Origin of the sequence: Neopararhizobium haloflavum, from assembly GCF_002750855.1 — a bacterium.
Classification (GTDB): Bacteria; Pseudomonadota; Alphaproteobacteria; order Rhizobiales; family Rhizobiaceae; genus Georhizobium; species Georhizobium haloflavum.
Window position 1 is genome coordinate 279,441 of record NZ_NWUC01000001.1, and the last position, 57,212, is coordinate 336,652.

General features: G+C 62.5%; 52 protein-coding genes, 1 tRNA gene and 1 pseudogene (2 of these 54 cut by a window edge). 31 read left to right on the forward strand and 23 right to left on the reverse strand.

Annotated elements, in window-relative coordinates; translation table 11 throughout:
* On the forward strand, positions 1–1,206 hold the 3' portion of the coding sequence (locus CN673_RS01470; RefSeq protein ID WP_245409731.1) for a glycosyltransferase family 4 protein. It extends 36 nt beyond the left edge of the window; the window shows 1,206 of its 1,242 coding nt (coding positions 37–1,242); its start codon lies off the left edge, out of view; it ends in the stop codon at positions 1,204–1,206.
* Complete coding sequence (locus tag CN673_RS01475) at positions 1,206–2,213, forward strand: glycosyltransferase family 2 protein (RefSeq protein WP_099864346.1); 1,008 nt, start codon at positions 1,206–1,208, stop codon at positions 2,211–2,213. The genes CN673_RS01470 and CN673_RS01475 overlap by 1 nt, the downstream gene beginning before the upstream one ends.
* Here the strand turns inward: CN673_RS01475 and CN673_RS01480 are convergent.
* A complete protein-coding gene (locus CN673_RS01480; RefSeq protein WP_099864347.1) occupies positions 2,208–3,686 on the reverse strand; it encodes an oligosaccharide flippase family protein in 1,479 nt (492 codons plus the stop codon). The genes CN673_RS01475 and CN673_RS01480 overlap by 6 nt on opposite strands.
* A 212-nt stretch (positions 3,687–3,898) precedes the next feature.
* On the opposite strand from CN673_RS01480, the gene CN673_RS01485 reads away from it, so the two are divergent.
* The 3 genes from CN673_RS01485 to CN673_RS01495 are packed head-to-tail and all read left to right on the forward strand — an operon-like array spanning position 3,899 to position 8,044.
* Positions 3,899–5,329: a DUF4214 domain-containing protein gene (locus CN673_RS01485; RefSeq protein ID WP_099864348.1), complete on the forward strand. Its 1,431-nt coding sequence runs from the start codon at positions 3,899–3,901 to the stop codon at positions 5,327–5,329.
* Entirely contained in the window at positions 5,322–6,728 is a 1,407-nt protein-coding gene (locus tag CN673_RS01490) for a glycoside hydrolase family 140 protein (RefSeq protein WP_245409732.1), read from the forward strand. Before CN673_RS01485 ends, CN673_RS01490 begins: the two co-directional genes overlap by 8 nt.
* Positions 6,725–8,044, forward strand: coding sequence for a polysaccharide pyruvyl transferase family protein (locus CN673_RS01495; protein WP_099864350.1), 1,320 nt, complete (start codon positions 6,725–6,727; stop codon positions 8,042–8,044). The genes CN673_RS01490 and CN673_RS01495 overlap by 4 nt, the downstream gene beginning before the upstream one ends.
* Positions 8,045–8,053: 9 nt before the next feature.
* On the opposite strand, the gene CN673_RS01500 is transcribed toward CN673_RS01495, so the two are convergent.
* The 3 genes from CN673_RS01500 to CN673_RS01510 are packed head-to-tail and all read right to left on the reverse strand — an operon-like array spanning position 8,054 to position 10,817.
* Positions 8,054–8,707 (reverse strand): PIG-L deacetylase family protein, encoded by a 654-nt coding sequence (locus CN673_RS01500; RefSeq protein ID WP_099864351.1) that lies wholly within the window; start codon positions 8,705–8,707, stop codon positions 8,054–8,056.
* The gene (locus CN673_RS01505) at positions 8,704–9,519 is read right to left on the reverse strand and encodes a sugar phosphate nucleotidyltransferase (protein WP_099864353.1); all 816 of its coding nucleotides are present in this window, start codon (positions 9,517–9,519) and stop codon (positions 8,704–8,706) included. The genes CN673_RS01500 and CN673_RS01505 overlap by 4 nt, the downstream gene beginning before the upstream one ends.
* The gene (locus tag CN673_RS01510) at positions 9,516–10,817 is read right to left on the reverse strand and encodes a class I SAM-dependent methyltransferase (protein WP_099864354.1); all 1,302 of its coding nucleotides are present in this window, start codon (positions 10,815–10,817) and stop codon (positions 9,516–9,518) included. The genes CN673_RS01505 and CN673_RS01510 overlap by 4 nt, the downstream gene beginning before the upstream one ends.
* A 241-nt stretch (positions 10,818–11,058) precedes the next feature.
* Between CN673_RS01510 and rfbC the strand changes: the two genes are divergently transcribed.
* Complete coding sequence (gene rfbC / locus CN673_RS01515) at positions 11,059–11,691, forward strand: dTDP-4-dehydrorhamnose 3,5-epimerase (RefSeq protein WP_370852994.1); 633 nt, start codon at positions 11,059–11,061, stop codon at positions 11,689–11,691.
* Here rfbC and CN673_RS01520 read toward each other — a convergent pair.
* The 3 genes from CN673_RS01520 to CN673_RS01530 form a co-directional block, all read right to left on the reverse strand.
* On the reverse strand, positions 11,665–12,999 hold the full coding sequence (locus tag CN673_RS01520; protein WP_099864356.1) for a DUF4910 domain-containing protein: 1,335 nt from the start codon (positions 12,997–12,999) through the stop codon (positions 11,665–11,667). The genes rfbC and CN673_RS01520 overlap by 27 nt on opposite strands.
* Before the next feature lie 10 nt (positions 13,000–13,009).
* Entirely contained in the window at positions 13,010–14,068 is a 1,059-nt protein-coding gene (locus CN673_RS01525; protein WP_099864358.1) for an NAD-dependent epimerase/dehydratase family protein, read from the reverse strand.
* Positions 14,069–14,223: 155 nt separating this feature from the next.
* Positions 14,224–15,579 carry a glutamate-1-semialdehyde 2,1-aminomutase gene (locus tag CN673_RS01530; RefSeq protein WP_099864360.1) on the reverse strand — a complete coding sequence of 452 codons (1,356 nt, stop codon included), beginning with the start codon at positions 15,577–15,579 and terminating at the stop codon, positions 14,224–14,226.
* Positions 15,580–15,828: 249 nt separating this feature from the next.
* On the opposite strand from CN673_RS01530, the gene galE reads away from it, so the two are divergent.
* Positions 15,829–16,830 (forward strand): UDP-glucose 4-epimerase GalE, encoded by a 1,002-nt coding sequence (gene galE / locus CN673_RS01535; protein ID WP_099864983.1) that lies wholly within the window; start codon positions 15,829–15,831, stop codon positions 16,828–16,830.
* 76 nt (positions 16,831–16,906) lie between these two features.
* Here the strand turns inward: galE and CN673_RS01540 are convergent, their stop codons facing one another.
* Positions 16,907–17,698, reverse strand: a complete 792-nt coding sequence (locus CN673_RS01540; RefSeq protein WP_245409733.1) for a response regulator transcription factor — start codon at positions 17,696–17,698, stop codon at positions 16,907–16,909.
* Between the two features lie 599 nt (positions 17,699–18,297).
* Here CN673_RS01540 and lhgD point away from each other — a divergent pair.
* Positions 18,298–19,530: an L-2-hydroxyglutarate dehydrogenase gene (gene lhgD, locus CN673_RS01545; protein ID WP_099864985.1), complete on the forward strand. Its 1,233-nt coding sequence runs from the start codon at positions 18,298–18,300 to the stop codon at positions 19,528–19,530.
* Here the strand turns inward: lhgD and CN673_RS01550 are convergent.
* On the reverse strand, positions 19,514–19,720 hold the full coding sequence (locus CN673_RS01550) for a hypothetical protein (protein ID WP_157928756.1): 207 nt from the start codon (positions 19,718–19,720) through the stop codon (positions 19,514–19,516). The genes lhgD and CN673_RS01550 overlap by 17 nt on opposite strands.
* A 276-nt stretch (positions 19,721–19,996) precedes the next feature.
* Here CN673_RS01550 and CN673_RS01555 point away from each other — a divergent pair, with 276 nt between their 5' ends.
* On the forward strand, positions 19,997–21,442 hold the full coding sequence (locus CN673_RS01555; protein ID WP_099864364.1) for an O-antigen ligase family protein: 1,446 nt from the start codon (positions 19,997–19,999) through the stop codon (positions 21,440–21,442).
* A 48-nt stretch (positions 21,443–21,490) separates the two neighbouring features.
* Here the strand turns inward: CN673_RS01555 and CN673_RS01560 are convergent, their stop codons facing one another.
* The 5 genes from CN673_RS01560 to CN673_RS01580 form a co-directional block, all read right to left on the reverse strand.
* Positions 21,491–21,871, reverse strand: a complete 381-nt coding sequence (locus CN673_RS01560; protein WP_099864366.1) for a PRC-barrel domain-containing protein — start codon at positions 21,869–21,871, stop codon at positions 21,491–21,493.
* A gap of 74 nt (positions 21,872–21,945) precedes the next feature.
* Positions 21,946–23,157: a chromate efflux transporter gene (gene chrA / locus CN673_RS01565; RefSeq protein ID WP_099864986.1), complete on the reverse strand. Its 1,212-nt coding sequence runs from the start codon at positions 23,155–23,157 to the stop codon at positions 21,946–21,948.
* Between the two features lie 118 nt (positions 23,158–23,275).
* Positions 23,276–23,965 carry a sigma-70 family RNA polymerase sigma factor gene (locus CN673_RS01570; protein WP_306456948.1) on the reverse strand — a complete coding sequence of 230 codons (690 nt, stop codon included), beginning with the start codon at positions 23,963–23,965 and terminating at the stop codon, positions 23,276–23,278.
* Positions 23,966–24,060: 95 nt separating this feature from the next.
* On the reverse strand, positions 24,061–24,921 hold the full coding sequence (locus CN673_RS01575; protein ID WP_099864370.1) for an SDR family oxidoreductase: 861 nt from the start codon (positions 24,919–24,921) through the stop codon (positions 24,061–24,063).
* A 10-nt stretch (positions 24,922–24,931) separates the two neighbouring features.
* Positions 24,932–25,552: a flavodoxin family protein gene (locus CN673_RS01580; RefSeq protein ID WP_099864372.1), complete on the reverse strand. Its 621-nt coding sequence runs from the start codon at positions 25,550–25,552 to the stop codon at positions 24,932–24,934.
* A gap of 110 nt (positions 25,553–25,662) precedes the next feature.
* Between CN673_RS01580 and CN673_RS01585 the strand changes: the two genes are divergently transcribed.
* The 10 genes from CN673_RS01585 (at position 25,663) to CN673_RS01635 (ending at position 36,878) form a co-directional block, all read left to right on the forward strand.
* Positions 25,663–25,845, forward strand: coding sequence for a hypothetical protein (locus tag CN673_RS01585; RefSeq protein WP_245409734.1), 183 nt, complete (start codon positions 25,663–25,665; stop codon positions 25,843–25,845).
* Between the two features lie 161 nt (positions 25,846–26,006).
* Positions 26,007–27,752 (forward strand): ABC transporter ATP-binding protein, encoded by a 1,746-nt coding sequence (locus tag CN673_RS01590; RefSeq protein ID WP_099864374.1) that lies wholly within the window; start codon positions 26,007–26,009, stop codon positions 27,750–27,752.
* 362 nt (positions 27,753–28,114) lie between these two features.
* Positions 28,115–28,579: a curli assembly protein CsgF gene (locus tag CN673_RS01595; protein WP_099864377.1), complete on the forward strand. Its 465-nt coding sequence runs from the start codon at positions 28,115–28,117 to the stop codon at positions 28,577–28,579.
* Positions 28,580–28,640: 61 nt separating this feature from the next.
* Positions 28,641–29,810 carry a CsgG/HfaB family protein gene (locus CN673_RS01600; RefSeq protein WP_099864380.1) on the forward strand — a complete coding sequence of 390 codons (1,170 nt, stop codon included), beginning with the start codon at positions 28,641–28,643 and terminating at the stop codon, positions 29,808–29,810.
* Positions 29,811–31,528: 1,718 nt separating this feature from the next.
* Positions 31,529–32,851: a hypothetical protein gene (locus CN673_RS01610; RefSeq protein ID WP_099864383.1), complete on the forward strand. Its 1,323-nt coding sequence runs from the start codon at positions 31,529–31,531 to the stop codon at positions 32,849–32,851.
* 105 nt (positions 32,852–32,956) lie between these two features.
* A complete protein-coding gene (locus tag CN673_RS01615; protein ID WP_198585857.1) occupies positions 32,957–34,378 on the forward strand; it encodes a hypothetical protein in 1,422 nt (473 codons plus the stop codon).
* A 94-nt stretch (positions 34,379–34,472) separates the two neighbouring features.
* Positions 34,473–34,976 carry a hypothetical protein gene (locus CN673_RS01620; RefSeq protein WP_099864390.1) on the forward strand — a complete coding sequence of 168 codons (504 nt, stop codon included), beginning with the start codon at positions 34,473–34,475 and terminating at the stop codon, positions 34,974–34,976.
* A 37-nt stretch (positions 34,977–35,013) separates the two neighbouring features.
* Positions 35,014–35,757: a hypothetical protein gene (locus tag CN673_RS01625; RefSeq protein ID WP_157928757.1), complete on the forward strand. Its 744-nt coding sequence runs from the start codon at positions 35,014–35,016 to the stop codon at positions 35,755–35,757.
* A gap of 1 nt (position 35,758) precedes the next feature.
* Positions 35,759–36,121 (forward strand): curli-like amyloid fiber formation chaperone CsgH, encoded by a 363-nt coding sequence (csgH, locus tag CN673_RS01630; protein WP_099864397.1) that lies wholly within the window; start codon positions 35,759–35,761, stop codon positions 36,119–36,121.
* Between the two features lie 34 nt (positions 36,122–36,155).
* Entirely contained in the window at positions 36,156–36,878 is a 723-nt protein-coding gene (locus tag CN673_RS01635) for an SH3 domain-containing protein (protein WP_198585858.1), read from the forward strand.
* 62 nt (positions 36,879–36,940) lie between these two features.
* On the opposite strand, the gene CN673_RS01640 is transcribed toward CN673_RS01635, so the two are convergent.
* The 4 genes from CN673_RS01640 to CN673_RS01655 form a co-directional block, all read right to left on the reverse strand.
* A complete protein-coding gene (locus CN673_RS01640; protein WP_099864403.1) occupies positions 36,941–37,993 on the reverse strand; it encodes a class I SAM-dependent methyltransferase in 1,053 nt (350 codons plus the stop codon).
* 172 nt (positions 37,994–38,165) lie between these two features.
* The gene (locus CN673_RS01645) at positions 38,166–39,221 is read right to left on the reverse strand and encodes an alpha/beta fold hydrolase (RefSeq protein ID WP_099864405.1); all 1,056 of its coding nucleotides are present in this window, start codon (positions 39,219–39,221) and stop codon (positions 38,166–38,168) included.
* A gap of 121 nt (positions 39,222–39,342) precedes the next feature.
* Positions 39,343–41,154, reverse strand: coding sequence for a DEAD/DEAH box helicase (locus tag CN673_RS01650; protein WP_099864407.1), 1,812 nt, complete (start codon positions 41,152–41,154; stop codon positions 39,343–39,345).
* Positions 41,155–41,345: 191 nt separating this feature from the next.
* Positions 41,346–42,503 (reverse strand): helix-turn-helix transcriptional regulator, encoded by a 1,158-nt coding sequence (locus CN673_RS01655; RefSeq protein WP_099864409.1) that lies wholly within the window; start codon positions 42,501–42,503, stop codon positions 41,346–41,348.
* 295 nt (positions 42,504–42,798) lie between these two features.
* Here CN673_RS01655 and CN673_RS01660 point away from each other — a divergent pair, with 295 nt between their 5' ends.
* Both CN673_RS01660 and CN673_RS01665 read left to right on the forward strand, forming a co-directional pair.
* Positions 42,799–43,089: an SH3 domain-containing protein gene (locus CN673_RS01660; protein ID WP_099864411.1), complete on the forward strand. Its 291-nt coding sequence runs from the start codon at positions 42,799–42,801 to the stop codon at positions 43,087–43,089.
* A 61-nt stretch (positions 43,090–43,150) separates the two neighbouring features.
* A complete protein-coding gene (locus CN673_RS01665; protein ID WP_099864413.1) occupies positions 43,151–43,549 on the forward strand; it encodes a hypothetical protein in 399 nt (132 codons plus the stop codon).
* A gap of 221 nt (positions 43,550–43,770) precedes the next feature.
* On the opposite strand, the gene CN673_RS01670 is transcribed toward CN673_RS01665, so the two are convergent.
* Positions 43,771–43,847 (reverse strand) — tRNA-Met (locus tag CN673_RS01670).
* A 146-nt stretch (positions 43,848–43,993) separates the two neighbouring features.
* On the opposite strand from CN673_RS01670, the gene CN673_RS01675 reads away from it, so the two are divergent.
* Positions 43,994–45,025, forward strand: a complete 1,032-nt coding sequence (locus CN673_RS01675) for a Gfo/Idh/MocA family protein (protein ID WP_099864988.1) — start codon at positions 43,994–43,996, stop codon at positions 45,023–45,025.
* An 11-nt stretch (positions 45,026–45,036) separates the two neighbouring features.
* Here the strand turns inward: CN673_RS01675 and CN673_RS01680 are convergent, their stop codons facing one another.
* Complete coding sequence (locus CN673_RS01680) at positions 45,037–46,299, reverse strand: MFS transporter (RefSeq protein ID WP_245409735.1); 1,263 nt, start codon at positions 46,297–46,299, stop codon at positions 45,037–45,039.
* 631 nt (positions 46,300–46,930) lie between these two features.
* Between CN673_RS01680 and CN673_RS21235 the strand changes: the two are divergent.
* The 3 genes and pseudogenes from CN673_RS21235 to CN673_RS01695 all read left to right on the forward strand — a co-directional run.
* Positions 46,931–47,236 (forward strand): annotated as a pseudogene (locus CN673_RS21235) ((2Fe-2S)-binding protein); the annotation flags it as partial.
* On the forward strand, positions 47,208–47,693 hold the full coding sequence (gene bfr / locus CN673_RS01690; protein ID WP_099864418.1) for a bacterioferritin: 486 nt from the start codon (positions 47,208–47,210) through the stop codon (positions 47,691–47,693). The pseudogene CN673_RS21235 and the gene bfr, both read left to right, overlap by 29 nt.
* 244 nt (positions 47,694–47,937) lie before the next feature.
* A complete protein-coding gene (locus CN673_RS01695; RefSeq protein WP_099864420.1) occupies positions 47,938–48,144 on the forward strand; it encodes a hypothetical protein in 207 nt (68 codons plus the stop codon).
* Positions 48,145–48,343: 199 nt separating this feature from the next.
* Here the strand turns inward: CN673_RS01695 and CN673_RS01700 are convergent, their stop codons facing one another.
* Positions 48,344–50,437, reverse strand: coding sequence for a putative bifunctional diguanylate cyclase/phosphodiesterase (locus CN673_RS01700; protein WP_099864422.1), 2,094 nt, complete (start codon positions 50,435–50,437; stop codon positions 48,344–48,346).
* A gap of 228 nt (positions 50,438–50,665) precedes the next feature.
* Here CN673_RS01700 and CN673_RS01705 point away from each other — a divergent pair, with 228 nt between their 5' ends.
* Complete coding sequence (locus CN673_RS01705) at positions 50,666–52,294, forward strand: alpha-D-glucose phosphate-specific phosphoglucomutase (RefSeq protein WP_099864989.1); 1,629 nt, start codon at positions 50,666–50,668, stop codon at positions 52,292–52,294.
* A 154-nt stretch (positions 52,295–52,448) separates the two neighbouring features.
* Positions 52,449–52,913 carry an iron-responsive transcriptional regulator RirA gene (gene rirA, locus CN673_RS01710; protein WP_099864424.1) on the forward strand — a complete coding sequence of 155 codons (465 nt, stop codon included), beginning with the start codon at positions 52,449–52,451 and terminating at the stop codon, positions 52,911–52,913.
* Positions 52,914–52,923: 10 nt separating this feature from the next.
* On the opposite strand, the gene CN673_RS01715 is transcribed toward rirA, so the two are convergent.
* Positions 52,924–53,322 carry an ArsR/SmtB family transcription factor gene (locus CN673_RS01715; protein WP_099864990.1) on the reverse strand — a complete coding sequence of 133 codons (399 nt, stop codon included), beginning with the start codon at positions 53,320–53,322 and terminating at the stop codon, positions 52,924–52,926.
* A 61-nt stretch (positions 53,323–53,383) separates the two neighbouring features.
* Positions 53,384–54,169, reverse strand: a complete 786-nt coding sequence (locus tag CN673_RS01720) for a HugZ family pyridoxamine 5'-phosphate oxidase (RefSeq protein WP_245409736.1) — start codon at positions 54,167–54,169, stop codon at positions 53,384–53,386.
* A gap of 137 nt (positions 54,170–54,306) precedes the next feature.
* On the opposite strand from CN673_RS01720, the gene CN673_RS01725 reads away from it, so the two are divergent.
* From CN673_RS01725 to putA, 4 genes are all read left to right on the forward strand, one after another.
* Positions 54,307–54,891, forward strand: coding sequence for a thymidine kinase (locus tag CN673_RS01725; protein ID WP_099864427.1), 585 nt, complete (start codon positions 54,307–54,309; stop codon positions 54,889–54,891).
* Positions 54,892–55,026: 135 nt separating this feature from the next.
* Entirely contained in the window at positions 55,027–55,410 is a 384-nt protein-coding gene (locus CN673_RS01730) for a c-type cytochrome (protein WP_099864429.1), read from the forward strand.
* Positions 55,411–55,486: 76 nt separating this feature from the next.
* A complete protein-coding gene (locus CN673_RS01735; protein WP_099864431.1) occupies positions 55,487–56,380 on the forward strand; it encodes a hypothetical protein in 894 nt (297 codons plus the stop codon).
* A 159-nt stretch (positions 56,381–56,539) separates the two neighbouring features.
* A protein-coding gene (putA, locus tag CN673_RS01740) for a bifunctional proline dehydrogenase/L-glutamate gamma-semialdehyde dehydrogenase PutA (protein ID WP_099864433.1) crosses the window boundary here: on the forward strand, positions 56,540–57,212 show its start. 2,453 nt of this gene lie beyond the right edge of the window; the window shows 673 of its 3,126 coding nt (coding positions 1–673); its start codon is at positions 56,540–56,542; its stop codon lies off the right edge, out of view.

Here is a 57,212-nt window from a genome sequence, read left to right on the forward strand (position 1 = left end):
CCCTCGCGATTGCAGTTTGCCGAACCGTCCAAGGAGCGGCGGAGCACGGGTGCATTTCGGCGTCGCACAGAGCACAGCGCGCTCACCAGGCGGTGGACGATAAACGGTGACTTTCTCGGGCTGAAGCCGACGGGCGTTGCCCGCTATGCGCGTGAAGTGACGCTTGCGCTGGACTGGCTGATCGGCGAAGGACATCCGCTGGCACGTGACCTGGAAATCGATCTTGTCGCGCCGTGCGAGGGGGATGGCGGCTTGTCCCTCGACTGGATCGCGAAGCGGATCGTGCCCGAATTTCGAAGGCCGCGTCTGCCTCAGGTCTGGGTGCAGATGCAACTGCCCCGGCATGTTCCCGGCGGGCTTGTCAGCTTCTGCAATCTGGCGCCGGTCAGCGTTTCCCGGCAGGTGGTCTGCATCCACGACCTGCACACGCGATTGATGCCGGAGAGCTACGGCTTCGGCTTTCGGCTGGCGCATCGCGCCGTGCTGCCGCTGCTCGGCCGGCGGGTGGCGGCGATAACGACCGTATCGGAGCTCTCGCGCCAGCATCTTGCGCAGTATGGCATCGCCCCGGCGAGCCGCATCACCGTCACCTACAACGGCGCCGACCATGCAACGCGCTGGAATGCGTCCAGCTCCGCTCTCATCGCCGCGCCCTCGCGCCCCTATGTGCTCGCACTGGGGCGGCCACAGGCCTACAAGAACACCGGCCTTGTCCTCAAGCTGGCCGGAGCGCTGGAGGCGATGGGTCTCGACCTTTGGATGGCCGGCGATGTCGATGCCGATTTCATACGGGCGCAGGCCGGCCGAATGCCGGCAAACCTCCTGCTTCTCGGCCGGGTCGACGACAACGACTTCGCCAGTGCGCTGTCTTCCGCGCTCTGCTTCGTCTTTCCATCACGCATCGAAGGCTTCGGACTGCCCGCGGTCGAGGCGATGACGCTTGGTTGCCCCGTCATCGCGTCTTTTGCGCCGTGCCTGCCTGAAGTGTGCGCAGATGCGGCCCTGTATGCCGATCCGGACGAGCCCGCCTCATGGCTTGCAGCCATCGAAAGGCTGCGGAACGAACACGGCCTGAGGGCCGCCATGATCGAGAAGGGGCGGGCACGCGCGGCCAGGTACACCTGGCGCGGCATCGCCGAGACCTATCTGACAATCATGCGCAAGGTGGATGACGAACTGCCCGTTGCGCACAGGAGACACAGCTGATGGCCAGCGTCGACATCGTCATCCCCTGCTACAATTACGGGCGCTATCTCACGCAAGCCGTGGAAAGTGTGTTGACGCAGCAGGGTGTTGATCTGCGGGTGCTGATCATCGACAACGCGTCCGAGGATGACAGCCGGTTCATCGCCGCCTTCCTTGCGCTCAAGGATCAGCGCGTCGATGTGCGCCTGCATGATGAGAACTGCGGTGCCACGGCCAGCTACAATGAGGGCGTTGACTGGGCGAGCGCGGATTATTTCCTCATTCTCGACGCCGACGATGTTCTGGTGCCTGGCGCTCTCAAACGGGCAATCGACGTGTTGGAGGCCGATCCCGGCATCAGTTTCGTGCACGGGATCGAGGGACGCATTGCGCAGGAGGAGGCTTTCGCCACGACGGCCGTTTGCGTCCAGGCCGCCGATGTGACCGCGCAGCGCGGCGCCGACTTCATTGCAGACCTTTGCCGAACACCGGTGAACTCGATCGGTGCCAACACCGTCGTCCGGCGTACTGCGGCTCAAAAGCGCGTCGGGCACTACAGGGCCGATCTGCCCTATACGGACGATCTGGAGATGTGGCTGCGTCTCGCCACGGTGGGCGATGTGGCCTGCATCAAGACGGTCCAGGCGTTGCGGCGCTATCATCCCGTTCGGATGTCCACCGACTACCAGGGTGTCGAATGTCGGGACTTCGTGGAACGTGAGCGCGCGTTCGTCAGCTTCTTCGCGCATGAGGGGCAGGTGCTGCCCCATATCGCCGATCTCATGGCGATGGCGCGCATCGGCCTTGGACAACATGCTTACTGGTCGGCGATCTCGCATATCGCGCGCGGAGACCAGACGACCGGCCGTCAGCTCCTCGCGCTGTCGCGCAGGTGGCGGCGCCGTTCCGCGTTCCTGCCACCGATCGGTTGGCTCTGGCGCATGGACCGGCCGGTCGATCGCGCGCGGGACGTTCTGTCGCTCGCTTGGGCGAACCTGTCCATCGCGAATTTGTCGCGGCAGTCATAAACGGGCCGAGCCGATCGGAATTGACCCCGCCTTGCGATGCCAGCGCTGGGGAAAGAGCGCTGCCAGCTCCTTCAGCATGGGGTGGCCGGTCACCCACAATCCGAGCAACCAGGCCGGGGCCGCCAGAGCCACGGAAGCGGCCATTCCGGCGAGCGAAAGATCAAGGCGATACCCTGAAGCCACCGCGACAGCCAGCGGTCCGAGCGCCGTGATCAGCGCCACCGCCGCACTCTTCCAGATGGCGCCGCCGATCGCAGACCAGGAAAGGCCGATCCGGCGCTGAACGAAGTGCAGCGACACGAAAGCGTGGAACGGGATGATGATCGCCAGGCTCGCGGCGACGTTCGTCAGACTTCCCGTAAAGGCTGCGCCGACGACAACCAGTGCGGAGACCGGGCAGACGATCAGCGCGCGCAGGAAGCCGTCGCGCACGGCGCCCATGGAAACCAGAACCGGATAGTTCAATTCGAAGCTGAAGGCGAACAGGCTCGCCAGCGCCACGATCCGCACCAGCGGGACGACGGCGTGCCATTGGTCGCCAAGCACCAGGTCGACCACCGGATATGCCAGGATCGCCAATGCGCAAAGCGCCGGCCATTGCAGGCTGGTGACGATCGCCAGAGCATGAAGGTAGGAGGGTTTGAGATCGCGCCCCTGGCGGGCCTGTTCGGAGAATGCCGGCAGGATGACGGAGATCGCCCCGCCAAGCACCACCTTATCCGGCAACTGGCAGATCATCAGCGTTCTGCTGAACATCGCGGCAGCATCGAGCGAAATCAGTCGACCGAGCATCAGGTAGGGCAGCGATTCGTACAATTTGAACAGCATGATGGTGCTGCCATTGTAGCCGCCGAACCGCAGAACGGCACGCCAGTGGCGCAGCGAGGGACGGAACATCCAGATCTGTCGGTGACAGGCGATGGCGAGGGCCGCGCTGACAAGGGCCTGCGCCATCCAGGCCCAGGCAAAGCTCATATAGCTGAAGCCCAGCAGCGCCAGTGCCAACGTAACGACGGTTGCCGTCAGCGCACCCGCGCAGTTGATCAGCGCGACCCTTCCGAATGCCATCTCGCGACGCAGGAGTGCGATGAGTTGGAGCGGGACGAACTCGATGAGGAGGCTGAGCGCGATCACGTGAAGATACGGCACCAGCCGCATCTCCTCGTAGCTTCGTGCGAGTACGGGCGCTCCGGCAAACAACGCCGCGCTGATGGCGAGCGTCAGAACGAACATGACGGTGAAGGCGCTTCGAACCTCGCCGCGTTCGAGCTCGGTTCGCTGGATCAGGAAGTTGGAGCTGGCAAATTCCTTGCAAGCGATGGCGATGAGGACGACGGCCATGCCGATGACGGACACACCGATCTCTTCCGGCTGCAAAAGTCGCGAGACGATGGCCAGCGTGAGGATGTTCGCCATGATCGCGAAATAGCGATCGAAGCTGGAAATGAAGAGCGCGCGCTTTACGCCGGTCATTGTTCGAAGGGTCTCGCGGTCAATGGTTCGCCGCTGCCAGCTTGGCCGAGGGCCTTCGTCTTCTCCCAGTGTGTCTTGCGGTCGTCAGGCCCGCAAAATGGCTGATCGCGCCCCTCGAATGGGGTAGCCTCGTTCTGGTTTTCGCCGATTTGTGAAGCTGAAGAGACAACCACCTGCCGATAGTCTGCCGATGTTGAACGAGGGTCGGACCGATGGCTTCACGATGGACGGTGGTTGCTGCGTTCAGTTTGCTGATGTCTGGCGACGCCTTTGCAGATCCGGTTATCTGGGGCGTCAACGGCCATCCGATCGCATCTTATCCTGGCGTTGATATCGACCAGCAGCTCGACTATGTCGCCGATCTCGGCATGACGTCCTATCGTGTCGACATTTCGCACGAGAGCGAGGTGGTCACGCTCGCCGAACTTGCGCGCGCCGGCAAGGCGCGGGGCATCGAGATCCTGCCGGTAATCACGCCGGGCAATGTGGACCTCGATGAGGACAGCGTGCCGGAGCTGCATGCCAAGGCGCGCGCGCTTGCCATTGCGCTCGCCGCCCCGTTGAAGGACGAGATTCGCGTCTGGGAACTCGGCAACGAGATGGAAAACCACGCGATCATACAGCCGTGCGAAATGCGCGACGACGGCACGCAGTATCCCTGCGAGTGGGGTCCGGCCGGCGGGCTGTCGGCAGACGACTATTACGGCCCGCGATGGGCGAAGGTGAGCGCCGTTCTCGATGGGCTTTCAGAGGGCATCGACGAGGTCGACCCGGACATCCGCAAGGCGATCGGGACGGCCGGATGGGGCCACATCGGCGCATTCGAGCGAATTGAGGCTGACGGGATCGACTGGGATATCTCGGTTTGGCATGCCTATGGACAGGATCCGGAATGGGCCTTCAAGAAGCTGGCGGTCTATGACCGTCCGATCTGGCTCACGGAATTCAATCACCCTCTCGGCAGCCAGAATGGAGAGCTCGAGCAAGCTGAAGGCCTTACCTATACGCTGCGCCGGCTCCTCGAACTCAATCAGCACTATCCGCTCGAAGCTGCCCACATCTACGAGCTTCTGGACGAGACCTACTGGGCCCCGGACTTTGAGGCTTACATGGGTCTGGTGCGTCTCCTGCCCAAATCCGACGGCGGTTGGGTGGCCGGCGAACCGAAGCCGGCCTATACTGCTGTGCGGGATTTCATTCGCGGACCGCGTGACGATCCGCCGGCCCGGACATGCGACCTCGCCACGCTCGCAGATCCCGGCGAAGAAGGCACCGATGCGTCGGCGCGCTACGCCTATTGCCTCATTCTCGGTCGCGCCGCCGAGGAGGCGGACGTTGCGCGGTGGCAGGCTCTGGCGACTACCGAGCCCGGCATTGCCGCGCGGCTGCGGCCTCTTCTTTCCTCTCCCGAATTCGCCGAGCGCTATGGGCCGCTCGGCATGAGCGACCGGGATTACGTCGCGTTCCTATTCGAGTTGCTGCTCGGGCGAGAGGCCGATGCGCACGGGCTCGACAGCTACGCTGCAGAGTTGAAGGCGGGCGGCCTGTCGCGAACGGGCATCGCGCTCGGGATCGTGCAGTCCGGCGAATTCCGCTCGCGCCACGCAGCCCTTTTTGCAGGTGAAGCGGGTACCGATGGATAGGTTGCGGATCGGTCAAGGCGCTGGACGGGGCGGGCGTTCGCGGACGCTGCTTTGGGGCATCATCGCGGCTGGCGCCTTGATGACCGTGAGCGGCGCTGCGGCGGCTGGCTGTGACAGCCCGGCCAGCGCGGCCTTTCCGCTCAAGATGACCGAGGGCGAGCGCTTCATGCGCGATGATGGCGGCACGCCTTTCTTCCTGCATGGCGATACCGCCTGGTCGCTCATTGCCGAGCTCGATCGAGAGGAAACGTCGCTCTATCTGAAGGACCGGGCGTCACGGGGTTTCAACGCCATCCTGGTCAATCTGATTGAGCACAAGTTCGCCAGCAAGGCCCCGGCCAATGCCTACGGCATGAGTCCCTTTCTCACCAACGATCCCTTTGCCAGGCCCAATCCCGTCTACTTTGATCATGCGCGCTGGGTGGTCGAACAGGCATGCTCGCTCGGCCTGGTCGTTCTCCTTGCTCCCGCCTACGCGGGCAATGGAGGCGGATCGGAAGGCTGGTATCAGGAGATGGAGGCGGCCGGCGCGGAGACGATGCAAGACTACGGCGTCTATGTCGGCGAACGTTTCGGCGATCTCGACAATATCGTCTGGGTGCAGGGCGGCGACTACAATCCGCCTGACAAGAATCTCGTGCGTGCGCTTGTTGCCGGGATCAAGGCCGGCGATCCCGGCGCGTTGCAGACGGCGCACGGGTCTCCGGGCTGGGCTGCTCTGGAATACTGGGCCGGAGAACCATGGCTCGATCTGAACAACGTCTATACCTACGAATCCGTGCGAGACGCTTCTCTCGGTCAATATGCGCTCGATCCGTTGATGCCGTTCTTTCTCATGGAAAGCGCTTATGAGAACGAACACGAGGCCAGCGAGCATCGGATGCGCATGCAGGCCTATCAGGCGATCCTGTCGGGTGCGTCGGGCCACATCTTCGGCAACAATCCGATCTGGCATTTCGACGGTCCCGGGATCACCGAAGCGCCGATGACGTGGCAGCAGGCGTTGAACAGCCGCGGCTCGCGCAGCATGACAGTGCTGAAAGACATCATCGCACCGATGCGCTGGTGGCTGCTCGAACCGGATGTCGATGCCCGACTGGTCGTCAATGACCATGGGGTGCGCGAGGCGCCGGCGACAGCGGCGCGCGCGAGCGACGGATCGTTTGCTCTGATCTATCTGCCCGCCGGGACGGAAGTCAGCGTCGATCTCGCGCAGTTGGACGGACAAGCCATCGTCGCCCGGTGGCGCGATCCTTCGAATGGGAGCATTGCCCCGGTGACCGGCTCTCCTTTCCCGGCCGGTGAAATGCAATTCACACCGCCCGGCAGGAACTTTGCCGGCTATTCCGACTGGCTGCTCGAACTCGTCGGCGCGAGCCACATGGAGAAGGCCCTATGACGATCGCCATCGATACACGCAGCGACGCGGATGAGGTGGCGCCGCGCGGTCCGGCAGTGACCGGCATCAGCCGCAAGGCGCAAGGCGCGCACGGTCGTCCACTCCGCATCACACTGTTCGGCCTCTTCGGTTGCGGCAATTTCGGCAATGACGGATCGCTGGAGACCATGCTCGATTTCCTCAGGGCGACACGGCCCGATGCGCGGTTGCTCTGCATCTGCGCCAATCCTTCGGTCGTGCGGGCAGCCTTCGATATCGACGCTCTGCCGATCCGCCCGATCGACGACGATGAGAAGCCAGCACTTCCGCGACCATTGCGACGGCTTCTCAAGATTTTGCGATTGGTGCCGGAGAGCGCGCGCATGCTGTCGGCGATGCGGCGGAGCGATATCGCGATCATTCCCGGCACGGGAATACTCGACGACTTCGGTGAATGGCCGTTCGGCATGCCGATGGACCTCCTTCGTTGGTGCCTGGCAGCGCGGCTTGCCGGCACGAGACTGGCATTCGTCAGCATCGGGGCCGGGCCGATCGACAGGGTCTGGAACCGCCGCCTGATGGTCACGGCCGCGCGGCTGGCGCATTACCGGAGCTATCGCGATCGCCTGTCTAAGACGTTTCTGGAGACGTCGGGTCTATCGACCGCAGCCGACCCGATCTTCCCGGACATTGTGTTCAAGCTGAAGCGTCCGGACGCGCCGCCACGAGTGGATGGCGCGAAACTGACGGTCGGCGTCGGGGTGATGAGCTACTACGGCTGGTATGGCTTTGAAGACGGGGGGCGCGCCATCTTCGACGCCTATATCGCGCGGCTCGTGCGGTTCGTCATCTATCTCCTGGATCGTGGCCATGGCGTGCGGCTCTTGACGGGCGAACTCGGCGACGCGACAGCGGTGGATGCTCTGCGCGCCATCGTGAGACGGGAACGTCCCGAGCTTGGGGACGCCGCACTCGTCTTCGAACCGGCGTACGACCTGAATGGCTTGATGAAGCAGATCGCAGAGACCGACATCGTCGTGGCCACCCGCTATCACAACATCATTTGCGCCCTGAAGATGGGCAAGCCGACGATCTCGCTCGGCTATTCGAAGAAGAACGATGTCGTGATGGCCGAGTTCGGTCTCGCGGAGTACTGCCAGCATGTAGAGCATTTCGACGGTGATCTTCTGATCAGCCAGTTCGAAACCCTGGCAGGCCAACGCGCAAAGATCGGCGCGGCGATAGAGGCCTGCCGTGATGAGCAGGAGCGGGAACTGGAATGCCAGGAGCGCCGACTTTCCGACATGCTCGATGATGTTGCGATGGAACGATGGTGACGAATGCGGTCAGAACAACCGCGTCTTGCGCACAGTGAACGCCTCGGCAAAGCGCTCAGGCGCCCGGCACTCCATGCCCCTTAACCGTGCCAATGCGCGAAAAGCGTCGGGATCGAACCAATCCTTCGAACGCTGCGATCCGAAATGGCGCATCAGCAGATCTGTCTTGCGCTCCATCGTCTTTTCGGAGAGCGGCACGTAGGAATTCGGCCTTCCGAGATCGCCGTCCCATTTCAGTATCTCGTATTCGAGGATGAGATGGTCGCGAAAGACGTTCCACGTCAATGCATTGACCTGGCGATGGTCCTGATGGCCGTCACGGCGCGTGTGCGTGAAGACGATGTCCGGGCGGACACGGTCCCGCACTGCGATCATCCAGGTCTTGATCGGCTTTTGCTGGTCGGGAAAATAGCTGTCCTCGAAATCGGCGGTCTCGATTGTCCGTGACTGCGCACCTTCGAGGAACGCTTCGGCCGAGGCGGTTGCCTCGGCCTTGCGTTCGCCTGCGGCGCTCAGAACGCACCATGTAACGTCGAGCTTTGCGCCGCGGCCGATCAGTTCGATGATCGTGCCGCCTGCGCCGATCTCGATGTCGTCCGAGTGCGCGCCGAGACACAGCACGGACAGTCGTTCGCCGCTCGTCGCCAGTCCGAACGGTTTCATGAAGCGGCCATCACCACTTGATGCTGTGCGGAGCGTGCTGCCGGCGTCGCCAGCCAGGGCATGTCACCCTTTTCGACCATGTCTTCCAGCGATTGCCAGTCCCGCAGCGTGTCCATCGAACGCCAGAATCCGGTGTGTTTGTAGGCCATGAGCTGGTTGTCGGCGATGAGGCGGGAGAACGGCTCCAGCACCAGTTCCTCGCCCTCGCGCATGTAGTCGAAGATCTCTGGCTTGAAGACGAAATAGCCGCCATTGATCCAGATCTCCGAGGTGTCGGTCGTGCGGAATTCGCGCACCCGGCCGTCCTCCGCGATGTCTGCGAGGTGGTAGGTCAGTGGTGCACGCACGGCGAGGAAGCAGGCCAGCTTGCCGCTTTCCTTGAAGCGGTCGATCATGTCGTTGAGATCGACATCGGTCAGGCCGTCGCTGTAATTGGCGAGGAACATCGGCTCGTGGCGTACATGCTCCCGCGCGGCCCAGAGGCGCTCGCCGATGTTGCGCCATATTCCGGTGTCGAGCAGCGTCACACGCCAGTCCCTGCCGGCGGGATCGAGCAGCTGGACATCCCGGCCGCCGCCCGTCACGACGCAATCAGCAAAGGTCTGCGGACGGGTGTTGAGGAAGAAGTCCTTGATGACGTTGGCCTTGTAGCCGAGGCACAGGACGAAATCGTCATGTCCGTAATCGCTGTACCACTGCATGACATGCCGGATGATCGGCTGATGGCCGAGCGGAATCATCGGCTTCGGCACATTCTCGGAATATTCGCGGATGCGCGTGCCGCGTCCGCCGCAGAAGAGGACGACTCTCATCGTGGTTGCTCCGCTGGGTTGATGACGGTGACGAAGGGAATTGGGACGACGAACTTGGCGCCCCACGCAGCGACATGGTGCATCTGCCTGGCGATCTCATCCTTCAGGTTCCACGGCAGGATCAGGATGTAGTCCGGCTTTGCCTCGTCTATCGCACTGACCGGCAGGATCGGAATATGCATGCCGGGGGTCACCCTGCCATGCTTGTAGGGATTGCGGTCCACGGTGAAGTCGAGAAAATCGGTGCCGATGGCGCAGTAGTTCAGCAAGGTGTTGCCCTTGCCGGGCGCGCCATAGCCGCAGATGCGCTTGTGGTCGTTCTTGGCCGCGATCAAGAACAGCAGGAGGTCGCGCTTGGCGCGCCGGGCCTTCTCGCCAAACGAGGCGTATGTCGCCATCTCCGTCAGGCCGAAGCGCTTTTCGCGCGCCAGCAGTTCGGGAACGCGCACGCTCGTGGCGTGGCTGCTTGTGCCATGGGCGAGATGGACGCGAAGCGATCCGCCGTGGGTGGCCAACTCTTCCACGTCGATGACGCGCAGGCCATGGCGCGCGGCCATGATGTCGATCGTCAGCAGCGAGAAATAGGAAAAGTGCTCGTGGTAGATCGTGTCGAACTGGTTCTCCGCGATCAGGCGCTCGATGTGTGGGAATTCCAGTGTCACGACCCCTTCGGGCTTCAGCAGGATCGCGATGCCGGCCACGAAGTCGTTGAGGTCGGGAACCTGAGCCAACACATTGTTGCCGATGATCAGATCGGCCCTTTGCCCCTCCGCGACCATGCGCTCGGCCAGCGCCACGCCGAAGAAGTCGACGAGTGTTGGAATGCCCTTCTTCACCGCGGCCCTGGCGACATTGGCGGCAGGTTCGACGCCGAGAACGGGCACACCGAGCGGCGCAAAGTGCTGCAGGAGATATCCGTCGTTGCTGGCCAGTTCGACGGCGAGGCTTTCCGAACCGAGGCCGAGCCGAGCCGTGATCTGCTCGCAATACGTCTTTGCATGCTCCACCCAGCTGGTGGAGAAGGACGAGAAATACGCGTATTCGGTGAAGATCGCCTCGGGGCTGACATATTCCTTCAGCTGGACGAGATAGCACCCATCGCAGACCAGCACGTTGAGCGGGTAGTAGCGCTCCATCTGGTCGACGTCCTCGGCGGCAAGGAAGCTCTCGCAAGGCGGCGACATGCCGAGATCGACGAAGCCGTGGCGCAGGTTGCGGCCGCAGAGCCGGCAGCTCGTTGCTGCTGGTGCGGGGAGGATGGTACTTCCCACTTTGGTTTCGACGGCCCTGATGTTCATCGCGTGCTCCGGTCGGATGGGGTGGTGATTCATGCAGCGCAGTGTGGGTGGCGTCCGCATAGGTTGGCACGACGATAGATTGGGTCCTTTGGCCTTGCGATCCGGCCATCCGAGGGGGCCCCTCATCCGTTGGGGCAGGGTGCGCATGCGGGACGGGACTTAGGGTGAAGGCACGTCATGCCCGAGGGTCCGGACACGTCCTAGGGAGGATGATGGCTCATCCGGCCTGACCGAAAAGGGGATGGCGCTTTCTACCGATGGCCCGCTTACGCCGCCGTGGTCGCCGGCGACAATTCCGCATCTGGACAACCGGCAGAATTGGGCTGCGGCAATGCGCTTTAGGGAAACGAGGTTGGAGGGGGCGTGGCTGATCGAGCCGACCGCGGCGCTCGACGATCGCGGTTCGTTCATGCGAACTTACTGCGAACGCGAATTCGCGGAACAGGGGCTGGAGACACGTTTCGTCCAGCACAGTCAGTCTCATTCGGTGCGACGGGGCACCCTGCGCGGGTTGCACCTGCAACTGCCGCCGCATGGGGAGGTCAAGCTCGTCTCGTGCATCCGCGGTACCATCATCGACATCATCGTCGATCTCAGGTCGTGGTCCCCGACCCGATACGAATGGATCGGCTACGAGCTGTCGGCGGAGAATCGTCGGCAGATCTATATACCCAAGGGGTTTGCACACGGCTTCCAGACCGTCACCGATGATGCGATGGTGTCGTACCTGATCTCCGAGTTCTATGTGCCCGACGCCTCAGTCGGGCTTCGCTACGATGATCCGCTGCTCGCCATAGACTGGCCACTGCCGGTGGGTGCGATTTCCCAGAGAGACCAGAACTGGCCGTTACTCGGCGACCTGGTGCCCGGCTGACGCGTCGGACAGGAGACCGTGATCGCGCAGCAATGCCGCAGCCGCCGCGATGTCGGCATAGGGCATGTCGGCGCGCTCGGCCATGTCGAGGAGGCTGTGCCGGCCATCGGCAAGGTTCATCACCCACAACAGTCCCATCGCGCTTGCACCGGTCGAGTGTCGTCCGCCTATGGCTGCGTAGAGGCCGCGCCGGCCAAGTTGCGGCTCTCCCTTCGGATTGAGGCTGAGCGGGGTCCAGTTCGTTTCCGCGATCTCGATGGCCTCGCACAGGAGATCCAGCGACTGCGCCAGGCACTCGGGGCGAATGAACGCCAGATTGTCAGCGGAAGTGTGATATTCGGGAAATGTCCCGAAGGCGCTACGCTGTATGAGGCCGACCGGCAGGTTGAAGCCTGGCGAGCAGTACTGACGCTCGTCATATCCGTAGGGCGAAAAGTCCAGAATCGATCCGCCGCGGCGCTTGACGAGATGGGCCATGATCCGATCGATCTCGGCCGAACCCTGACGACTGCGCTTGTAGGTCGGCCTTCCGGCGTCACCGACGCATGAGACGATCAGGCCATGATCGATCCGCTGCGCACGCTCCTCGTTGGCCGCCAGCCAGGCCAGCGCACCGAGCGTGCCGGGTGCGAACAGGAAGCGGTATCCGTAGCGTGTGCGCCGGCCTTTCAGCATCGCAGCCATCATGGTCAGGACTGCAAGGCCCGAGCAATTGTCGTTGGCGAGCGAGGGATGGCAGATGTGAGCGGAAAGCAGGAACTCGCGATCGCTTGTGCCCGGATGGACATACTCGCCATAGGTCAGGCTGCCGTCGACGAAGTCGGTATCGATCTCAACGTCATACTCGCCTTCGGGCAATGCGCTGAAACGCGAATGGGCCATGCAGAGACCCCAGTCGCGATTATAGTAGGACGTTCGATACGGAATGAGATCGGGTTGATCGGGCAGCGTGTGGATGTGAGCGCTCAACGCCTGACGCGACATCCGGCCGCGAAACGGTGCGCTGTAGCTCATCAGATGCAGGTTGTTATCGGCAAAGTCGACGACAATCTGTCCGCCCGGATCGCGCAAGCGCGCTGACCGGACGCGCCATTCCTGCGGCACGGTCCAGTCGAAAAGCTGCGTACCCGTCGGCACTTCGCGCACCGCGATGGGAAGATGCTCGGACAGGACAGCAAGCGTCTGCCGGACGCCGTCGCCGGTGATGCTGCGGCAGATCGGATAGAGCCGTGCGGCCAGATCGTGAAGTTCCGCGCCGCATACGCCATCGGCGGGTCGGGCAGGCGGCGCGGAAGCATGCATCGTCATGGTGGCTCATTCACTCCGCGGCGGCCAGGCCGGATGCGCGATGGCGCCAGCGCATGTCCGGGTCGAGCAGACCATCCGCCATGAGATGTCTGATATGGGCGATGCGCTGATAGCGCGGTCCCTCGAACTCGGCCAACGACAGGTTTGCGCCGCTGTAGGTCTCATAGAGTTGGACCGCGCCGGCGCGCGCATCCCATTGCGGCTTGAAAGCAGGCAGGACGCGGGCGATCTTCTCAAAGCTGACGCGATAGGAGCGTGTGTCCGGACCGGCATCGGCAGCAAATTCGAGACGGCACCCCGGCACCACCTCCGCGACAATCGCGGCGATGTCACGGATGCGGTAGTTGTGTGCCGTCTGGCCAACATTGAAGGCCTCGTTGTGAACGGCTTCCTTCGGCGCCGTCAATCCGGCGATGAAGGCACGCGAGATGTCCTCGATATGGACGATTGGCCGCCATGGGCTGCCATCCGACTTCAGCATGATGACGCCTTCTGTAACGGCCCAGGCAACGAGATTGTTGAGCACGATGTCGAAACGCAGACGCGGCGACACGCCGTAGGCCGTTGCGGGGCGGAAATAGACCGGCGTGAACGCATGGTCGGCGAGCTCGGATATGTCGCGCTCCGACATCACCTTGGAGCGGCCGTATGCGGTGACGGGGTTGAGCGTCCCCGTCTCATCGATGATGTCCTCGCCGGACAAGCCGTAATTGCTGCACGAGGAGGCGAAGAGAAAGCGCGGGACCCCTGTATCCTTTGCGGCCTTCGCCATGCGCACGCTGGCCCTGTGGTTGATGTCATAGGTCGTTTCAGGGTCCAGGTTGCCGAGCGGATCGTTGGACAGCGCGGCGAGGTGGATGACCGCGTCAAAGCCCTCCAGGTCGGCAGGGCTCACGTCGCGGACATCTTTGGCGATCGAAGGAACGGCCGTCTGCTCCCCACCAGGGCCGTAGGCGCACCGGCTGTAGAGGTTGGTGTCGTATCCGGTGACCTCGTGGCCCTCCGCCAGCAGCATGGGCACCATGACGGAGCCGATATAGCCTTGGTGGCCGGTGACGAGAACTTTCATCGTTCGTCCTTTCGACAATGTGCGCCCGGTGATCCGGCGCGCGTTCGACGCAAAAACTAACCCGACCCGTACGCGCGCTGCAGTGCGCCAATCGGGGAGGGCGTGGCCATTGGGATGAACCGTGGCCGGCGACCATCGCCCAATCGGCCAATGGGTCAGGTCACGGCGGCTGCGATGGCGGGTGGCTGGTTGTAGGCCCGGTAGACGAGTTGGGAGGGGCGGCCGACGAGATGACGGTCAACGCCGTCTTCGAGCGCGCGCGCATATATCTCGAGCGCGCCGTCGATCGCCTCGAGCGTTTCGTCGATCGCGGTGTCGTCATGGGTGTATCCCACGACGAGCGAGGGCATGAGAACGCCGCGGCGGATCGTTTCCTGAAGGAACAGTGTTCGGAAGGCCTGGGAGGGACGGCCGTCGGCATCGAATGTCGTATAGGCGAGACAGTTGGGCCGGCCGACGGTTGCGACCTGCGCGGACACGCCATGCCGCCGCGCAGCGTCGGCGACCCCTTCGGCCAGGCGGCTGCCCTGCCGCTCGATATGCGCGATCACCGGCTCGTCGCGATAGATCCTCATTGTGGCGATCGCGGCGGCGAGCGCATGCGTTTCCGCGCCGTGCGTCGTCGAAAGCAGGAAGACGCGCGGCTTGTCGATATGATCGAGCCCGCCGAGCCGCATATATTCGCGCTTTCCCGCAAGCGCGGATACTGAAAAGCCATTGGCCAGAGCCTTGCCGAAGCACGAAAGATCGGGCTCGATGCCGTAGATATGCTGGGCGCCGCGTGCATGCCAGCGGAAACCGGTGATCATCTCGTCAAGGATGAAGAGCGCGCCGTTGGCGTGGCACAGCCGTTTGACCTCGTGCAGGAAATCGTCGCGTGGCTCCTCGTTGCGTGCAGGTTCCAGGATCAGCGCTGCAATGCGGCCGGGATAGCGGGCGAAGAGACTGGCGACGCTCTCAAGGTCGTTGTAGCGGAAGGTCGCGGTGAGCTGGCGGATCGCGTCAGGTATCCCCGCGTGCATGGCGGTGGTCCCGATGAACCAGTCATCCGTCGAGAAAAACGGGTGGTCGCCGCAGCAGGCAATCATGTCGCGACCGGTGTAGGCACGGGCGAGGCGGACAGCGCCCGAGGTTGCATCCGAGCCGTCCTTGCAGAATTTGACCATCTCGGCCGTTCCGATCAGATCCAGAAAGGCTTCCGCGCAATCGACCTCGAGCCGCGCCGGACGGGTGAAGTTGCACCCGTCGCGCATTGCCTGCATGGCCGCCTCGACAACCGGCTGATAGCCATGGCCGAGGCCGACGGCCCGGTTGCCCATGCCGTACTCGATGTAGCGATTGCCTTCGACGTCGAAGACGTGGCAACCGGCACCGCGTTCGATGAAGCCCGGCGCGAGGACCGGATACTGGTCGTCGCCCTTGGCATAGGTATGCGCGCCGCCGGGGATCAGCCGATGTGCGCGTCTTTGAAGATCGGTCGAGCGTTCGAAACGGGAAAAATGCCGCGTCATGGGGCCGGCCTCCGGCGCGTTGCGGTTTGATGGGTCGGCGCAAGTCTACAGGCTGACGCCAGTGGCGCGTCTTGTCATTTTGGATGCCGGCTTCCTCCAATCGGCTGAATTCTCACTGCCGGCGCCGCCGATGCGGCGCGATGCACCCGTGCACTTCATGTCTGAGGTCCGTCCCGTACCTCGATTGGCCAGATGCCGGACGATGCTGCCTTCATGGCATGCCGCTGTAGACAAGCGGAGGTTCTCGTCATGGCGGTTCTCATCACCGGGGGTGCCGGATATATCGGCAGCCATACGGCATTGGCACTCATGGATGCGGGCGAGACGGTCTGCGTGATCGACGATCTCAGCACGGGTCTTCGTGAAAGCGTGCCGCCGGGCGCGCATTTCGAGCAGGGCAACGTCGCCGACAAGCTTTTCGTCCACCGCGTGATGAAGACCTTTGACGTCGATGCGGTGATCCATTTTGCCGGATCGATCCGCGTCGATGAGTCGGTCAGCGATCCGCTCAAGTATTTCCGCAACAACACCGATGCCTCCCGCCGATTGATCGAGGCGACGCTGGAAGCGGGTGTGCGTCATTTCATATTTTCCTCGACCGCCGCCGTTTATGGCGATCCCGAGCGATTGCCGGTGACGGAAGACGGGGCACTGCGGCCGCTCTCTCCCTACGGAACGTCGAAGTTGATGACGGAGATGATGCTGCGCGACGTTTCCATGAGTTTGCCACTGCGCTTCACGGCGCTGCGATATTTCAATGTCGCTGGCGCAGACCCGGCCGGGCGCGCCGGACAGATCAGCCCCATCTCCACCCACCTGATCAAGATCGCGTGCGAAGCGGCCGTCGGCAAGCGCAGCCACGTCAACATCTACGGCACCGATTTCGACACGCCCGACGGGACGGCCGTGCGCGACTACATTCATGTCAGCGACCTCGCCATCGCGCATTACCTCGCGCTCCAGCGTCTGAGGGCTGGCGGGACCAGCATCGCCATGAATTGCGGCTATGGGGTCGGCTACTCCGTCCTTGAGGTCATCGAAGCGGTCAAGGCCGTTTCGGGGGTCGCTTTCCCGGCGATTCCATCCGAGCGCCGCCCAGGCGACAGTCCGAAGGTTGTCGCAGATTGCCGGTTGATCAAGAACGAGTGCGACTGGCGCCCGCGCTACAACGACCTTTCAACGATCGTCGCCCACGCTCTTAAGTGGGAGAAGCTGCTTTGGGACGCGGGCCGATCCCTGCAACATGCGTGATCTTCGGGCGCCGGCGACAAAAAAAGCCGGCCCGATCATCTGATCGGGCCGGAGGCGGCTTCACCCCATGCAGATATCAGTTGCTGGCGGCCTGCGGCATCCCGAGCGCGCTTTCCATCGGGAACATGTCGTTGATCTTGTAGGCCACTTCCGTCCGGTTGGTCGCCTTGAGCTTCTTCATGATGTTGCGGATGTGGACCTTCACTGTGCTTTCGCGCAACTTCAGTTCATAGGCGATGATCTTGTTGGCCTTGCCGCGGCGAAGCGCCTCGACGACTTCGGCCTGGCGGGTGGTGAACATGCCGGTCAGCGGCCGTGCCTCCTGCGTGGTCGTCTCGATCATATGGCGCATGGCGAGGACACTGCTCGCCGGCACGAAGATGCCACCGGCGATCGCAAGTCCGATCGCCTCCACGCACACGTCGATATCGACGGAGGTCGGGATATAGCCGCGCGCACCGCATTCCAGCGCCTTGAGGATCTGCTTCAGGTCATCTGTGTCAGCCAGGATGATCACCGGGATCGCCTTGAATTCCGCTGCCAGCCGCGTCACTTCGTTGGCGACGCCGGCATCGCTCATCCTGCGGCCGCCAAGATTGAGCAGGATTGCGGCGAGCGGCGTGTGATAGGCACGGTCCTTCCGCCATTCCTCGACCGAACCCATAGCGGCGACTTCCATGCCCAGGTTATGGTCGATGAGGGCTTTCGACAGGCATTCCCTGCCGAGCGCCCGGTTGTCGATGACGAGAAGGCACTGCTCGCATTCGCCAACGTCGCCTGCTCCACCGAGCCCATATCTGGCCAGATCGATCCCGCCCTTTTCAGACGCTGCCGATGTGCCATTGCCATATCGTGCTGCTGTATCCATACGCATAACCCGCCTTTCCACACGATGACCCTCTTTCGAGTGATCGTTGCCACCGAAACCAAATATAACGACAAAATTTATTGAGGCGCGCGATAGAGAAATTTGGTCTTCTATCGAGAGTTCAGCTTGCCCCGCCGCCATGTCTTGTATGGCTATGTGTTACTGTATGGCGATCACAGGGGGTGATGGTTAACAAAAATCAATCAAGTCGTAAAAAAGTACTGCTCTAGGTGTTTGCACTTATATTCCGAGCTCAGTTCTTGTCGGGTCGGATGGTTGACGACGGGCGTAGTGGATGCGGCTGGTCTATGGCCACATTTATGAAATAGTTGATGTTTCGCTCATCAGGTATAGCAGTCTCTACCTCGATTGCTTAGTTGACGATGAATGACGTGAGACGAATGATTGCCGTGCCAGCGTGAAACGTCAGCAACCCACGTGGCCTGTCCAGAGTATTGCGTGGACAGGATAGGGGAGCCACCACCTAAGCCCGACCACGGCTCCCCTATCGCGGGCTCGACGATTGTGCCAAGCATCGGACGGATCGGCGGCTGGCGGCTGTTGTCTTCACTGTGCCGGAAAGTGGGCGGGAGTTGCGGGTGACATACGATTTCTGCGTTGTCGGGGGCGGTATCGTCGGTTTGGCAACGGCCCTCAATCTTCTGGAGATGAAGCCCGATGCACGCCTCGTTCTCATCGAGAAGGAGGACGGGGTGGGCCGGCATCAGACCGGGCACAACAGTGGCGTCATCCATGCCGGGATATACTATGCGCCGGGCAGTCTGAAGGCGCGGCTTTGCACGGAAGGCGCGGAAGCGACGAAGCGGTTTTGTGCCGAAGAGGGGATTGCCGTTGACACCTGTGGCAAGCTGATCGTCGCGACCAGCGCCACGGAGATGCAACGCATCGATGCGCTCCATGACCGTGCAACGAAGAACGGCCTGACACTCCAGCGGATCGGGCGGGACCACCTGCGCGAAATCGAGCCGAATATCGTGGGGCAGGGCGCGCTTCTCAGCCCAAAGACGGCCATCGTCGACTATCGCGCCGTGGCCGCGGCGATGGCGGCGAGGATCAGGCGTGCCGGCGGAGAGATTCTCCTTCGACGTCGCGTCGACCGCATCGAGGTCGATGAAGATGCCGTGGAGGTCGGCGCAGGCGGCGAGGCGTGGCGGGCGGGCTATCTGGTCACATGCGCTGGTCTTCAGTCCGATCGGATCGCGCGGCTCGCCGGTGCGCGGACGGACTTTCGCATCCTGCCGTTCCGCGGCGAGTATTACCGGTTGCCGGCCGCCCGAAACGACATCGTCCGACACCTGATCTATCCCGCTCCCGATCCTTCACTGCCGTTTCTCGGCATCCATCTGACGAAAATGATCGATGGTGGCATTACGGTGGGGCCCAATGCCGTCCTCGGCCTGGCGCGCGAGGGATACGGCAAGCTGGCGATGGCGCCGCAGGACATGTGGGACATCGCATCCTTTTCCGGCTTCTGGCGGCTGCTCGCGCAGCAAAGGAAGAATGTCGCCGAAGAGGCAGCCAATTCGCTGTCAAAGCGCCGCTATCTGGAGAAGTGTCGCTTGTACTGCCCAGACCTCACGCTGGATGACCTCCTGCCTCAGGAGGCCGGCATTCGCGCCCAGGCAGTGACGGCGGCGGGCGAGATGATCCACGATTTCCTTTTCGTGGAAGGCGAGCGCAGCCTGCATGTGTGCAACGCGCCTTCGCCGGCGGCGACATCGGCCCTGCCGATCGGCCGGATGGTCGCCGAACGATGCCTCGATCGCGCTTTGGATCGGCATGCCGCCAAAGGCGTCAGGCGCGTCCCCTGACGCGCATGGCGGCGAGCGGCGGTTCTTCCTCGATGGGCATGTCGAATGCCGCAATCAGGCGACGCGCTGCGTTGCCGGCAATGTGAACTTGCGGAAACGCGGCCTCGACGCGTTTGGCGGAGCGATAGATTTCAAGCAACAGCGCAATGTCACTTGGACAAAGACCACGCCGGGCGGGGCGCACTTCCATGACGGTTCTCCAGCAGGGTTCATCGAGCCCATCAGCCATTCCGAGTTCAGCCAGCCCGACGTCAATGGACCATATCGTCTATCGCGCGCGTAAGCGGGCTTCATTGATGAAGTCCTGATGCGAAGGTGATAATGCGCAGCCGGGCCAACGCGCTTTCCCAGCCCAAAGGATGCTACGTCGTTTGGCCGTCTTGCCGGCGGCGCGATGCGGCGGAACCATAGGCATACGCGATGCGCGCCGATACCACGGCCAGCGGAATGGACGGAGCTGCCCGGCATGCAGATATCGATCATGGGCTTCGTCGTCTGCGCCCTGCTTCTGACGGCAGGATACTACATGCGCGGGCCCGTCATCATCGCGATGATCGCGGCGCTGGCCTTCGGATCCACGTCGTTGATGACGTTGACCTCGCTGGGCGGGTCCTCTCCGTTGATCTACACCATGTTCGCTGCGTTGTTCGTCGGCACGATGGTGATCCGACGACATTTGTGGAGCGAATTGGGTACGGCTTTCGCCACCATCCGCGTCAACTGGCTTATCGTCGGCCTGGTCGCATACGCGATCATCGGCGCCTGGCTTTTTCCGCGCTTCTTCCTTGGCCAGACAAGTGTTTTCGTTCAATCGAGCTCGCGCTACGGCGTGGTCGAGGCCTCTCTCGCTCCGGTGAATTCCAACATCACGCAGACAGCATATTTCACATTGGGCGCGATCACGTCGATCGGCCTCAGTGTTCTTCTGCTCGCGCGTGACAGGCTGGAACAGGTCCGGCGCGGATTTCTGGTGTGGGCAAGCCTTCACTGCGCCATGGGGGCGATAGACCTCGTCGGCAAGCTGGCCGGCGCCGGCGATCTTCTGGCGCCGATCCGAACCGCCAACTACGTCAATCTGACGGAAGCAAGCGAAGGAGGCTTCTGGCGCATCGCCGGTGCGTTCTCGGAAGCCTCTTCCTTCGGCGCCGTTTCGCTCGCCTGCATCGCCTTCAGCTATACCTATTGGCGCAAATCCGGATCGCGCTATGCGCGCAATCTGACGTTCGCTCTCCTGGTGCTCCTTCTTCTGTCGACCTCATCCACCGCCTATGTCGGGATCGCCATCATATCGCTTCCGGTGCTCGTCGGTCTTGGGCAGTCACTCGTGGCAAAGCGGTTCAGCCAGGATGACGTACTGATCGTGGTGACGTTCACGACGGGAGCTCTGCTGATGCTTGCTCTCGTTCTCAGCGACCGCGCTTTCTTCGAGCCGTTCGTTCGCCTGGTCGACGACATGGTCTTCAACAAGCTGAGCTCCGACTCGGGTCAGGAGCGGACATACTGGAACATGAAGAGCCTGCAAGCTTTTGCGGACACGGGAGGTCTCGGCATCGGTTTTGGCAGTTCTCGCGCCTCGAGCTGGCCAATCGCGGTGATTTCGCAGCTTGGCGCAATAGGCGCCTTGATGACGGCGGCGCTCGCTCTGGTCATCTTTCGAGGGCTGGGAAAAATGCGCGGTGCGGTCGATCGGCAGACCGAGGCGACCGTCAGCGCCGTGCGCGCGGCATCTCTGGCCGGGATGGTCGCCGGATCGCTGATCAGCGGGACGGCCGATCCGGGAATGCTGTTCTTTATCGCGCTGGCCGTGATCGCGTCGACACGAGCGCGGGTGCGTTTGAGAAGTGGCTACGCCGCCGCCGCGCCGGCTCCGACACCGCCGAACCGGCTTGCTACGCAATACGGCGCCGCATGATGGGAATGCGGCGCCGGAATTGTCGGTTCGGTTATGCCCGGCAGATGGTCAGTCGTTCCATTCCGGCAGCGCTTCGATTTCTTCCTTGGTCATGTCGAGACTGATCGAGCCGTCCACCATCGTCACCTGGTCGAGCATCACGATCACGTCCTTGTCACCGATGCCGAGAAAGCCACCGACTTCGAGTGCAAGCGCGGTAGGCTGCCCATCGGCCGTACCAAGAACCTCTTCGATCTCACCGATCGTCTCGCCATCGGCGGTCATGACGTTCATGTCTTCCAGTTGGTCGACGCTGACTTCGAACGGCGCGACCATCTGTGCATCCGTCTCGATTTCGATGAGGTCAGCCGGCTGGGCGAGCGCGCCAGAGGCGCTTGCGGCCAGTGCCGTGGCGAGTGCAATCGCGGACAATCCATTCAGCGGAGTCATGGGCTGGTATCCTCTTGTTTTTGAATGCGGTTAGAACGCCCCCGCTGGCGGACGGTTCCAGCACCGAAAACAAATCAGACGGTGGAAACCACAATTCCGCCAAGGGCCGCGACGAGCACCACGATAAAGGGCGCCATCTTCCAGGCTGCCAGAAGCACAAAGCAGATCGCGGCAAGCGCGAAAGCAGCGGGGCCATCGATGGCCGAAACGAAGACGGGATCATAAAGGGCGGCAGCGAGGATGCCGACGACGGCCGCGTTCGTCCCGCGCATCATGACCTGAGCGATGCGCTGGCGCCGAAACGCCTGCCAGAACGGCAGTATTCCGATCAGCAGCAGCATGCCGGGCAGAAAAATCGCAATCAGCGCGATCGAGGCGCCAGGAAGACCGTTTGGCGGAAATGGAAGTACGGTGCCGAGGTAGGCTGCGAAGGTAAAGAGGGGGCCAGGCACGGCCTGGGCTGCGCCGTAGCCGGCGAGGAACGTATCGGCCGACAGCCAGCCAGCCCTGACTGTTTCCGCTTCCAGCAAAGGCAAGACAACGTGGCCGCCACCAAAGACAAGGGACCCTGACCGGTAGAATGCGTCAAAGAGCGCAGCAGCTCCCGGCTCACCGCCGGCGGCAACGATCGGAAGACCGATGAGCAAAGCAGCAAAGACAACAAGCGCGATCGTTCCAACTGTCCGGCTGACCGGAAAGCGGATGGTCTCGGCCTGTTCGGCCTCTTCCTCCGGCATGGTCAGAAATCCGCCGGCCAAGGCGCCAAGTACGATCGCGGTGATCTGCCCCACAGAGCCCGGCAGGACCGCGGTAAGCGTCAATGCCGCGAGCGCGATGGCGGCTGTGCTCCGATCCGGGCAAAGGGCTCTTGCCATGCCCCAGACGGCGGTCGCCACGATTGCCACGGCGACGATTTTCAACCCGGACAGGATACCGGTTGCGAGGGGCCCGTCCACCGCGGCAGCCCCCATGCCGAACGCCACCAACAAGATGGCCGAGGGCAAGGTAAAGGCAACCCACGCCGCAAGCGCGCCTGCATAACCGGCGCGTTTCAACCCGAGGGCGAAACCGACCTGGCTCGATGCGGGACCAGGCAGGAACTGGCAAAGTGCGACGAGATCGGCATAGCCTTTCTCATCGATCCAACGCCTGCGCAGCACAAGTTCATCGCGAAAATATCCAAGATGGGCGATCGGTCCTCCAAAGGAGGTCAGGCCGAGCTTCAGGAACGCGAGAAAGACTTCACCGGCATTTCCATCGCACGCGTCGCAGTTCGTCCTATCCATGCCCGCATCCCCACCGATCTCCATGCAAAAGTCGATAAGCATGCCCAGCTTGCGTGACAACAACCCAACCGGCGTGTCACGAAAGTTTCATGAATTGCGGGAGGACGGACCGAGCGCTTCAGTGCTGATAGTACATCTGGTCGGTGTGCTCCACCATGTTGCGGCACGCATGCTCGCCCGAAAATTGTACCAGATGCTGACGCGCTCGATTGAGCCTGCTCTTCACCGTGCCCATTGCACAGTCACAGACTTCCGCCGTGTCCTCGTAGCTCATACCGAGCATGACGATGAGGATCAGCACCTCACGCTGCTCGTAGGGAAGGCGCTGGATGTTTCGGGAAACCTCCTGGCCGCGAATGGTCCATTCCTGTGACGGCGACGCGGTCGGACGCAGCGATGCACAGTCCGCCGCCGCCGGGCATTCCCGATTGTAAATCTTGATGCGGGTATAAAAGCTGTTCCGCATGATGGTGAACAGCCATGATTTCATGCTGGTGCCGGCGTGAAACTGATGAATGTTCGCAATGCCTTTTGTCAAAGTCTCCTGTACCAGATCATCCGCATCGCTCGGGTCAGGGCAGAACGTCCGAGCAAAGGCCCTTAACGGCGCGATCATATCCGTGATGCCTGACAACTCGGCCCTGAGCCCCGATGCGGTCTCCGCCGCAACGGCTCCCGAATGCACCCTCGGTTGGTTCGCATTCAACATTTTCGCACTCCAATGGCGTGATCGATCCCCAGCACGCAACAGCAACGGATGGCGGTAGCAACCGTTCCGGCAATTGAAGTACGAAATCGCGGTTTTCATGATATTTTTTGTGTATTAACATATGTAATTGACGGAATTGGCAGTCATTTTGAATGATCTACTTTGGTGCGTGTGCGTCGCTGTGCCTGACGTCGTCAGCCGCCGACAATGTCGCCGCCATTGGGATGCAGCACCTGGCCGGTAAAATAGGACCCGTCTTCGCAGGCCAGAAACAAAAGCGCTGGAGCAACTTCATTCGGTTGCCCCGGCCGGCCCATCGGAGTGTCCGTGCCGAAACTCTCTACCTTTTCGGCCGGAAATGACGCCGGGATCAAAGGCGTCCAGATCGGGCCGGGTGCGACCCCGTTTACACGGATGCCCTTGGAGGCAAGATTTGCGGAAAGGGCGCGCACGAAGGCGAGCAAGGCCCCCTTTGTCGACGAATAGTCGATCAGTGTCGGCTGGCCACGATACGCGGTAACCGAAGTGGTGCAGATTATCGACGCGCCTTGCCGCAGATGAGGCAATGCGGCCTGGGTGACGTAAAAACTCCCGAACACATTGGTGCGAAACGTTCGTGTCAGTTGATCCTCGGTTATGTCTGTCAGATCTTCCTGATAGTGCTGTTCGGCCGCGTTGTTCACCACAACGTCGATGCCGCCGAACCGGTCGAGTGCATCGGCGATAAGTTTCTGCGCAATGGATCGATCCGCGACATCTCCCTTGAACGCAAAGCATTTCGCGCCTTCTTCGCGAAGGCGGTCGAGCGTTTCCTCCGCGTCTTCGGTCTCGTTGTCGTCTCCATACAGAATGGCGACGTTTGCGCCCTCGCGCGCAAACAGAACGGCTGTCGCACGTCCAATGCCCGAATCACCGCCCGTGATGATGGCCGTCTTGCCCGACAGCCGTCCTGATCCCGAAAATCGGGGCATGTAGTCTGGTGCGGGGTGCATGGCATCTTCGCTTCCGGGCTGATGCGTTTTTTCCTGCCTTTCGGGGGGTGAGGTCTTGTTCATGGGGCGCTCCTCAGTTGACGTCCGGATAGGGATTGGCGCGAAGCAGGCGCGCCAGATGCGCCGCCGAGCGTGCTGCCATCTTCACGGCACCGGCCACTGTGTCCGGTATCTCGTCGAGATCGCGAAAATCGGTGCTGCCCATGGCATCACCCACCCAGTAGGCGACGGCGTTCGGCGCCAGCGAGAAGCCGACGTCATTGGCTGCCTGATAGATTTCGGCGGAGACATGATGGGCGCCATCCTCGTTTCCGACGACGGCAACAATGGCCACTTTCCCGTAGGATGGCATGCGCCCGCCGTCGTCCTTCTCCGAGATGAACGCGTCCATCCGTTCCAGCGCCCGTTTGATCACGCTGGAGGGCTGGCCCATCCAGACCGGCGTGCCGAAGATGACGATGTCGCAGGACAGCACCTGCGATCGGATCGTCGGCCAGGCGTCGCCTTCCCCTTCGTCGGACGTGACGCCCGGCCTGATGTCATGGTCGGCCAGCCGCAGCGTACTGCCGCGAACGTCCTGATGGCGCAACTCTTCCAGGAGCAGGTCGATCATGCGATCGGTCGAGGAGACACCGTCGGCGCTGGATTTCAATGTGCCGTTCAGGGCCAATGCTTTAAGATCGCGCGTCACCATCCACCATTCTCCATCCTGTCTCTGCCGCGAAACAGCATGTTAGTCGCATTGTTCCGTCTTTCGCGGAACGCTGTAGCCCGGAGCTCGTTGAGACGGAGAGCGAGGCCAAGATGATGACTCAACTCCTTCAGCATTCGCCCGAGCCTGGGCGCCCGCCTGTTCCGCAGCCGGATCCCGAACCGGACCTGCCGCCGGATGACGATCCTGAGCCCGTCCGTGAACCCGACCCCTGGCCGGATGATTTGCCCTTGCCCAATCCGGACGAGGTCAATCCGCCGGTTCATGTCGCTTAAGCGTGCATGGCGCGCCAAGGCGGCGTCGAACGACTTTCTCATCGGATGATAACTGGACAAACAAAGTCCAGTTAATCTAAGAGTGCGGCCGTCGCTTCATGCGCCGGCATCACATTCTGGATGTTGCTCGCGACGATGCCCACCGATCACCGCGGATAGCCATGCTGAGTTCGTTCTTCTCCTACTATGCCCCGCACAAGCGGCTGTTCTTCGCCGATTTCGGCAGCGCAGTGCTATCCGGGCTTCTGTCTCTAGGGTTCCCACTGGCGGTGACGGCTTTCGTCGACCACCTGCTTCCGCGTGGGGATTGGGTTCTCATTCTCCTGTCTGCAGCCGGCCTGTTGGCGATCTATCTCGTCAACACGGGCCTGATGGTGGTCGTCACCTATTGGGGCCACGTCCTCGGGATCGCGATCGAGACGGAGATGCGACGGCGCGCCTTCGATCATCTGCAAAAGCTGTCATTCCGGTTCTTCGACGAACAGAAGACCGGCCACCTGATCGCGCGGCTGACCAAGGACCTGGAGGAGATCGGGGAGGTGGCGCATCACGGGCCGGAAGATCTCTTCGTGGCCGTGATGACGTTCATCGGCGCGCTCATCCTCATGTTCATGGTGCATCCGCAGCTCGCGCTGATCGCCAGCGCGATCGCGCCGCTGATCATGTGGCTGGTGATCCGCTACGGAGGAGCGATGGCGCGCAACTGGCGCGAACAATTCGGCCGGGTCGCAGCATTCAATGCCCGGATCGAGGAGAATGTCGGCGGTGCCCGCGTCGTTCGGGCTTTCGCCAACGAAGATCACGAGCGCGCGCTTTTTGCCGCCGACAACGACCGCTATCGCATGGTCAAGCATCAGGCCTACCGGATCATGGCCGCGACGCTTGCGATCAACTTTCTCGGGATGCGCGTGGTGCAGGTGGTGATCCTCATCGCGGGGACGTACTTCGTCACCAACGGCACCCTGACGGTCGGGGGATTTGTCGGCTTCCTGCTCCTGATCAACGTATTCTACCAGCCACTCGAGAAGATCGCGGCCGTCGTCGAAATCTATCCAAAGGGTATCGCCGGCTATCGGCGCTACCAGGAGCTTCTGGCGACCGAACCCGATATCGTCGATGCCGAAGACGCGGTGTTGCTCGATGCTTCACGCGGGGCGATCGCGTTCAACGATGTGCAGTTCGGCTATTCGCAGGACCGTCCGGTGATCCGCGGGGTCAGCCTCAGCGTCTCACCCGGCGAGACCATCGCCTTCGTGGGTCCTTCCGGAGCAGGCAAGACCACGCTTCTGGCGCTGGTTCCCCGCTTCTATGAAGTGACGGGCGGCCAGATCACCATCGACGGGCACGATATCCGAAACGTCACGATGACGTCGCTGCGCCGCCATATCGGGATCGTCAGCCAGGATGTCTTCCTCTTTGCCGGCACATTGCGCGAGAATATCGCCTATGGTCGGCTCGATGCCAGCGAAGCGGAAATCCTTGAGGCGGCCAGACGGGCGCGTCTTGAAGAGATGATCGACGGTCTTCCCGATGGCCTCGACACCGTGATCGGCGAGCGTGGGGTCAAGCTTTCCGGCGGCCAGAAGCAGCGTGTTGCCATCGCCCGGATCTTCCTCAAGAACCCGCCGATCCTGATCCTCGACGAGGCAACCTCGGCGCTCGACACGGAAACGGAACGCCAGATCCAGCGCGCGCTGGACGAGTTGTCGAAGGGCCGTACCGTCCTCGTCATCGCGCACCGCCTCGCCACGATCCGCAACGCCGACCGCATTGCCGTGGTGGTCGACGGACAGGTCGCGGAGATCGGCGATCATGCCGCGCTCATGGCCGCCGATGGACCGTATCGCCGGCTGAACGCGGCGCAGATTTCTCTCGATGATCATGCCGTGACTGAGGCGGCCGAATAGCCTCTCAGCATACGAAACGCCGCGCGGCTTGCCCGACCGAAGCGGGGCGGGGCGATCATTGCCCGGCCTTCGCTGCCGGTGGTGATAGCGGCTGACCCTTGCACAGCACAGCCCGATACGATCTGCCCGGCTGCGATTGTCTTGCCGTTGCAAGTGCTTGGTCTACGCGCCACGCGCCGGGATATGCGGAAATATTCATTTCTTTTGTCGAATGACCAGCCGGTTCAGCCGCCGACTGTGCTGTGTGCGCAACAGTTCAGAAAAATCGATGGCATTTAATATTGGAGTTATGAATGGAAAAACTTATCGTCTAATCTGAAACATGAGTGGGGCGGGATTCGAAGTTCAGTTCGGGGGTTTCAATGTTCGGTATTCGTCAAGGCGTACTGTGTCTCAGCGCTGCCTTGCTGTGCAGTGCTGCAGCAGCCGGCGATCTCGTCTATACGCCGATCAATCCTTCTTTCGGCGGCAGCCCGCTCAATTCCGCCCATCTTCTCGGCACCGCCGCGGCGCAACGCGAGGCGACGGCGAGCGATGCGGAGATCGACGAAATGCTCGGCGGCGGCGATGAGCCGGGCGAGGACACCGGCAATGCCGACGCCGACCTCTTCGTGCGGCAGTTGCAGGGGCGGCTGCTCTCGGCGCTGGCGGGCCAGGTGACGGATGCGATCTTCGGCGACAACCCGCAGGACAACGGCGTCGTCACGTTCGGCGACACCGAGGTGGCGTTCGAGCGCACGCTCGATTCGATCGCGCTCACCATCACCGATTTCACCGACGGCTCGATCACGCGGATTGTCGTGCCGCAACTGGTGACCAACGATTGATCTTGAAGTCACGGGGCCGGGGGGCGCGGGACTTGGCAGAGAAGATGAGGGCGGGGGCTCGATGGCGGACCACAGTGTAGGCGTAACCAAATCTCTCCTGGCGGCGGTTCTGGGAGCCATGATGCTCGCCGGCTGCGCGGTGACGCAGGAGACATTCCTCGACAGCCCGCCCGCGGTCGCGGCCGTCACGCGTCCGAACGACGCGCTGCGCCGGCTGCCGGCGCCGGTCGAGAAGACCGTGGTCGCCGTTTACGAGTATAACGACCTGACCGGCCAGTACCGTGAGCGCGAGAACGTGCAGACATTGTCGCGTGCCGTGACGCAGGGCGGGGCGCCGATGCTGGTCAAGGCGCTGCAGGACGCCGGCGAGGGGCGCTGGTTTACCGTGCTGGAGCGTTCCGAACTCGACAATCTGCTGCGCGAGCGCCAGATCCTGACCGAGATGCGCCGCATCTATCGCAACGAACAGCGGATCGACGCTTCGATCCTGCCGCCGCTGATGCATGCCGGGATCATCATCGAGGGCGGGATCATCGGTTATGACACCAACACGATCACCGGCGGCGCCGGGGCGCGTTTCCTCGGCATCGGCGGCGACACGAAATATGTCCAGGACACGGTGACGGTGACGCTGCGCGCGGTCTCGACCAAGTCCGGCGAGGTGCTGGCGACGGTGTCGACGCGCAAGGCGGTCGCCTCCTACGCGCTCCAGGGCGGGGCCTTCCGCTATCTCAAGCTCGACGAGCTCCTGGAGGCGGAGGCCGGCGTGACCTACAACGAGCCGAAGCAGATCGCCGTGGAATCGGCCATCGAGGCGGCCGTGCAATCGCTGATCGTGGAGGGCGCCGAACTCGGTATCTGGCAGTTCGCCGACAAGCGGCTCGGCCAGGACTATGTCACCGCCTACCGGGCGCGCAAATATGACGAGCGCCTGACGCTGGCGGCGCAGACCCGGCCGGCGCCGGCGACCGCCGCGCCGACGCAGATCGCCGAGACGACTGGGCTGGCGCCACGACCCGTGCGGGTGCAGACGATCCGCTCGCCGCGCGCGGCAAGCGCGCCGGCTGAACGCCGTGCCGCACCGGCGCAGACCGCGCCGCAGGCGCAGCCCGCATCGCCGGCACGGCGCGACCTGCCGCCGGCGCCGGAGGGCGAGGGCGAGACGCTGGGCAGCGCCCCAAACGATGCGGCCGAGGAAAAGCCGCGCGACGTGGCATCCGTCGAGGGCTAGGCAGCCGTGACGCTGACAGAAACGGCTCTGCATCCGTGAATGCTGGATCATGCGTTTTTCTCCGGCGTTCCCTGCGTGCCACGCGATTGGCGGGAGATGAGCGCTGCTCGCTTGCGTCGGCGGATCTGGCCTTGCCCTTCGCTATGGCTGCGGGCGTTCGTCTCTGAAATCGCGGTGCAGTTTTAGATCTGCGGTCATCGTTCCTCACCCCCCTCACCAGTAAAATCTAGCACTTAGCTTGCGCTAAGATGCTGATTTTACGTCCTCTCCCACAATGGGGAGAGGTGGGGTGTTGCGCTCTCCTCGTGTCACCTCTCCCCCTTCGTGGGAGAGGACGCGATTTCCTGGGCTTGGGCGCAAGACCAAGTCCTTGGAAATCGCTGGTGAGGGGGTCGCGATGACGCGGCTTCGCCCGTTCGGCTCCCGCACACGCCTTCTGCCCGGCACGGCCTTGACCGCCCGGTGGATGGAACAGGCAATCTGGATACGGAGCGCGAAGACCGTGCCGTGATACAGATTGGATGGATATGGCGCGGGTTTCGCGCTCCGTCAGCGTTCTGCGAGGGGTCTCCCCCTCTCCGGGCAGGTCGAAGCTCTCTGCGTCGACCCGGGTTCATGGCGGGTGTCGGCCCGCGAAAACCCGAGCGACTTGCATGAGCACGCAGTCAAAGCCGGTCATAGTGCCGGCGGGAGCCCTTTTTGCCCGGCTCCGGGCCACAGCCACGTTAGCTGCGACCGGAAGCGCCGGTCCTTTCCCGCATCCGAACGTCTTGCGAATACTTCCAGCCGGAAAGGACGGGGAGAGTATGCCACGGGCCTGAGAGGTGGGGAAAACGGGGGATGAAAACAGGCGGCGCGTCTTTCCCCATCGGCTCGGGCGGCTCTGCCGAGGAAGCCTTGCTGCCGGGCGCTTACGGTATGGATTCCTGTGACGAGCACAGGAATGACGGAGATGGTGGGGCGGTGGCTTCCCGGCATGCCGGAGGAGGGAACGGTGGTGCAATATCGCAACGGGCTGGCGTCGGCGGATGATGTCGCGGCGCGCGTGATATTTCGGTTTGGGGCCAACTCCCCGCTCGTCACCCCTGTGCTTGTCACAGGGGTCCATGCCTCTCCCCCATCGGCTCGGGCGATGCTGCCGAGAAAATCTTGCTGCCGGGCGGTTGACGGTATGGATTCCTGTGACGAGCACAGGAATGACGGAGGACTGTAGGGTCGGTGATGAGGCGGTTTATTCCCGATAACTGAAATACCAATCGGTTCGACTTCTGTTGAGAGCGCGTGAAGCGGTCGCTCTACATACGGCAAATGGGTGATATTCGTGTTCAATCTGTATCAAAGCGGGAATACCGTGTTCCAAAACCGTCTAGATTTCAGGCGGTAAGGTTAAAAACGCGTTTGGTCCATAATGAGAGTCGATTCTTTTTGACTCTCCCGAAAGTGAACGGTAATTTTACCGCGGGTTAAGGGATTATTAACCGAAACGAAGTGGGCAACAACAACGACATCCGTCGTCCTTGGGGGGATTCCGGAAACCCTTCCGCTCGATCTCTTGCCTGTGGCTGAAAGGCCGCGGCAACGCCATGGCGCGTGAACATGCTGCACCACCGAGCAGCATGGGGGCGAAGCCATGCGCCAAAGCCCGGACCGCAATCGGCCGCCGTTCAACAGCGTTCCCGGCGATCAAGGTCGGGCGGACAACGGGAAGGTGCGTAACAATGACTTCTTTCAAGACAGTATTGATGAGCGCGACGGCGCTGGGCCTGATGGCGGGTGCGGCTTGGGCAAACAACGAAGCCGATACGCTTCAAATCGGTAACAACAACACCATCTCTATTGAGCAAGGTGAAGGTAACGGAAACCGCGCAGGTGAGAACAGCAGCAATCCGCCGCTTGGTCCTGTGACGCAAGACGGCTACAACAATGAACTTACAGTCATACAGTCAGGCAACGACAACCTCTTTGGTGCAGAGAACGGTGGTAGTGCTATACAGGGACCTACGGGTGCCGTTGGCGCCAACGGAAATGTTGGCTTGGTGACGCAGTCATCAAACGAAAACAGAATTCGCACGTTCAAGCAACTCGGAAACCAAAATGAGTCAATTATTGTTCAGGAAGGTGGTTCCGAGAATTCGATATACGAATTTAATCAGATTGGCCGTGTTAATGAGGCCAACATCACCATGGGTGGTTCAAGGAACAGGCTGAATTTCGTTACGCAGGGAACAAGCCCCGGTCAGCCAATCAGCAGTGGCGTTGGGAACCAACTCACGATCGAAATAGACGGAAATGATAACGGGTTCAAGGAGAATACCGACTTCTCGGCGGCATCGTTTGCCTTTTCGGTCACCGACAGGCCGGGCGACGTTCGTCAAAGAGGAAGCAGAAATGATCTGACTATTGACGTTGACGGCAACTTCAACTTCTTTGAAGTTAGAGATGAAGGTGACCACAACTTCGGAGACGTTGTCATCAACGGAAGCAACAACGAAATGGCGATGCTTCGCACCGGCGACGGCAACTCCGCTGTGATCTCGCAGCTCGGCAGTGGCAATGATATCGGCATTGATATCCTAGGAAGTAACAATATCACTGATGTTCATCAGGAGAATGGCAGCAACGGAGCCGGTCTCTACATAGAGGGTGATGGCAACGAGCTGAACGTTACCCAAATCCGGCGGGGTGGCGTAGACGGCAACAGCGTCATGGTGAGAATCGAAGGAGATCGGAACAACGCTCCCTCGTCCCCTGTCTTTACAGGCGCGGCGAGGTCGGCCCGCAATGACGCTAGGGATAATGGTTTCGCCGCAGGTTTCAATGCAGGCGATCTTTTCCAGCGTGGCAGCGGAAACTCGGTTGAATTGACTGTGCTTACGGACCGCAATGCGTTCGCCACATATCAGAACGGCAACGAAAACGAGATCACCGGCACGGTTGGCGTTGGCAACGGCAACCAGGCGGTGGTCGCACAGATTGGTAACGGACACGTCGCCAACTTCGTTCAGAACGGCGACGGCAACAACGTCGGCATCAGCCAGTAATTACAATTTCAACCGGGCGGAGAAGATCCGCCCGGTTGCTTCAACTTAGAGCGTGAACCAATGTGCGTCCGCGGGCCGCTCGCTTTTCTCGCCGTTCTGTTCTCCATGAGCACTGCAATTGCTCAAACGCTTGATCAATTCAACCGCGCGTTTCTCGGACAGGTGGGCGACACGAACACTGTGACCATCACGCAGGAAGGCGCGGGCAATCTTGTCGGGGAGGATGATCCGGTCTCCCGGCTGAACCAGTTCGGCGACCTCAATAGCATCACCATCGACCAGTATGGCTATGGCAACGATGTCGGGTCGGCGCTTCGGGTCGGGCCTTATCGCGCCAACGGGCCGAACCAGCGCGGCGAAAGGAACGTTCTTCTGATCGAGCAGCGCAATCTGGAGCCGTCTTCCGGCCATAGGGTGGAGGCGGTGGCGCAGCGGGCTTTTAGCGGGCGCGCGGGCGTCGGCAACCTTCTGGAGATCCACCAGGCGAGCCTTGCCGGCGAGGCGGGCCAGCGGATCGGCCAGGCGGTGCAGGTGGCCCCTGGCACGGGCGGCGCGGCGAATGTCATGCAGATCAGCCAGGCGGGCGGCGATCCCGGCGGCATCTTCGGCGGCAATGGCGCCGAACAGCTCTGGCAGTGGGGCGCGGGCAATCATTTCATGCTGCACCAGGCATTGGGCGGCAACACGCTGATGACGCTGAGCCAGCGCGGGACGGACAACCGGGCCGAGGTCGCGATGCGCGGGGCGGGCAATTTCGTCGACCTCATCGAGCAGAACAACGACGTGACGGGCGGGCCGGGCAACCGGGCGCGGCTTACATTTCTCAGCGACGGCAACGGGCGCGATGACGACACTGGACCTGGTTCCGGGAGCGGGCGTTCGGGCGCGGTTGGCGGCGGGCTGTCGGATTTCGCGCGCGATTTCACCGGGCCGCGGCGGCCGGGGCAGGCAGCGATCGTGCAGCTCGGCAGCGCCAACACGCTTTCCTATCTGGCCGATGGCGGGACCGGCAACCTCTACGGGTTCCACCAGGACGGCACCGGCAACGACGTCGCCGCGAGCGCGATCGGCACGGGCAACGAGATGGCGGCGCTGCAGTTCGGCGACGGCAACACCCTGTCACTGACGCAGGAGGGCGCGGAGAACCGCGCCAGCGTGGAGCATGCCGGCAGCTTCGGGTCGTTCGACATCATCCAGCGTGGGGGCGGCAACATGGTCTCGGTGCTGGCGAGCGGCGATTTCATCAACGCGCCGGGCGCGGGGTTCGGCGGGGCACTGATGCCGGCCGCAACGGAACGCGCGCTGGCGCCGGGGGATATCCGCCAGGAGGGGGCCGGCAATTCTTCCACGGTGCGGGCGCTGGGTGACGCGCACCGCTTCGCCTTCAGCCAGTCCGGCGCCGGCAACAGCCTCGATCTGGAAATGGCGGGGCAAGCAAACCAGGCGCTGATCGTGCAGGACGGCGAGCGCAATGGCGCCTGGCTGAGACAGAGCGGCCGGCGCAACAGTGCATCGATACGGCAGTAAATGATGTGAAGGTCAGGACCCGCGATGATGGGCGAAGACTATAAATTAACGGAAGACTGCAAGACTTCTCCCGCACCATTCGGGAGATCTTGCAATGCGACAGTTCATTTCACTCGGATCGGCCGTTGCCGGTGGTCTTGTTCTGGCAAGCCTGCCGGCGCTGGCCGCAGACCATTGGCCGCAGGATCGGACCCAAGCGGCCAATACGGTGACGCTCGACATCGCGGGGCGGGGCAATGTGCTGACGATCGAACAGGCGAACGCCGGCGCGGCAGGGGCGGCGGGCAACAGGCTCGATCTCCTGGTGTCGGGCAACGGCAATGGCGGGGCTGGCGAGTTTGCCGGCGCTGCGGCGCAGATGGAAATGCGGCCGGGCGTCCTGCAGCAGAACGGCGCGGCGAACAGCCTGGAGCTTGCGGTCCTTGGGAACGACAATCTCTTCGCCGTGCGCCAGTCGGGCGCGGCCAACGCGCTGATGGCGCAGATCTCCGGCCATGCCAACCAGGCTGTCGTCAGCCAGGCCGGACAAAACAACATCGCGGCCTTTTCTCAAGTCGGAAGAGGCAATATAGTGAGTATCAGCCAGATATCCTGGTAGGGCCGAGTTTAGATCGGCCGCATTGGAGGTCATGCGCATGAAAAGATTTCAGGCAACCATCCTCTCCAGTGCCGCCGTGATCGTTTTCTCGGCCGCACCCGTGCCGGCACAGGACAATCAAGTCTATATCGAGCAGCAAGGCAGCGCCAACACGCTGTTCATCGACCAGAGCGAGGCGAGCGGCAGTACGGTGCGCGGGCTGGAGATGACGTCGGGCGGCAGCGTGACGGCGACGGAGCGGTGGACGGATACGGTCGTTGTGCGTGATGAGGCGGGCGATGAGGTGACGGAAACCGTCGAGTTCAGCGAGACGGCGACGGCGCGCACGGTCGCCTATGAGAACGCCGATCGGGCCTTGCAGGATGGCGTCGGTAATTCGGCGTCGATCACCATGACGGGAAATGGCGGCACTGCGCGGCTGCTTCAGGATGGGAACGGCAATGTCGGGGCGCTGAACGTCGGTGCGGGCGGACTCGGGGCTTTGGGGCAGCAAGGGACGGGCAACATTGCCTCGCTGATGGTCGGCCCAGGGTCGAGCGGGACGATCCTTCAAGATGGCGACGACAATGAGGGAAGTCTGAATGTCGAGGACGGAAGCGGGTTCCTCAGCCAGCTCGGCAGCAACAATACTGCGCAGTTCACGGTGTTGAACGGCCAGAACGTGACATACATCCAGAATGGCTCAAACCTGAGTGCGATCAATCCGGGAACGGGCGTCACGGTCGATACGAACAGCGCCGGGGGCGTGACGATCATCCAGTCCGTCATCGGCGGCAATTGAGATGCGCCGGCTCATCATGGTCCTGGCCGGGTTGATGGCGGCAGGGCAGCTAGCTCACGCCGATGAGGGTCCGGCGCTCGCCGCCGTCTCGATCGAGCCGGGCGATGGCGGCGTGACGATCGTCGGGCGGGCGACGGCGCTCGAGGGCGGGCGATACGAGGCGCGGATGGTGATCGAGAAATCCGGCACGTCCGGCCGGACCTCGACGCGGCAGGGCGCGCATCTCGATCTTGCCGCCGGGGAGAGCGCCGATGTCGCGCGGGTCGGCCTTTCGCTGCAGGCCGGCGACAGTCTCGCGGTGACCGTCGAGGTGATGGAGGATGGCGCGGTCGTCTCGCGGGCGACCACGCAGACAACGTATTGAGCCGTTCGGAACGCGGCAGGGGAAGGGGCATTCAATGGGGTCGATACGCGCACTGGCGGTTCAGCTGATCGTCGCGTCACTTTTCGTGGTTCCAGCCAAGGCGCAGACGGAAGCGGAATTCATCGCCGCCTTCGCAGGCGCATGGCAGACTTTCGAACCCTCGCTCGGCGAGGAGGGCACCTGCCGGCTGACGCTGAACGAGGAACCGTCGGACGCCCACTACGCGTTGTCGGTCGAAGCCTGCGCGGCTCCGATTTCGCAGGCCGAAACGTGGGGCATCGTCGAGAACCAGCTGGCCGTCCTGGATGACAATGGAGAAATCCTGTTGCGCCTGGGCGGCAACCAGACACGCATGACAGGCGATACCGCCACCGGCGATGCCGTCATCTTCGAGCGTGCCGACGTCGCCAAGCAGGCGTTTTCGCCCGATGCGCTGCGCGCCGGCGCCTGCCTCTATCTCGGCTATACGGCCAGCTGCGCGGCGACGGGCGACCTTGCCGCGCCGCGGGCCGTGGATGAGGGCGAGATGGCGGCCGTGGCCGTGATGGTCAACCTGAACGCGCGCCGCGAGGCCCGGCCCGATGCGGCCGTGGTCGATGTCATTCCCCGAAACACATGCGTTTCGGTCGGCCAGTGCCTCGAGGCGTCCGACGGGCGCTGGTGCCAGGTGCGCATTGCGGATGCCAACGGGTGGATCCGCCAGCAGACCGTGCGCGCCGGCCGCTGGCCTGTTCTGACATACCGCAGCGGCTGCTGAGACGGCGAGCAACGGATGCAGGCGCCTATCGAGAAGCGTTGCAAAATCCGTGCCTTGCGGGGCTAAGTCGCCTCCAGCACCATGTTGAGCGGGGTTTCGGCTGCACGGCGGATATGGGTGAAGCCGCCAGAGCGGATGACCTCGGAAAGACGCCGCTCGCCGGCCTGCGCGCCGAGCGCGAGGCCCGTCTCCTGGTCAAGCGAAGTCGGCACGCAGATCATCGTGGAGGCCGAATAATAGAGCCTGCCGACAGGGTTGATGTTGTCCTCCAGTGTGTCGCCGGCCATCGGCTCGACAACCATGAAGGTGCCGTCCTCCTTCAGTGCTTTTCGGATGTGGCGCGCTGCGCCCTCTGGATCGCCCATGTCGTGAAGACAGTCGAAACAGGTCACGAGATCGAAGGCGCCGGACCCGTCGAAATCCTGTGCGCGGGCAACCTCGAACCTGACATTGGTCAACCCATGCGCCATCGCATGAGCGGTTGCGGCCGCGATCGAGGCGGGATGAAAATCGTAACCGGTGAAGCGGGACTTGGGAAACGCCTGCGCCATCAGCAATGTCGAGACGCCATGCCCGCAGCCGACGTCGGCGACCGTGGCTCCGGCGTTCAGCTTCGCGACGACCCCGTTGAGCGCCGGAAGCCATGCCTGGACCAGGGCGTTGACGTATCCCGGACGGAACATGCGTGCGACGGCGCAGAACATGCATCCCGCCTGTTCGCCCCAGGCGACCCCTTTTCCCGACTTGAACGCGACCTGTACCTTCTTCTGGTTCTCGGCCATCGCCGCTGCCGTATCGAACGCACCGATCAGATGGACGGGACTGTCCGGTTCGGCGAAGACGTAGGCCTGTTCGGCGGTCAGCGAAAACTGGCCGTCTTCATGGTGCACATAGCCGGAGGCTGTCTGGGCGGCCAGCCATTCGCGCACATATCTGACCGCGCAGTCCGTGCGGTCGGCCAGCGCCTCGGCGCTCAGTGGACCATGCTCCTTGAGCGCCTGGTATAGGCCAAGCCCGTCTCCGATGCGCACCAGGGGCACACTGACGGCGCCGCCGAGGTCTCCCAGCACCTTGCCAACAAGTTCGTTGAGCCTTGCCTCGTTCAACTCGGTCATTGCAAGCACCTCCCGTTGACGGGCCGAAGGTCGGCCGGTTCTCTCACGGCATGGTGCGCGAGGCGGCAGCGCCAAGCATGAGGCGGGCGTCCCGCCCGCGTGACGAAATTGCGAAGAAAGCCGGGACACATGTCCCTCAGAACCGGTGTCTTGCGAAGGACACGCCAGGGGATCAGCGCGACAGCGTCTTGACGATCGCCTCGGCACGGCTGTGAACGCCAAGCTTGTCAAAGATCGCCGAAAGCTGATTGCGAACCGTCTTCTCGTGCTTGCCGAGCCGTTCGGCGATGGTCCGGTTGTCCAGCCCCTCGGCAATGAGATCGAGCACCGCCGTTTCGGCCGGCGTCAGGCCCGCTCCGACAACGCGCTGCCGCATCGGCCCATCCTGCCCCAGAAAGTCATCAAGCGCGGCCTGAAAGACCGTCCAGGCCGGCTCGCTCGGCAAAAGCACGTGGTTCTTGCTGTCGAGCGGCACGAACCGGGCCCCGGGAATCGTTGCGGCAAGCCTGCAGCCTTCATCGAAGGGTACGCGCATGTCGCCCCGGCAGTGCGCGATCAAGGTCGGCACACGCAGGGCGGAGGCCATATCGAGAACATCGAGCCCCTGCATCTGCCACAGCAATTCGGCCGCGACCTCGGCGGTCGCGGTTTCCCGCTCGAGGTTGCCCCACCAGCGATGCTGCTCCGGCGTCCCGTCAGGAATGAACAGATTGGTGAAGAAACGGCAGAACGCAGGGTTGTCGCGGCCCCAGCCGATGCGAACGAAATTGACCAGCGTGTCTGCTTCCAGGCGCTGTTCCGCCGTCCTGGCGCGGGTTCTGCCACCCTGGGCATAGGCGTTGAGGAGAATGAGGTGCGACACGCGATCGGGATGCCTGAGAGCATGGACGATGGCGAGCGCGCCTCCCTGCGAAAGACCCAGAAGGACAAAGCGCGGCTCCTCGACCGTAGCGGCCACGGCCTCAAGGTCCGCATGCCATGCACCGACCGACAGATCCGCTACGTGGCGTTCAGACAAGCCACAACCGCGCGGATCGTAACGGACGAACCGGTTGCGCGCCGAGAGCGCTTCCAGCCAGGGCCGCCAGACCGGGCTTTCAAGGTCGTAGTCGACATGGCTGAGCCAGTGAGCGGCGCGTAGGATGACCGGCCCCGTGCCGCAGGAGGCGACGGCTATTCGGGTGCCATCAGCAGAGGTGCAGAACCGGATGGTCTGACTGAGCTTCATGGTGCCCAGATTACCGCAGCTGCCTTGAACGCGACAGCCCGAAGAAAAGGCAGCTTTGGGCCAATGGCTGCCGGCAGTCGCCGCAATCGCCCGGTTTGTGCTGATGGCCTTTTGGCTCGGCTCAGCTTCTTGGCTTCGGTTTGCCTTGGTGCTTGCGGGACGGCGCGCGATCGGCCTGTGCAGACTTGCCGCGATGCGGAGGCTTCTTTCCCGGCTTGCCGCCTTTCCCGCCACGCGGCCCTTCAGGTCGCGCTGATTTTTGCGCCTGTGCGGCCGAAGCGATGACGATGCCTCGCTCGGTGCTGCCGGGCCGCTTGACCGCTGCGGCGAAGTCGTCCGCCTTGTCGGCCGCGATCTCGAAGCGTGTCTCGGTCTCGTCGATCCTGATCGCGCCGACATCACGCTTGGAGACGCCGCCGGCCTTGCAGATGATCGGCAGCAACCATTTGGGGTCGGCGCGCTGGCGCCGTCCGATCGACAGTGTGAACCAGACGCCGCCTTCCATATCGGGTCCGCGCGGCGCGCGCGCAGGTGGCGCGCCGCCGTCGTCATCCTGCCATTTGCTCCGCGCCGGCTTCTTCGATTGCATGGCAGCGGGCGGCAGGGCCGTGATATCCTCCGGTACCGGACGTGCCGCGAGATTCTGGCGCAGGAACGCGGCAGCGATACGCTCCGGGGGAACCTTTTCCAAAATGTCGGCGATAAAGGCCGCTTCCGTGTCATCCGGCGCTTCGGCGGTCAGCGCGAGGTCCAGAATTTCCCGGCGGTAGCGGGTCTCGATCTCGGCAATGCCGGGCGCTCCGCGCACGAGAGCCGTCAGTCTGGCCGATGCAAGCACGCGTTGCGCCGCGCCGCGCCGGTGCTCCGGCACGATCAGCACGCAAACGCCCTTGCGGCCCGCCCGTCCGGTCCGGCCGGATCGATGCAATAGCGTTGCCGGGTTGCTCGGCACATCCGCGTGGATCACCAGATCGAGGTTGGGCAGATCGATCCCGCGCGCCGCGACATCCGTTGCCACACAGACATGCGCCCTGCCGTCCCGCATTGCCTGCAACGCGTTCGACCGCTCCGATTGCGCCATCTCGCCCGACAGCGAGACGACCGAGAAGCCCCGGTTGCCCAGTCGCGCCGTCAGGTGGCGCACCGCTTCACGCGTGTGGCAGAAAACCAGCGCGCTGGTGCTGTCGGAGTTCAGCAGCGCGTTGATGACGGCGTGTTCGCGTTCGTCGCGCCGCACCAGCATCATCTGATATTCGATGTCGGCGTGCTGGTCGCTCGACGCGGTGGCCGCGACCCGCAGCGCGTCTTTCTGGAAGGTCTTGGCCAGCTCCGCGATACCGCGCGGCACGGTTGCCGAGAACATGAGGGTGCGCCGCTCGTCGGGCGCGGCGCCGAGAATGAATTCGAGATCGTCGCGGAAGCCGAGGGCCAGCATCTCGTCGGCTTCATCGAGCACCACCGCGCGCAGCGCACCAAGATCGAGCGCGCCCCGTGAGATGTGATCGCGCAGACGTCCGGGTGTTCCAACGACAAGATGGACCCCGCGCTCCAGTGCGCGGCGCTCATTGCGCATGTCCATCCCGCCGACGCAGGTCGCCGTTTGCATTCCGGTCGAGGCGAAAAGCCAGCCGAGCTCGCGCTGAACCTGGATCGCCAATTCGCGCGTTGGCGCGATGATCAGCCCGAGGGGGCGGGCTGGTGCGTCGAACCGATCGGCGCCGCCAAGCAGGGTCGCGGCGAGCGCGATGCCGAACGCGACGGTCTTGCCCGAACCGGTCTGTGCCGAAACGAGCAGATCGGCGTCGACCTCGGCCCGCTCAGCCATCTCCATCTGAACCGGCGTCAGCTGGCGATAGCCCCTTTCCTCCAGCGCTCGAGCGAGCGCGGGATGAACCGAGTTGGGGAGATGCGCCTTGTCGTCGATTGGAGTCATGCTCGCGGCCCTTGTGATGCAGCCGCATATTACAGCCGCTGCCTCGATAGCCGGTCTGCGACGACCGGCGCAACAGCCAATCTGACTATTATTGCCGGGATTGCGACCTCGCGCGCGCCGAAGGATCGGCCGCCGTTCCCGTCGCGCGCGACCTGCCGCCACGCATGCAGCCGATGGCGCACGCTGCCGGATCAGCCAGCAGAGGCGATCGCCGCCGCCAGATCGTTTGTCAGCAGCCGCATCAGATCGGATTGACGATGCGTTTGCGTTTTCTGGAAGATCGCCTTGAGGTGCCAGCGCGCGGTTTCATAGCTCATGCCGGCGGCTGCGGCAGCCTGCTTCAGGCCATCCTTTTCGATCAGCGAGGTGACCAACCGAACTTCTGGCGCGCTCAGTTGGAACCGTGCCGCGAGATAATCGGCCGACGGCGGGTGCCGCTGGTCGGGGCTGCTGATCAGGAGCGCGGCAACGATCGCGTCGCCGCAGGAAGCCATCCCGGCATCGACGGGGATTGCCGTCAGGGACAGGGTGGCCGCGTCGTCGCGCGAGATGGACAGCACCTCGAAGAACGCGGAACTCACCTTGCCGCGGCAGCCGACAGCGCTTCGACTGAGGCGCTGCAATCGGGCATCCTCCGACGCTCTCGTTGCGTGGAGCACACCCTGCCTCACGGTGAAGACGTCGCGGGCGGCCAGAAGCGCCTCTGCCCTGCCGTTGCAGTCGCACATGCGACCGCTACGATCCAGATACATCACAGCCAGCGGCAGCCGTTCAATGACGGACCGGGCCGTTCGCGCAGCGACGCCGAACCTTGCGATGCGCTGAGAGATTCTGATGGCTTTGGCAAGGTGGCGGGACATCAGGGCATAGTCGCCTTCGTCCGCGGCGGAGAAAGGGCCCTCGTCCAACAATCTCATGAAGGTGAAGCTGACCAGATGCTCGCCCTCAGCCATAAGCGCGCTGCCGATGGAATGCTCAAATCCCTGCGGCCGAGCCCATTCGGCATAAAATGCGCTCTCCTGGTAGGCATTTTGTCGTCCATAGGCCGCGTCGAGCGATCGCTCGGTCAGGATGCGCCCGGGCCGCATGTAACCCGGAACACGAAACCAGGGATTGCACGCCGCGATCTCCGGGTATGATTGAAAGAAGCGATCCTCGAAGCCGGAATGGGCCAGAGCGTTGAACTGTGTCGTTCCAGGCGCCTGCGTGAACAGGATCGTCGCGGCAGCGCGAAAATATGTCTTGAGGGAGTCCAGCAGGTCATCCGATACGACGCAATCGTATGCCGCGCCGTATATCTGCTCGATCAGATCAAACGTATCATCGACATGTCTGCGCGGCGACGGCATAGCATGGGCATCCGTGGAGCCTAGAGCTGGCGATGTCAGTATAACACGATCGCCGGTGGAGCCGCTATTGGCCCTGCCTCGTCATCCGTCCAGTATTCATCAGTCGAACGAGGCGTGTCGGGCTCCCAATTGAGGGGAGACTCGGTGTGCGGCGGGATGATCTAGTTCCGGGCGGGCCTTGGCTGCGAGCGGGTCGGTCAATGCCGGACGAAGACCTGACCGTGCGGCGAACAGCCGACATGATCTGCCCGATTGTCATTTCGGACTTTGCACGGCCAGACAGGCGAGGATCGACATGAGGGCCATCTTCTTCACCGTTTTCGGGGTCTTCATGGCTGTATCGAGCGCCTGGGGCGTGTCGGTCGACATCTATGCGGTCTGCAGGCTCGACCCCAACGGAGACAACTTCCTGGCCTTGCGCGATCAGCCTGACGTGCGGTCGCGCATGCTGCTCAAACTGCCAGCCGGGACACGGATAGAAGAATGGGGGCGGGTCGGGAACTGGATGCAGGTCGATGTCGAGGCCGAGGGCCGCCCGAGCGGCTACGTCCACGCATCCTATACCTGTCTCGTCGAGGATCACTGAGCCGTCACGACCGGGCCCCCGATTGGCGGGACAGCAAAACGCTGAGCGAAGGAGCGAATAAATGGGTCGCTTTTCAGGCCTGATGTCAGTGCTTCTTGCGCTGTCCAGCGGCGCGTCGGCCACAGAACTTCCCTTGATGCGCGGCTTCTATGTCGACACCAGCACCACCTGTTCCAACGCCTCCAATGCAACGCTCTTTCTTCTGCAGCGCGATCAACTCGTCGCGGGCGGAAGGGAGATCTGCACCTTCGCTCAAATCGTCCCGAAAGACAGCCGCCATTTCGTCGTCAACGAGGTCTGCGAGACTGTGCGGGAAATGGTGGTGGAATGGACAATCGAGGGCGAGGGCCGCTTTTCGCGGACATACGCCAACGGCGAATCTCACAGCGCTCAGTTTTGTCCGCAATCCAGCCTGCCCGAGCCCTGGCGCAACAACGATATCAGCGACAGGATCCGCTGAGTGCAAGGCATGGGCTGGACAAGCTGCTTGGGCGCTTCACGACGCAATAATGCGGCGATCCGGGGTATGATGATCATCATGGGGTCCGCCGTCGGCATTCGCAGGGCTCTTTGACGGGCATCGCGGTAATGTCGGTATCAGCGCCTGAAGCCCAGCGACATTGGGATGCGAGCATGCCATTTCGATACGAGAGCTATATAGCTGAAATCATTGAAGGTTTTTGGTAGCGGAGGAGGGATTCGAACCCCCGACACAAGGATTATGATTCCTCTGCTCTAACCGACTGAGCTACTCCGCCAGGGCCCGGCGCCTGGGTGTTTGCCAACGGCTCCGGGTGGGCGGCTTATAAGGTGGGGTGGAATTGGGTGTCAAGCGGGGCTGGTGGGAAATCGGGGCCTGATCGACTTGCGCTTTTGCCGGACGGCGACTATTGCCTCGGCCATCATGGCTTCGACGATTTCAGATACCAAGCAAGCGGCCGCGGCCGGGTCCACGCCTGCCATCGCCGTCATCGGCTGCGGCTATTGGGGCAGCAACCATGCGCGCACGCTGGCATCGCTCGGCGCGCTTGCCGGCGTGGCCGACCGGAACCGCGAGCGGGCCGAGGCGCTCGGTAGGGAGACGGGCGCACGGGCGCTCGATCCCGAAGCGGTCTTCGACGATCCGTCGATCGATGGCGTGGTGCTTGCGCTGCCGCCGCAATCGCACGCGGACAATGCGCTTCGGGCAATTGCCGCGGAAAAGCACGTTCTGGTGGAAAAGCCGATCGCGCTCGAGGTCGAGGACGGTGAGGCGATCGTGCGGGCTGCCGAGGCGGCCGGCGTGGTTGCGATGACCGGGCATGTGCTTCGTTTCCATCCGGCCTTCGAAGGGCTGATGCGCCTGATCGAAGACGGGGTGCTGGGGCGCGTGCGCTACATCCATTCGCATCGTGTCGGCCTCGGCAAGTTCCATCCCGAGAACGACGCGCTCTGGGATATCGCGCCGCACGACCTGTCGCTCATCCTCGCCATCACCGGCGAAGAGCCGGAGCGCATCTCGGGCGAGGGTACGGCCGTTGTCGACCATCTCAGCGATTTCGCCCATCTGCATCTGACCTTTCCATCCGGATTGAGGAGCCACGTCTTCACCTCGCGGCTCAATCCCTACCGCGAACGCCGGCTGACGATCGTCGGCGATGCGGCGATGGCGGTGTTCGACGACGTGGCGGACTGGCCGCAAAAGCTGGTTCTCTACCGGCACAAGGTCTGGCAGGAGGACGGCCAATGGTCGTTCGACAACGCCGAGCCGGATTATGTGCCGATCGACAAGGGCATGCCGCTGACGCGCGAATGCGCCCATTTCATCGACTGCATCCGGACTGGCGGCAAGCCATTGACCCCGGTCTCCGACGGGCTTGCGGTGATGCGGATCCTGGCGGCCGGCACGGTGCGCCACAAGGGTCCCCAGCCCGGCGCGCCCTGGCCGGGGCGCTGAGGGCGCGCCGTTCAGGCTGCGCCCAGCGGTGGGGCCTCCTTCGTGCGCCACAGGACGAGGGCGATGACCGCGATGTTCAGCGCATTGAAGGCGATGCCGTTGATAAAGGCGGCCTGGTAGGACCCCGTCCAGTCGTAGATGAGGCCTGAAAGCCAGCCGCCGAGCGCCATGCCGATGACGGTGGCCATGATGACTGTGCCCACCCGCCGTCCGGCTTCGCGGGCCGGCAGGTACTCGCGCACGATGATGGCGTAGCTCGGGACGATGCCGCCCTGCGACAGGCCGAAGACGAGCGATACTACGTAAAGCGATGTCAGCCCGTCGAACGGCAGATAGAGCATCAGCGCGAGCATCTGGAGAATCGAGCCGAGGATCAGCGTGCGTACGCCGCCGATGTGGTCGGCCAAGAAGCCGGAGGCCAGCCGGCTGACGACGCCGCCAGCCACCATGATGGAGAGCATCTCGGCGCCGGCTGTCACCCCATAGCCGAGATCGGCGCACAGGGCGACGATATGCACCTGCGGCATCGACATCGCCACGCAGCAGCCGATACCGGCAATCGCCAGCAGCCATTGCAGTGCCCGCGGCGAGAGCGAAACGCTGCCGGCCGTCCGTGGATCGCGGCCGACCGTGTTGGGATCGGTCTCGGCATCGGGCGGGATGCGCCGCCTCAGCATCAGGGCAAGGGGAATCATCACCACGATGCAGGTCGCGGCCACGACGAAATAGGCGGCGCGCCAGCCATCCTCTGCGACGATGTCCTTCAGCACCATGGGCCATATGGCGCCCGCCAGATAGTTTCCGCTGGCCGCCGCGGCGACGGCAATGCCACGGCGGCGGCGGAACCAGTGCGACACGTCGGCGATCAGCGGGCCGAAGGAGGCGGAGGTGCCAATGCCGATCAGCGCACCCTGCAGCAGCGAGAACGCGACGATGTCATGGGTCATCGCTGCCCCGGCAAAGCCGGCGCCGAGCATCACGGCGGCGAGGATGAGGCAGGGGGTGATGCCGAACCGGTCGACCACGCGGCCGAGCAGGAGGTTGCCGAGGGCAAAGCCGATCATCGTCGCGGTATAAGGCAGCGCGGCATCGGCTCGGGCGATCGCGAATTCCTGCTCGACGGCCGGCATGACGAGGACAACGGACCACATGCCTGCGCTGCCGACCGTGGCCAGCACCACCGAGACGGCAAGACGGGTCCAGGAATAGCGGCCGTCGAGCTCGAACGTCGCCGTGGCCGATGCCGCGACATTGGGGGAGGTGGATGCGTTCACGTGATGGAATTCCCCGAACAGTCTGTTGCAGGCCCAAGCCTGGGCACTGACGCGGACTATAGCGGCGGCAGCGGGCGAGGCGAGCCGCGAATGCGACAGATGGACGCCGCAAGCCATGAATTGTCTTCACGCATCCATTCACGACGTTGAAGAAAAAGCGTGGAGGCGTTCATCCACAGAAATTTTTCTGAGCCCAGATTGCTGATAGCGCAGCGAAAATCCGGTGCCGGGCCACATCGTCGTGGTTGCATGACACGAGAGCGCGGCACGTGCGGCGCGTCGCTCGAAAATGCAACACGAGCGTCATCCGCATGCATGTGAATGCGCGGCGAACAACGGGGGCGCGGCTCGTGCGCGCTGATCCGGGGCAGGGAGAACATCCTGAAAATTCGAGACAAAATGCATTTCGAAAAGATGGCAACCGCAGTCTAGAATAATTCTAAACTATTGATTTCAATGCGCTAAGCGAGGGACATTTTGACAAAGTTGAATTCCCGTATCATATAAATGGGCAATCGGCCGAATGAGATCGGCTCATTGTTGTGGAGTTCGTCTTGGCGTTTTCCGATGTCCGGCAATCATCCTGCACCCACCGCCTGGAGCGCGGCGTCGACGCCGCTGGAGGTGTGCGATGATCGTGTGCCACTGCAATTACATCAGCCAGAAAGATATCGAGGAGACCATCGTCGCGCTCCTCGATGAGGACCGTTGGCAGCTCATCGTGCCGGCGAAAGTCTACCATGCGCTTTCCAAACGCGGTAAATGTTGCGGATGTTTCCCCAATGTGGTGGAGACCATCAAACGGGTGAGCGAAGCCTATCACACCCGCAACACACCCAGCGCAGACGTCATTCCATTCCTGGAGCGGCTGAATGCGCTGCTCGATCAGTATGGAAGGACGAGGCATCATGAAGGGCGACGAACGGGTCATAGAGCGACTGAACAAGGCGCTGTTCCTGGAACTGGGAGCGGTGAACCAGTACTGGCTCCACTACAGGCTTCTCGATGACTGGGGTTACGGCCGCCTCGCCAAGAAAGAGCGCGAGGAGTCGATCGAAGAGATGCATCATGCCGATCGCATCATCGAGCGCATCATCTTCCTCGAGGGCCATCCCAACCTGCAGACGGTAGCACCGCTGCGCATCGGCCAGGACGTCAAGGAAGTCCTGGAATCGGATCTCGCCGGTGAATACGACGCCCGCACGTCCTACAAGGAGTCGCGCGACATCTGCCGCGACTGTGGCGACTACGTCACCATGGATCTTTTCGAGGATCTCTTGAAGGACGAGGAAGGCCACATCGACTTCCTTGAAACGCAACTCGAACTGCTCGGGAAAATCGGTGAGGAGCGCTATGGGCTTCTCAACGCCCTGCCGGCCAACGAAGTCGAGTAATCCACGATCTGGCGGCCTCGCCGCCGTTCCAAATCCGCACGGGAAGGAAGGCGGCGGCAGCGCCGCCTTCCAGGCGCGCCCCGCGTCGTACATCCAAATCCATCAAGGTCGCTGTATGCGTTGGCAATGCCTTAACGCTACTTTCCGTTAGGGGTGCGTGACGGCTATTCGCCTCCAATTCCGCTTGGCGAAATGCATTCCGCATTCTATACAACCGGAACGAGAGAAGGTTGGAGGAGGGGCCATGGAAACGAACTACGAACCGCAGGTGTACGGCAGCGGATCGGCAGCCTCGCAGCGGTTGGCCCCCCAGGATCGCGTTGCCCTTTTGAACGAGTGGCGGGACGCCCTCGTCATAATCGTCGCCGACAATCCCGATGCGGTCGAGACGCAGAAGACGATCGAGGCCATCGATCAGCAGATCGCGGAAATTTCTTCAAAAAAAATCTAGTCGACCTGGAACCGATTGCGCGGTCGCCCGTTTAAGGCCTGTAGCGTTCACAACGACGGGTTCTTTCCCCACCCCCCGAAACACCCTGTCCGGCGCTATTAATTGCCTTGATGCCCGCCCCGAACCTCAAGGCAACTCATAAAAACCGGCTCTCCCCCAGAGCCGGTTTTTTATTGCCTGCATTTCGTGTTCTCGCCGGTCAGGCGACTTGCCGGTCGGGTCCTTCGTTCTTTGGCCGGGCAGTCTCGGGCGCAGCAATGCCGACAGGCCCGCTCTGGCGCACAAAGGAATCGAGCTGCGACTGGGGCATCGGCCGTCCGAAGAAATAGCCCTGCACTTCCTTGCAGCCCTGGGCATTCAGGAATTCCAGATGTTCCTCGGTCTCGACGCCCTCGGCGAGGACCGGGATATCGAGGCTTGCGCCGAGGATGATCGTCGCGCGGACGATCGCGGCGGATTGCGGGCTCGAAATGACGCCGTCGACGAACGAGCGGTCGATCTTGATCTTGTCGAAGGGGAAGTTCTTCAGCGTGGCCAGCGACGAATATCCCGTGCCGTAATCGTCCATCGCAATGCGCACGCCAAGCGCCTTCAACTGGCGGACGATATGAAGTGCGTGGGCCTGGTCGGCGATGATGCCCGACTCGGTGATCTCCAGCTCGAGGCGCGACGCCTCCAGCCCGGAATTGAGCAGCGCTTCATGGACGATGGTCGGCAGATTGTTCTGCGCCAACTGAAGCGGCGCGACGTTGACGGCGACGCGGAACGGATCCTGCCAGGTCGCAGCTTCGTTGCACGCCTCGCGGATCACCCATTCGCCGATATCGCAGATGAGCCCGCTCTGCTCGGCGATGGGAATGAACTCGACCGGAGAGACCAGCCCGCGCTCGGCATGGTTCCAGCGCAACAGCGCCTCGAACCCGACGAGACGGCGGGACGCGGTGTCGTTCTGGGCCTGATAATAGAGTTCCAGCTCGTTGCGGGCGATGGCCTGGCGCAGGTCGAACGCCAGCGCGCTCTTGGAGCGATTGCTCTCGTCCATCGACACATCATAAAAGCAGATGCGCTGCCCTTCGGCCTCCTTGGCGCGGTACATCGCCAGATCGGCGCGTGTCAGCAGCATGTCGACGGCGCGGCCGTCCGTCGGGAAGAGCGAGATACCGATGCTGGCGCCGACGGACAGCGGATTGCGCTTGTATTCGAAGGATTGCTCGACGACTTCGATGATACGCTCGGCGAAGGCGCGGGCCTGCGACTTGGTCTGAATGTCGGGCTTGATGGCCACGAACTCGTCGCCGCCGATGCGGGTGACGACCTCTCCATCCCGGAGCGATGCTGCAAGTCGGCGTCCCAGTTCACGAAGAAGGGCATCGCCGGCGGTGTGGCCGTGCACGTCGTTGATCTGCTTGAAGCGGTTGAGGTCGAAGGCGACGATGGCGAGGCGGGTGGCTGGATCAAGCACGCCGCGGGTCATGGAATCGAGTGTCGTGGTCAGGTAGGTGCGGTTGGGCAGGCCGGTCAACGGGTCGTGCATGGCCAGGTGGCGATAGCGCTGGATCGCTTCGTTCTGGTTTTCACTGTCGATGAAGTGAACGGCAGCGCCGGCTGCCAGGATGAGAAGCATGATGGAGACGACTCCCGTCATCATCACGCCCTGCGGCAAGACGAGTTCGGGCATCTGGGACGAGGCGTCGGGAACAACGGTCATCGCGCCCATCCCGGTAAAATGGACGGCGCAGATCGCCAGCAAAAGAGATGCGGTGCTGCCGTGGCGGCAATAGCGTGTGTGCGGACGGGCCAGGCGATTCATCGCCAACGCCCCGAACGCCGCGCCCAATATGGCGGAAGCGACCACGAAGCTGCGATCCCACTCGACCGTTCCCTGCAAGTCATAGGCCGCCATGCCGATGTAGTGCACGGTGGCGATCGACAGGCCGATCAGCGCCCCTCCGACCTCGACGAACATGCTTTCCCGTGCGAGTGCGCTGACCAGCATTGCGATGAAGATGCAGGCGACCGCCGCGACCAGCGAAAAATAGGTCAATTGTGCGTCGAACCCATAGGGCACTGATGGCAGGTAGCCGATCATCGCGGTGAAATGGGTCGTCCAGATCGTGCCACCTGCAAGCAGGCTGGTGAGGAAGAGCCAGGCGATGCGTCTGCCACCGCTCGAGCGGCGCACCCGGCTGAAAAGCCGAATGGTGAGGTAGCAGCCGGTCGTGCAGATCAGGACCGCGACGGCCAGGAAACGCGGGTCGTGTTCGTAAACCAGGCACGACAGAATTGTCATCATGATGGCTAAGCCCTCCAGAGAGGATCTGCATAGCCGACCAAATCCAAATAAATCTGAAAGACGCAGCGAGAATTGATCACAATGCGAGATTTCTTTCCGTTTGTGCACGGACGGAAACTTCGGGCTGCTCGGACGTTTGGCCTTCACACTGCCTGATTGGCGCTTCAGCAAGCCTTCGATATGATGCGCGATCAAACTGCCTTCCCGCCATTGCCGAGTGCCCGCCTCATGATCAAAACCATCAAGACGACACCTTATGACGACCAGAAGCCGGGAACCTCCGGGCTGAGAAAGAAGGTGCCGGTTTTTCAGCAGCCCAATTACGTCGAGAACTTCCTGCAATCGATCTTCGATGTGCAGGACAAGCGGGATGGCCGGGCGCTGGTGATCGGCGGCGACGGGCGCTACTACAACGAGACCGTTATCCAGACCGCAATCCGCATGGCGGTGGCGAACGGGTTCTCCAAGCTGCTCATCGGCCGGAACGGTATTCTGTCGACACCGGCGGCATCGCATCTCATCCGCAAGAACGGGGCGCTCGGCGGTATCGTGCTTTCGGCCAGCCACAATCCTGGCGGGCCGAACGAGGATTTCGGAATCAAGTACAATGGCGAGAACGGGGGGCCGGCGTTCGAGAGCGTGACTGAGGCCATCTACCGGCGCAGCAAGGAAATCGACAGCTATCGCATCGCGGAGACGCCCGATGTCGACATATCCAGCCTAGGAAGCTGCTCTGTTGGCCCTTGCGAGGTCAGGATCGTCGATCCGGTTACCGACTACGCCAATCTCATGGAGACGCTGGTCGATTTCGCGGCCATCCGCACCCTGTTGAAGTCCGGCTCGCGCATGGTGTTCGATGCGATGCATGCGGTCACCGGACCTTATGCGGAAGAGATCTTCGTTCGCCGCCTTGGGGCCGACCCGGAGGCAATGATGCATACGAAGCCGTTGCCGGACTTCGGGGGGCACCATCCCGACCCCAACATGGTCCATGCAAAAACGCTCTTCGACATGATGATGCGCGATGACGGCCCCGATTTCGGCGCTGCATCCGACGGCGACGGCGATCGCAACCTGATCCTCGGCCGGAACTTCTTCGTCACGCCATCCGATTCTCTGGCGATGATCGCTGCAAACGCGCATCTGGCGCCGGGCTATCGCAAGGGCATCAAGGGCATCGCCCGGTCCATGCCGACAAGCCAGGCAGCCGATCGGGTCGCGGAGAAACGCGGCATCGCCATGCATGAGACGCCGACGGGCTGGAAGTTCTTCGGCAACCTCCTCGATGCCGCCAAGGTGACCATATGCGGAGAGGAGAGCGCTGGCACCGGCTCCGACCATGTGCGGGAAAAGGATGGCCTGTGGGCGGTCCTGATGTGGCTGAACATTCTGGCCGTTCGTCGCCAGAGCGTTGCGCAGATCGCCGTCGAGCACTGGGCCGAATTCGGCCGCAACTATTATTCGCGCCACGACTACGAGGGCATCGACGTCGAGGTTGCGGAAGATCTGATGGAGGCCCTGCGCGCGCGCCTGCCCAACCTGGCCGGAACCCGCTTCGGGTCGGTTATCGTCGAGCGGGCCGACGATTTCGCCTATGACGATCCGATCGATGGGTCGCGAAGCGAGCGGCAAGGGATCCGGATCTTCATGGAGGGCGGCTCGCGCATCGTCTATCGGCTGTCAGGGACGGGAACCAGCGGCGCGACGCTGCGGGTCTATCTGGAACGCTTCGAGCCGGATGTGGCGAAACACGACCTCGATCCCCAGGACGCGTTGACCGATCTCATCAGAGCCGCGGATGAAATCGCCGGCATTTCGTCCAGAACCGGACGCAAGGGGCCGACGGTCGTCACCTGAGGCCGGAAAAGCCCACAATCCCAAAGCTGTCATTGCAACTCATGTTTTCCTGTAGCATGGGTTTGGAGGCGAACAAATGCGAGTCGCAGTCTGGAATTATTCTAATTAAGCCTTTATGTAGGGTGGACCCGATTTAAGGATTTGGATCTTCAAGATGCGCCTGACCAAACAGACCAATTACGCTATCCGGATGCTGATGTACTGCGCAGCGGCCGACCGTGGCAGGTTGAGCCGGGTGCAGGAGATCGCCGCCGCCTACGGTGTTTCCGAGCTTTTTCTTTTCAAGATTCTCCAGCCTCTGGTCGAAGCCGGTCTCATGGAAACCGTTCGTGGACGCAAGGGCGGGGTGCGCCTGGCCAAGGCACCGTCCGAGATCACGCTCTACGAAGTGGTGCGCACGACCGAGGACAGTTTCGCGATGGCGGAATGTTTCGAGAACGACGCGGCAGAATGCCCGCTGATCGACTCGTGCTCGCTGAATGCCGCTCTCTACAAGGCCTTGAACGCTTTCTTCGCGGTGCTTCAGGACTACACCATAGCCGACCTTGTGGAGAATCGGCCGCAGATGCGTTCGCTGCTCGGCTTGATGGAAGCCGAGGGTATCGGCGCCGTTCAATAGGCCGAAGGCGTCAGTTCGCCGCCGCCTGTTTTGATTTCAGACCGCCCGGCTCGAGGTGCCGGTTCAGGAAAATGTCGCCGATCGTCTGGAGCACGCGATAGACGCTGTCGGAGGCGATCGAATAATAGATCGTCTGTGCGTCACGACGGGTCGCCACCAATTTCCGTGCCCGCAGCTTCGCCAGATGTTGCGACAGCGCCGACTGGCTGAGACCGACGGTTTCCGCGAGTTGCCCGACCGGCATCTCGCCGTCAACGAGATTGCACAAAATCAGCAGCCGTTTGGAATTCGACATTGCGGACAGCAGGTCGGCTGCTTCGTCCGATTTGCCTTTCAGCGCCTCGGCATCCTCGATCAGCTCGGAGGAGGGCCGTTCGGCCGCGTTGTTGGATTCTGTTCTCGTGCTCATCATGACGCAATAACGGCTAGCAACAGGGCAGGGTTCCCGTCACGCAATGAGACATTCGAATTTAATTGATTGCTCTTGCGCGCTTTGCCATTGCGACGAGGATGCCGCGCAATTGCCCAGCCGAGGCAAGCGGGGCATCGAACTCAACCCGGTGCAACCGGTCGCCGCTGGCGATCTCGAACCCGCATGCGTCGATCCCCGTCATGTGCCAGGAGCCTGAGGCTTCGCCTGCAAAGGCCTTTGCGTAGGCGGCGATGGCATCGCCGTGTTCGCCATTCATATGCGCGATGGCGTCACCTTCCATCTGTGCCAATTCACGACTGGCGGGACTGTCGATCAGAAGATCGTCCGCGGTCAGGCGATAGGCCCGGCCGAACCCCCCGTTTAGACTGGCCGCAAGTGGTGAGAGGCGAATGAAACGGAAATCGGGAAAATCGACGTAGAGTTCCGCCTTCGGATGGCGGGCAAGGAAGCGCTTTCGGATCGCGCCGTAGTCCGGTGCGTCGGGCGGGATCGTTCCGGCGCGGCACTGAACCGTCAGGCGGGGATGGGCAAGCGGGTCGCCTTTGCCGGGCTCTCCCACCAGCAACGAGGCGCGGGGGTCAGCCTTGAGCGCGTTCGTGTGACCGGAAAGCTGCGATACGAGGATGACCGGCGCTCCGCAAGGGTCGGTCGCAATGAGTGCGCGCGAGACGGACGGATATCCATTTTCCGGTTCGATGACGCCAAGCGCTCCGTACGGTGCGCCGCGCAGCAGGCGGCGCGCCAGCGACAGCGCTTCGGCATCGGTCTCCCGGATCACGCCGGTTCGGGACGCTTCGGCTGGTGGGGACTTTTCTTGCGGCACCGGTCTCTCCTCGTTTGCCGTGGAGCGCCAGCATAGCGCGGTGCTCAGATCTGTTGAAAGCGCTGCGTGGGTCTTCAAACAGGCAAGGGAATTGGCGACAAGCCCATTACCCGGCTGCGCATCTCACGGAGGATTTCATGGCAAAGCTCTATTTCAGCTACGCATCGATGAATGCAGGCAAATCGACGGTGCTCCTCCAGGCGTCCTACAATTATCGCGAACGCGGCATGCGCACGCTGCTGCTCACCGCCGCCCTCGACGATCGCGCCGGTTCCGGTCGCATCGCATCGCGCATCGGGCTCGCCGAAGATGCCACCCCTTTCACGGAGGGCGATGACCTTTTTGCATTCGTGAAGGCGGAACATGCGAAGGGCGCCGTTGCCTGTGTCTTCGTCGATGAAGCTCAATTCCTCACCGAGCGACAGGTGTGGCAACTGGCACGCGTGGCCGACGATCTTTCGATACCGGTCATGTCCTATGGGCTGAGGACGGACTTCCAGGGAAATCTCTTCCCCGGCTCCCGCGCTCTATTGGCGATTGCCGACGAACTGCGTGAAATCCGGACGATATGTTCCTGCGGACGCAAGGCGACGATGGTGGTGCGGATGGATGGAACGGGTGAGCCGGTGCGGGAAGGGGCTCAGATCGATATCGGCGGCAACGACAAGTACGTCTCGTACTGCCGGCGGCATTGGCTGGAACTGATGGGCTCGCGCCTCTAGCGAGGGCCTTTCGTCCATATCCGTCTTTGGTACGGACGGTACTATAGGCCGGTTTCTCTGCCTGTGTCCTTGCCCTTAATTGTCTGCGACCAGTCAAGCGCCGGCGCGCCGGCCTTCAGGGAGAGAGACAGGATCATGGTCCAGCGCATTGTTCTTGCAGCCTTGTCCGCTGCCGTATTCGCTACCCCAGTCATGGCGCAGGATGCCGCGGCGGGCAAAGCAGCGTTTCGACAATGTCAGGCCTGCCACGTCGTCGATGCGGAGACCAACCGGGTCGGTCCACACCTCGTCGACATCGTCGGGCGGCCTGTCGCATCGGTCGAAGGGTTTGAATATTCGGAGGCGATGCAAGCGTTCGGCGAAGGCGACAAGGTATGGGACGAGGCAGCTCTGAAAGAATTTCTCGCCAATCCCCGCAGCGTGGTGGAAGGAACGCGCATGGCCTTTGCCGGGATCAAGGATGAGACGCGTCTGAGCGACCTGATCGCCTATCTGACGGACCCGTCGGCGGCCGAATAGTCCGCAGCATTCGCCCTGTCCTCGGCGCAGGAATTGCGCTAGCTCTGACCGGTCCGGAAGATTTGGCGGAGCGTAAATGGCGGACCGGGATGAAGGAACGGCGGATGCGCTGAATGCGCTCCGCTCGGCAATCCATGACGTGCGAGTGGCTTCACAGCACGTTTCGACGCAGCTTGGGGCACTCCTTGATGGCGATGCGGACGACGATGTGGCCGGCGCGCCGATTCATGATGGCCAGCGTGCATCGGATGCCGTCGAAGACCTGGCGGTCAAACTCGTGCCGATCCTGTCCGGGGTCGGCGCTTTCGGCTCGCAGTCCGATGACCCGGCGCCGAAACGTTCGCGCCGCCGGTTCAGACGGACACCGCCCGAATCGCAGATCAGCGACCTCGACAGGCTGCACATCGCTTCCGCTCTGGTGGAGAACCTGGCGACCCATCGCGGCGCGGTGCTGCTCGATGTCGAACAACTGGAAGACAAGCTTGCCGCATTGAATGATCGCTACGGTTCGATCCTGCGCGACCTTGACGCCGCAAGGGCGCGTCACGCCGATCTCGGCTTGAGGCGGCTCGATCTCGACCAGACCGACGAGTACGCCGAGTTGGAAGCGATCGACGCGACGATCGCCAATCTTCAGCAAAGCGAGATGACGCTGGTCAAGCGGCGGGAGCACCTGGATGCCCGCCTCGGCCCCCATGAGGCCTATCTCCAGAGGCTCGTGCGACACGTTGCGGCACTGCAGGTGCTGATCAACAAGCTGCGGGTCGATATAGAACGCGGGACGCTCGGGCTTGACGCGCCGGGGGATGAGGAGCGACCAGCGGCCGGCTACCTCGCCGCGACCATCGATCTCAAGGCTGATGGACTGCTGAGTTTCGACGATGTCGAACGGCGCAGGCAATTGGCGGATTCAGCCTACGCCGCCCGCTTCGGCGGTCCGCTCCCAGCCGGCGAGCCTGTGGACGGCTGACACCGCCTAAAGTTTTGCCGCTGGCGAGCTGCATGAGCTTTTGGACTGATTTGATGCCTCGGCCAGTTCAAAGTCGCGCGCAAAAGCCGACAAATGGACAAAAAGCATTCTCTGAATTTGTTATCGTCGCGGCACCCATCTTCGTTCCGGAGCATAGATATGACGATCCAGACCAATGTGACGCAACCGCGGTTCTCGGCGCCCTATGCGGGCGACGACGATCGGCTGATGCGGGCATTTCTTGGCCGTATCGCGTTGGACGGCGCCGCGGACAAGGCAGTCGATGAACGGGCGGGGCGCCTGATCAAGGCCATCCGCGACAATGCGGGGTCCATGGGCGGCGTTGAAGATTTCCTGCGCGAATACGGGCTTTCCACACGCGAGGGGCTGGCGTTGATGGTCCTGGCCGAGGCGCTGTTGCGGGTGCCCGACGCGGCCACGCAGGACAAGCTGATCGAGGACAAGCTGCGTGAGGGCCATTGGAGCGAACACGAATCGACGGACGGAAAGGGCGATACCTGGTTCGTTTCCGCCTCAGCCTGGGCGCTCGGCCTATCGGCGCGCGTGATCCGTCCGGGCGAAACGCCCGAAGGCGTGATGCAGGGTCTCGTGCGCCGTCTCGGCATGCCGACCGTGCGTACAGCGACAAGGCAGGCCATGCGCTTTCTCGGACATCACTTCGTCCTTGGCGAAACGATCGAGGAGGCGCTTTCCCGTGCGGCAAAGAACGAAGCCAAGGGCTATCGCCACTCCTTCGACATGCTTGGCGAGGGCGCGCGCACCCATGACGACGCGAAACGCTATTTCAAATCCTATTCCGATGCGATCGCGG

Coding starts and splice junctions, on each gene's coding strand:
- CN673_RS01475 (WP_099864346.1), top strand. CDS start 1,206: ATGGCCAGCGTCGACATCGTCATCCCCTGCTACAATTACGGGCGCTAT.
- CN673_RS01480 (WP_099864347.1), bottom strand. CDS start 3,686: ATGACCGGCGTAAAGCGCGCGCTCTTCATTTCCAGCTTCGATCGCTAT.
- CN673_RS01485 (WP_099864348.1), top strand. CDS start 3,899: ATGGCTTCACGATGGACGGTGGTTGCTGCGTTCAGTTTGCTGATGTCT.
- CN673_RS01490 (WP_245409732.1), top strand. CDS start 5,322: ATGGATAGGTTGCGGATCGGTCAAGGCGCTGGACGGGGCGGGCGTTCG.
- CN673_RS01495 (WP_099864350.1), top strand. CDS start 6,725: ATGACGATCGCCATCGATACACGCAGCGACGCGGATGAGGTGGCGCCG.
- CN673_RS01500 (WP_099864351.1), bottom strand. CDS start 8,707: ATGAAACCGTTCGGACTGGCGACGAGCGGCGAACGACTGTCCGTGCTG.
- CN673_RS01505 (WP_099864353.1), bottom strand. CDS start 9,519: ATGAGAGTCGTCCTCTTCTGCGGCGGACGCGGCACGCGCATCCGCGAA.
- CN673_RS01510 (WP_099864354.1), bottom strand. CDS start 10,817: ATGAACATCAGGGCCGTCGAAACCAAAGTGGGAAGTACCATCCTCCCC.
- rfbC (WP_370852994.1), top strand. CDS start 11,059: ATGGCGCTTTCTACCGATGGCCCGCTTACGCCGCCGTGGTCGCCGGCG.
- CN673_RS01520 (WP_099864356.1), bottom strand. CDS start 12,999: ATGACGATGCATGCTTCCGCGCCGCCTGCCCGACCCGCCGATGGCGTA.
- CN673_RS01525 (WP_099864358.1), bottom strand. CDS start 14,068: ATGAAAGTTCTCGTCACCGGCCACCAAGGCTATATCGGCTCCGTCATG.
- CN673_RS01530 (WP_099864360.1), bottom strand. CDS start 15,579: ATGACGCGGCATTTTTCCCGTTTCGAACGCTCGACCGATCTTCAAAGA.
- galE (WP_099864983.1), top strand. CDS start 15,829: ATGGCGGTTCTCATCACCGGGGGTGCCGGATATATCGGCAGCCATACG.
- CN673_RS01540 (WP_245409733.1), bottom strand. CDS start 17,698: ATGGATACAGCAGCACGATATGGCAATGGCACATCGGCAGCGTCTGAA.
- CN673_RS01550 (WP_157928756.1), bottom strand. CDS start 19,720: ATGGAAGTGCGCCCCGCCCGGCGTGGTCTTTGTCCAAGTGACATTGCG.
- CN673_RS01555 (WP_099864364.1), top strand. CDS start 19,997: ATGCAGATATCGATCATGGGCTTCGTCGTCTGCGCCCTGCTTCTGACG.
- CN673_RS01560 (WP_099864366.1), bottom strand. CDS start 21,871: ATGACTCCGCTGAATGGATTGTCCGCGATTGCACTCGCCACGGCACTG.
- chrA (WP_099864986.1), bottom strand. CDS start 23,157: ATGGATAGGACGAACTGCGACGCGTGCGATGGAAATGCCGGTGAAGTC.
- CN673_RS01570 (WP_306456948.1), bottom strand. CDS start 23,965: ATGAAAACCGCGATTTCGTACTTCAATTGCCGGAACGGTTGCTACCGC.
- CN673_RS01575 (WP_099864370.1), bottom strand. CDS start 24,921: ATGAACAAGACCTCACCCCCCGAAAGGCAGGAAAAAACGCATCAGCCC.
- CN673_RS01580 (WP_099864372.1), bottom strand. CDS start 25,552: ATGGTGACGCGCGATCTTAAAGCATTGGCCCTGAACGGCACATTGAAA.
- CN673_RS01585 (WP_245409734.1), top strand. CDS start 25,663: ATGATGACTCAACTCCTTCAGCATTCGCCCGAGCCTGGGCGCCCGCCT.
- CN673_RS01590 (WP_099864374.1), top strand. CDS start 26,007: ATGCTGAGTTCGTTCTTCTCCTACTATGCCCCGCACAAGCGGCTGTTC.
- CN673_RS01595 (WP_099864377.1), top strand. CDS start 28,115: ATGTTCGGTATTCGTCAAGGCGTACTGTGTCTCAGCGCTGCCTTGCTG.
- CN673_RS01600 (WP_099864380.1), top strand. CDS start 28,641: ATGGCGGACCACAGTGTAGGCGTAACCAAATCTCTCCTGGCGGCGGTT.
- CN673_RS01610 (WP_099864383.1), top strand. CDS start 31,529: ATGACTTCTTTCAAGACAGTATTGATGAGCGCGACGGCGCTGGGCCTG.
- CN673_RS01615 (WP_198585857.1), top strand. CDS start 32,957: ATGAGCACTGCAATTGCTCAAACGCTTGATCAATTCAACCGCGCGTTT.
- CN673_RS01620 (WP_099864390.1), top strand. CDS start 34,473: ATGCGACAGTTCATTTCACTCGGATCGGCCGTTGCCGGTGGTCTTGTT.
- CN673_RS01625 (WP_157928757.1), top strand. CDS start 35,014: ATGAAAAGATTTCAGGCAACCATCCTCTCCAGTGCCGCCGTGATCGTT.
- csgH (WP_099864397.1), top strand. CDS start 35,759: ATGCGCCGGCTCATCATGGTCCTGGCCGGGTTGATGGCGGCAGGGCAG.
- CN673_RS01635 (WP_198585858.1), top strand. CDS start 36,156: ATGGGGTCGATACGCGCACTGGCGGTTCAGCTGATCGTCGCGTCACTT.
- CN673_RS01640 (WP_099864403.1), bottom strand. CDS start 37,993: ATGACCGAGTTGAACGAGGCAAGGCTCAACGAACTTGTTGGCAAGGTG.
- CN673_RS01645 (WP_099864405.1), bottom strand. CDS start 39,221: ATGAAGCTCAGTCAGACCATCCGGTTCTGCACCTCTGCTGATGGCACC.
- CN673_RS01650 (WP_099864407.1), bottom strand. CDS start 41,154: ATGACTCCAATCGACGACAAGGCGCATCTCCCCAACTCGGTTCATCCC.
- CN673_RS01655 (WP_099864409.1), bottom strand. CDS start 42,503: ATGCCGTCGCCGCGCAGACATGTCGATGATACGTTTGATCTGATCGAG.
- CN673_RS01660 (WP_099864411.1), top strand. CDS start 42,799: ATGAGGGCCATCTTCTTCACCGTTTTCGGGGTCTTCATGGCTGTATCG.
- CN673_RS01665 (WP_099864413.1), top strand. CDS start 43,151: ATGGGTCGCTTTTCAGGCCTGATGTCAGTGCTTCTTGCGCTGTCCAGC.
- CN673_RS01675 (WP_099864988.1), top strand. CDS start 43,994: ATGGCTTCGACGATTTCAGATACCAAGCAAGCGGCCGCGGCCGGGTCC.
- bfr (WP_099864418.1), top strand. CDS start 47,208: ATGAAGGGCGACGAACGGGTCATAGAGCGACTGAACAAGGCGCTGTTC.
- CN673_RS01695 (WP_099864420.1), top strand. CDS start 47,938: ATGGAAACGAACTACGAACCGCAGGTGTACGGCAGCGGATCGGCAGCC.
- CN673_RS01700 (WP_099864422.1), bottom strand. CDS start 50,437: ATGATGACAATTCTGTCGTGCCTGGTTTACGAACACGACCCGCGTTTC.
- CN673_RS01705 (WP_099864989.1), top strand. CDS start 50,666: ATGATCAAAACCATCAAGACGACACCTTATGACGACCAGAAGCCGGGA.
- rirA (WP_099864424.1), top strand. CDS start 52,449: ATGCGCCTGACCAAACAGACCAATTACGCTATCCGGATGCTGATGTAC.
- CN673_RS01715 (WP_099864990.1), bottom strand. CDS start 53,322: ATGAGCACGAGAACAGAATCCAACAACGCGGCCGAACGGCCCTCCTCC.
- CN673_RS01725 (WP_099864427.1), top strand. CDS start 54,307: ATGGCAAAGCTCTATTTCAGCTACGCATCGATGAATGCAGGCAAATCG.
- CN673_RS01730 (WP_099864429.1), top strand. CDS start 55,027: ATGGTCCAGCGCATTGTTCTTGCAGCCTTGTCCGCTGCCGTATTCGCT.
- CN673_RS01735 (WP_099864431.1), top strand. CDS start 55,487: ATGGCGGACCGGGATGAAGGAACGGCGGATGCGCTGAATGCGCTCCGC.